Below are 56,896 nucleotides of genomic sequence, written 5' to 3' on the forward strand. Positions count from 1 at the left end.
CGACCCGACCCAGCGCGCCACCCGCCCGGGCAAGCGCGCCACGCTCGGCGTGCGCCGCGACGACGAAGGCAATGCCGTACGTTCCACCGGCAAGCCGCTGCGCTCGTCCGATCTGAACCGCGAGCGCCAGCCGCTGCGCCCCTCGCAGCGCCGCCCCAAGCCGGAAGAAGGCGCCGGTAAGCCGCCGCGCCCCGCTCGTCCTGCGCGCCGCGACGACGACGGCCAGACGCGCGACGCCAAGCCGCGCCGCATGCAAGGCGATCGTCCACCGCGACGCGTTGATGATGAGCGCCCACCGCGTCGATTCAACGACGACCAGCGCCCGCCCCGTCGCCCCGACGATGGCCGTCCGCCGCGCCGATTCGAAGATCGCCCGCCGCGCCGCTTTGACGATGAGCGTCCGCCGCGCAGGTTCAACGATGATCAGCGCCCGCCCCGTCGTTTCGATGACGAGCGCCCGCGACGCTATGGCGACGATCAACGCCCGCTGCATCGTGATGGCGACCAACGCCCACCGCGACGCTTCGACAACGACCGGCCGCCGCGCCGACCTGACGACCAACGTCCGCCGCGCAGGTTCAATGACGATCAGCGCCCGCCCCGCCGTTTCGATGACGAGCGCCCGCCGCGCCGGTACGGCGACGACCAGCGCCCGCCGCATCGTGATGGAGACCAACGCCCACCGCGACGCTTCGACAACGACCGGCCTCCGCGCCGACCTGACGACGAACGCCCGCCGCGCCGGTTCAATGACGATCAGCGCCAGCCCCGCCGTTTCGATGACGAGCGCCCGCCGCGCCGGTACGGCGACGACCAGCGCCCACCGCATCGTGATGGAGACCAACGCCCACCGCGACGCTTCGACAAAGACCAGCCTCCGCGCCGACCTGACGACGAACGCCCGCCGCGCCGGTTCAACGACGATCAGCGCCCGCCCCGTCGTTTCGATGACGAGCGCCCGCCGCGCCGGTACGGCGACGACCAGCGCCCGCCTGGTCGATTCGCCGATGAGCAACGGCCGCCGCGACGCTATGGCGATGACCGCGCTCCGCGCCGTTTCGATGACGACCGTCCGCCGCGCCGCTTCGAAGATCGTCCGGCACGTCCGCAACGGCCCGAGCGCGAGGACCGCGCTCCGCGTCATGCAGAGGAGCGGGCACCGCGCCCGGCGCCGCAACCCGAGTCGAGCGGGCTGGTCCGTCTGTCCAAGCGCATGTCCGAGCTGGGTCTGTGCTCGCGCCGAGAGGCCGATGAATGGATTCCGCGCGGCTGGGTGCTGGTGGATGGCGAACCCGTCACCGAACTGGGTTCACGCGTCAAGCCGGATGCGATCATCGAGATCCATCAGTCGGCGCGCTCCGAGCAAGGCGAGCGCGTGACCGTGCTGATGCACAAGCCGGTCGGCTACGTGTCGGGCCAGGCAGAAGACGGCTATCAGCCAGCCGTTTCGCTGTTCGTGCCGGAGAACCAGTGGGAAGCCGACCCGACGCGCAAGCGCTTCGCGCCTTGGCAGCGCCGGGCGTTGGCGCCGGCCGGCCGACTGGATATCGACTCCACCGGCTTGCTGGTGTTGACGCAGGACGGCCGCGTGGCACGCCACCTGATCGGCGAGGATTCGACCGTCGAGAAGGAATACCTGGTGCGCGTGGTGTGGGATTCGCCGAACGGCCTCGTTGAGCGCGACATCTCCAAGGTCTTCCCGGAAGAGCTGATGGAGAAGCTGCGCTTTGGCCTGTCGCTCGACGGCGAAGAACTCAAGCCCGCGAAGGTGAGTTGGCAGAACGAAGAGCAACTGCGCTTTGTGCTGCGCGAAGGCAAGAAGCGCCAGATCCGCCGCATGTGCGAGCAGGTGGGACTGGAGGTGGTCGGCCTCAAGCGCATCCGCATGGGCAGCATCGTGCTGGGCGACCTGCCGGTCGGTCAGTGGCGCTTCCTGGGGCCGTTCGAGAAGTTCTGAGGCAGCCTTTGTCCAAAGAAAAACCGGTCAGCGCGCAATGCGTTGACCGGTTTTTTTATGCCTGCCGCCCAGGTTACAGACGCGGAGCCTGGCAGGCGGCGCCCGTGGTGTTGGCCGATGCAGACATGCCAAACACGGCTTGCGCCCCGCAGCGCGAACCGAACATCTTCGCTTGGTCATGGCCCACGCCAACCACTTCGTGCGCCTGGTGATTGACGTGCCTGCGTCCCGCCATGTGGCGCTCGTAGCGCCAGTAGTTGCGTGCGCGATCCAGGCGCGTCGGGCCTTCCGCCTCGGCACCGCAGAGCTTGTCGAGCACGCGGTGGTTCGGATCGTTGTCGCTCGTGCCGGCCAGGTAGGTCACGTGACGCTGCGCGTATCGGTTGAACAACTGCCGACCGGTCTTGCCGGCGGCGTACGGAACCATATCGACCATGCCGTACTTGTAGTGGTCATAGTCCGGGCAGACGCTAGTGCTGTAGCGCGCAAAGCCCTTGCCGCGCGGACGCTCCGGCGTGAAATACAGATACGACGACGGGTTGGCGACTACGTAGCGCAGGTCGATGCCGCGCTTGCGGATGGCTTCGTCGATGTTGTTGAGCACGGCGTAGCGTTGCACGATCTGGCCGCCGCCCGAATGGCCTGCCACCGTTACGCGCTTGACGTTGGGTGCACGCGCCGGGTCGGTCACGTAGCCGATCAGGTCATCGAGCACCTTGAGCGAACTCAGATCGGTGTACGGTGCGTTGGTGGCATTGAACCCGCCGATCCAGCCATCCACCGACCACACCGGCATGCCGTCGAACCCCTTGCCCTCGTCTGGCGTACCCGGAAAGTTCGGGGCAATCAGCAGGACCTCGTCGGGATTGCGGCCACTAGCCTGGAGCAGATCGGCGCCGGCGGTGTAGTAATCATTGCCGTTGCGCTGCAGGCCGTGCTGCACGAATACGACTTCGCGGATGCTGCTCAGATCGCCATCAAGCGGATGGTTGGCGTACACGGGGAAATCGTAGGCAACGGCATCCGCGCCCAGACGCACGCGTTGCCAGACCGGGCCCTGAGGCTTCTGGGCAGCCGGTGCAGCCGCCGTCGTTTCCGGCGCCTGCGGCCCCGCGCACGCAGCCAACCCGAGCATCGCCGTCATGGCAACCCCAAGCGCCAGCCGGCGCCAGCCCCTCAAACCATCGCGCTTCATATCGTCTCCGTGGTGGATGCAACACGCGTCCACCCGCCCCCGCAGGTGCGACGCTCCCGCAGTCTCGATCAGTCGTCGTGATTGGCGGGCAATTCCGGGAACAGCACTTCGGTAAAGCCGAAGCGGGTGAAATCTTTCACGCGCATGGGGTAGAGCACGCCCTGCAGATGATCGCACTCGTGCTGCACGACGCGGGCGTGGAAGCCCTCGGCGATGCGGTCGATGGCGTGACCGTGCTGGTCGAAGCCGGTATAGCGCAGGCGCGTGTGGCGCGGCACGACGCCACGCAAGCCTGGCACCGAGAGGCAGCCCTCCCAGCCGTCTTCCATCTCGTCCGACAGCGGCTCGATGGTGGGGTTGATCAACACCGTCTTCGGCACGGCCGGCGCATCCGGATACCGGTCGTTGCGATCGAACCCGAAGATGACCACTTGCAGATCCACGCCGATCTGCGGGGCTGCCAGGCCGGCACCGCGCGCCGCATCCATGGTGTCGAACATGTCTTCAATCAGTGCAGTCAACTCGGGCGTGTGGAAACGCTCGACTGGCTTGGCTACGCGCAGCAGACGGCTGTCGCCCATCTTGAGGATGTTTCGGATCATGCCTGGTCTCCCGCCGATTTTTTTAACAGCGCGAGCATACCCGCTTCGTCCAGAACCTTCACGTTCAATTCTTCGGCTTTGGCGAGCTTGCTGCCGGCGTCTTCTCCTGCGACAACGTAGTCGGTCTTCTTCGACACCGAACCCGATACCTTGGCGCCTGCTGCTTCCAGCATGGCTTTGGCTTCGTCACGCGTGAGGTTGGGCAATGTGCCGGTCAAAACGACCGTCTTGCCGGCCAGCACGCCTTCTTCTGCGGTTTCAGCGGGCATAGTGGCCAGCAGCTCCTGGCGCAATGCGTCCAGCTTCGCCAGTTGCGCGCGATGGTCGTGCGAACCCAGCCAGTCGAGCAGCGATGCGGACACATCCGCCGGCAGGCCAGCCAACTGATCGGGCTCCACGCTGGCCAACTGGGCAAGCGTCGGCGCAGCCACGGCCAATTGTTTCGCACGCGTGGCCGTCAGCTTGGGCACGCCAAGCGTGGCGTACAACTCGGCGGGTTCCAACTTCTCGCGCAGCTTTGCGTTCGGTGCATGCTCGCCCTGCGGCGCGACACCGGCTTCGAGCAGCGCATCCAGTGCCTGCTGATTCTTCGGCTCGGCAAAGAAATCGGCGATGGCTTCAGCCACCGTTGCACCCACGTCCGGCAGCGCCAGCAGCAGCGGCGCCGGCGCACGCCGGATCATGACCAGGCTGCCGAGCCAGTCCGCGAGCGTCTTGGCGGTCGATTCGCCTACGTGGCGGATACCCAGCGCAAACAAAAAGCGCGCCAGCGGCGGCGTCTTGCTGGCGTGGATGCCCTCCAGCAGATTTTCGGCCCACTTGGTGGCGATCTTGCCGCCAGCGACGGTTTCCGGTGAGGTTTCGTCACCCCGGCCGTCGCGCTCGTCGGCGCGGCGCTTCATCTCCAGGAAGTCTTCGAGCTTGAGCTTGTACAGGTCAGCAATGCCGTGCACGTAGTCGAGTTCGACCAGGTTGTCGATGTAACGCTCGCCCAGGCCTTCGATGTCCATCATGCGGCGGCCTGCAAAGTGGCGGATCGCCTCCTTGCGCTGAGCCGAGCAGAACAGCCCGCCCGAGCAGCGGGCCACCGCCTCACCCTCTTCGCGCACGACGTGCGAGCCGCATACCGGGCAGGCCTTCGGCAGTTCGAACGGCGGGTACTTGGGCTGCTGCCGCGGATTGAACAAGTCGCTGCCCGGCACGTCATCCATCGGGCGGCGATCCAGCACCACGCTCACCACCTCCGGGATCACGTCACCCGCACGCCGCACGATCACGGTGTCGCCCACGCGCACGTCTTTGCGGCGCACTTCATCTTCGTTGTGCAGCGTCGCGTTGGTGACCGTCACGCCGCCAACAAACACCGGCACCAGCCGCGCCACCGGCGTGATGGCGCCCGTGCGGCCGACCTGCACGCCAATCGATTCGACGGTGGTCAGCGCTTCCTGCGCCGGATACTTGTGCGCAACTGCCCAGCGCGGCTCACGCGTGCGAAAACCGAGTTCGCGCTGCAACGCTAGCGAGTTAACCTTGTAGACCACGCCATCGATGTCGAACGGCAAGCTGTCGCGCTTGGCACCGATGGCCTCGTGAAACTCCACCAACCCGTCACCGCCCTTCACTGCCGCGCGTTCCGCGCTGACGGGAAAACCGAACGCCTGCAGCGCATCGAGCATGCCGGAATGCGTGTCGGGCATGCCCTTCCACCCGACCACTTCGCCCAGGCCATAGGCGAAGAACGACAGGGGGCGCTCGGCAGCCATCTTCGGATCGAGCTGGCGGACGGCACCGGCCGCGGTATTGCGCGGATTGACGAAGGTCTTGTCGCCGCGCTCGCGCTGGCGTGCGTTGAGCTTTTCGAAGTCGTCGCGGCGCATGTAGACCTCGCCGCGCACTTCCAGCACATCGGGCACAACGCCATCGACCGGATGCACACCCAGCGGAATCTGGCGGATCGTGCGGATGTTCTGCGTGACGTCTTCGCCAGTGGTGCCGTCACCGCGTGTGGCGGCCTGCACGAGATAACCGCGCTCGTAGCGCAGGCTGATCGCCAGGCCGTCGAACTTCAGCTCGGCGGCATATTCCACAGGCGGATCGGTGTCATCGAGGCCCAGCTCGCGGCGTACGCTGGCATCGAACGCACGCGCGCCGTTGGCGGTGGTGTCGGTCTCGGTGCGGATCGACAACATGGGAATCACATGCCTGACCGCCGCAAATTCAGGCAGGACCGCCCCGCCGACCCGCAGCGTGGGCGAGTCAGGCGTCTTCAGTTCAGGATGTTCGGCTTCCAGCGCTTCCAGCTCGCGATAGAGCCGGTCGTATTCGGCGTCGGGCACGCTGGGCTGGTCGAGCACGTAGTACTCGTGGGCGTAGCGGTTCAGCTCGGCGCGCAGCCAAGCTGCCCGCGCCTCGAGCCGGTCTTCAGAGGACGGCCCGGACGCGGGTTCTGCAGTCTTGCTCATCGTGAGTCGGTCAGTGGCTGAACAAGCGCACCGCGGTGCTGGAACCGGCCGGGATGCCGCGCGATTCGAGCTTGTCATACAGCACCCGCAGATGCTTCTGGATGGCGACGAACGATTGCTCCGTCAGCGGACGCAGGTTGTCATCCACCACCTGTGCACCCATGCGTTGCGACAGCGTGTAGGCGTATTCGCACACCAGCTTGAACGGCTTGCTTGCCTCTTCCGCCACCGGCACATCGAGCAACAGCGTGATCTGGCGGCCGGCCTTGACGGTCAGGTCATCGCGCAGGAAATTGGTATCGCCAAACTGCAGCGTGAACAGTGCGCGTTGCACACCGTCAGCCCCCGCATGGAAGCGCGTAAAGCGTGTGCCGTCGCGCGAGAGCACGAGGCCGTCCTGCGTGGCCACCGTCTGCACGTACGCTGCCGACCACGGAGCCCCATCGGAGATCACGCTCACGCCCAGTTGCACATCGCACTCGGCGGCAAACGCATCGAGTTCGCGCGCATTGGAGATCGTCTCGTTCATGTCCGGCAATTCCGGCACGGCATCGGCCGCTTCCGACAGCGGATCGATCGCGTTGATGAACTCCGAGAACTCCAGCGCATTCAGCGGGCCCGTGCGGTTGGCCAGTTGCACGGCCACTTGCAGGTCGAGGTAGCGCTGACCGGCGCGGATGGCTTCCCACGCATTGGCGGCGGGGTTCAAACCTTCCACGTGGATCTGCTTGGTGCCTGCGCGGCGCAGCTTGGCCAGCGCCGGCAGCAGACGGTCACCCGACACTTCACGATCCGGGTGCAGCGGCACGATGCAATCGATCAGCGGATCGATCACGCCATTGGCCGGCTCCAGCGAACCCGGCGCGGGTTCGGCAATGTCTTCGGTCTCGGCGGTTTCGAGCGCGGCCTCGTCGCCCGAGGGCGTGAGTTCGGCACCGATCACGCCGGCTTCGGTTTCGGCGCTGCCCGTGGCGGGTGTGTGTGCCTTCGCCGAGAAACCGGGCTCAAGCCGCGGTTCGACACGGCTGGCTTCGTCGCGCTCGCCACCGAGGGCGGGTTCGGCGCGCTCGGTCCAACCCTCGCCGCGCGGGGTCTCGTCGACAGGCGGGTTATATGCCTCGGGGCGGCGTGCCTTGCGGATCTGCCACTGGTTGTACGCAACGATCACCAGCACAAACACCACGCCGGCGCCCAGCAGGGCCATCACCAGGTTGTTGTCCTGCATTTATGCTGCCTCCGCCATGGTCAGTGCGGCATCCATATCCACCGCCACGATCCGGGACACACCTTGTTCCTGCATGGTCACACCGATGAGCTGTTGCGCCATTTCCATCGCAATCTTGTTGTGAGAAATAAAAACGAATTGGGTCTTGTCGGACATGCGCTTGACCATGTTGGCGTAGCGCTCGGTGTTCGCGTCGTCCAGCGGCGCGTCCACCTCGTCGAGCAAGCAGAACGGGGCTGGGTTCAACTGGAACATCGCAAACACCAGCGCAATCGCGGTCAGCGCTTTCTCGCCGCCCGAGAGCAGGTGGATGGTCGAGTTCTTCTTGCCCGGCGGCTGCGCCATCACCTGCACGCCCGCGTCGAGAATTTCTTCGCCGGTCATCATCAGCTTGGCCTGGCCGCCACCGAACAGCGTCGGGAACAGCTCGCCAAAGTGATAGTTGACCTGGTCGAACGTGCCTTGCAGCAACGCACGCGTTTCCTGGTCGATCTTGCGGATGGCGTCTTCCAGCGTGGTGATGGCGTCGGTCAAATCGGCCGATTGCGCATCGAGGAAGCCCTTGCGCTCGCGCGCCGCAGCCAGCTCGTCGAGCGCGGCCATGTTAACCGGGCCGAGCGCGTTGATGGCGTTGTTGATGCGCGTGACTTCACCTTGCAGGTACGAAGGCTTCAGGTCGCCGGTCAGGCGTTCGGCCAGCGCGGCTTCGTCCACATTGGCAGCGGTGAGCTGCTCGGTGAACTGCTCCTGGTTCAGGCGGGCTGCCTGTTCCTTCAACTGCAGCTCGGTAATGCGATCGCGCAGCGGTTGCTGGGCGCGTTCGGCAGTCAGGCGTTGCTCGTCATGCGTGCGCAGTTGCGCGGTCAGCGCATCCAGTTCTGTGCGTGCCAGGCCAAGTTTCTCTTCTTTCTCGGCGCGGCGCTCCAGCGCTTCCTGCAGGCCAGTATGGGCGGTCTGCTCGTTGATGGTTTCCAGCTCGGCGCGCGCGTTCTCCAGCGTCAGCACGATCTGCTGCGCCTGATCGCTCGCCACCTGGATGTTGCGCTTCAGTTCTGCAATGCGGTTCTGCAGATTGCGCTCTGCAAAGTGCGCTTCCTGTGCGCCGCGCTCCTGATCGCGCAAGGCGTTGCGCGCGTCGCTCAGGCGAACTTCGAGCGCCTCGAACGCCTGCTGGTTGTCTTCAAAGCGCGCCTGCATGTCGGCGAGTGCTGCGTCGTGCTGCTCGAATGTCGCTTCGGATTCCGCACGGATGGCACGCTGCTCTTCGATCTGCGCGCGAATCTCTTCCAATTCGCTGTCGATCTGGCCGCTACGCGCGTTGTAGCGCTCCATTGCCTGCGACAGCTTGAGCACGTCCATCTGCAGCACGTGCACGCGGCGCGTGGCCTGCTCGGCGCGGGCGCGCACCTGCGTGAGCGTTTGGCTGGCCTGGCTGTACGCCGCTTCAGCGCGCACGGCAGCGCTCTTGGCTTCGTCCGCCAGCAACATCTGCGCACGCACCTGCTTCTGCAGGTTCTCGATTTCCTGGGCGCGGGCCAGCATACCGGCCTGTTCGGAATCGGGCGCGTACAACTGCACCGATGACCGGCCGATCAAGTGCCCGGCCTTGACGACAAACGTGCCGCCTTCCGGCAGCGTCTGGCGCGCGGCAAGCGCAGCCTGCATGTCGTCGGCGATATAGACGTCGGCCAGCCAGTCTTGCAGCACGGCGCGAATGCCCGGCTCCGTCACTTGCACCAGCGACATCAGCGGACGCAACCCGGCCGGCGCTTCCACCGGCCGTGCTGCCGGCGGCGGCGCATAGAAGGCGAGCTTGGCGGGCGGAGCATCGGCAGCAAACGCCTTGATCCAATCGAGGTTAGAGACTTCCAGCGCGCCGAGCTTTTCGCGCAACACGGCTTCGAGTGCGGGCTCCCAGCCCTGCTCGATCTGCAGCTTCTTCCAGAAACGCGGCAGCTCGTTCAGTTCATGCTTGGCCAGCCACGGCTGGACCTTGCCGTCGGTCTGCACGCTTTCCTGCAACTGCTTGAGCGCGGCAAGGCGGGCTTCGAGGCTGGCGATGGCGGCGGCTTCCGATTGCACACGGTCTTGCGCGGCACGACGTGCCTCGTCGAGTTGCGGTACCTGTGTCTCGGCGTCTTCCAGCGCGGCCTGCGCTTCGGCCAGCACCTCCTCCTGTTCAGCCAGTTCGGCACGCAGCGTTTCAAGCTGCACGTCGTCCGGCTTGTCGAGGCCGGAGGACTCCTGCGTCAGACGTTCGCGGCGCTGGTCGAGCTGCAGCAGAGCCTGGTCGGCATTGCGCTGGTGCGCGGCTTCGAGCTTGAGCGCCTGTTCCGATTGCAGGATCGCAGCGCGCTGATCGTTCAGCGCGGTCTGCGCGTCGCGCCATTGCGCTTCCATGCCGGGGAGTTCGTCGGCTTTGCGCGCAACGTCCTCGGCGGCCTGCGCGGCCCGCTCCTCGGCCATGGCGAGTTCTTCCTCGGCCGCGGCAAGGTCTTCCTGCGCCTGCTCGCCCTGCGCATGCCACTGCTCTTGCTGCGCGGTCAGCGTGGCAATCTGCTGCTGGATGCGGTTGCGCGATTCCACCACGTAGCGGATCTCCGCCTCCAGGCGGCTGACCTCGGAGTTGGCTTCGTACAGCGCGCCCTGCGCAGCGTGCATCGCATCGGACGACGCGTAATGGGCAACGCGCATCGTTTCGAGTTCGGCCTCGATATGGCGCAACTGCGCGGTCTGCGCTTCAAGGTCGATCTGCGCCTGTTCGATGGCGCGCTGATGGCGCTCCTGCTCGCCTTGCGCCTCACGCTTGCGCAGCAGCCACAGCAGGTGCTGCTTCTCTTCGCCGTCGGCCTGCAGGGCCTGGAAGCGCTGTGCAACTTCGGCCTGGCCTTCAAGTTTTTCGAGGTTGGCGCCCAGTTCCCGCAGGATGTCTTCCACGCGCGTAAGGTTTTCGCGCGTATCGGAGAGGCGGTTTTCGGTTTCGCGGCGGCGTTCCTTGTACTTGGATACGCCCGCGGCTTCTTCCAGGAAGATGCGCATGTCATCGGGCTTGGCCTCGATGATGCGCGAGATCATCCCCTGCCCGATGATGGCGTAGGCACGCGGCCCAAGGCCCGTGCCGAGGAAGATGTCCTGGATGTCGCGGCGGCGCACCGCCTGGTTGTTGATGAAGTACGACGAAGTGCCGTCGCGGCTCAGTACGCGCTTGACCGCCACCTCTGCGTACTGGCTCCACTGGCCGGCGGCGCGGCCTTCGGCGTTGTCGAACACGAGTTCGACGCTGGCCCGGCCAGCCGGCTTGCGCTGGGTCGAGCCGTTGAAGATGACGTCCTGCATCGATTCGCCGCGGAGTTCTGCGGCGCGTGATTCACCGAGCACCCAGCGCACGGCATCGATGATGTTGGATTTACCGCAACCGTTCGGGCCAACGATGCCGACGAGCTGGCCAGGAACGTGGAAATTGGTCGGATCGACGAAAGACTTGAAGCCTGCGAGCTTGATCGAAGAGAGGCGCACGTTGTGTTCGTCTCGAAGGGATCAGAAAAGGGGGGATAAAGCGGGCGCCCCAGGAACGCGCCTTTGTCGTCACGTCAACGCCGTGCGGCGCGGACTGGCAAGGCACGCCCCAGGGGCGCGGATGGCGTCATCATACCATTCGCTCCCCGGGCACCCGCCAATCAAATCGCTACAAAAATGGACGAAATTTGCGGCATGGGAAGGCAAATTACTGCGGATTTGTAAGCAGTTTCACCTTCATGACAAATGGCGTCAGTCCGGACGGCGCGTGCGCGAACGTTCCGGAAGGGCGAGCCAGTCGAGCAGCGCATTGTGCAGCGCATCAGGATCCTGGATTTGTGGCGCATGGCCCGCATCCGGGAATTCCACCAGCGTGGCGCGCGGGATCGCCTTGGCCGCTGCCCGACCAAGCTCGGGGTAATGGCCAAGCTGTGCACGTGCTTCCGGCGATGCGGTGTCCTTGCCGATGGCGGTGGTGTCTTTCTGGCCGATGAGCAGCAGCGTCCAGGGTCGCAACTGACCGAACTCATAGACGACGGGCTGCGTGTAGATCATGTCGTACAGCAGTGCGGAATTCCACGCCACCAGATCGCGACCCGGGCCGCGGTACATGCCGGCCAGCATCTGCACCCACGGCTCGTATTGCGCGCGCCATTGCCCGGCGTAGTACGTGAACTGCTCGTAGGCACGGATACGCTCGGCGCTCGTCTGCTTCTCACGCGCGAACCACTGGTCGACGGTCATGGACGGCACGCCCTTGGCCTTCCAGTCTTCCAGGCCAATCGGATTGATCATCACCAGCCGCGACACCGCTTTCGGATACATCAGCGCGTAGCGCGCCGCCAGCATGCCGCCCGTCGAATGGCCAATCACAATGGCCTGCTCGACCCCTAGCGAGGCCAACAACGCATGCGTGTTGCTGGCCAGTTGCTGGAACGTGTACTGGTACGCGCGCGGCTTGCTCGATTTGCAGAAACCGATCTGATCCGGAGCGATCACGCGGTAGCCGGCAGCCGTCAGCGCGGCGATCGTGCCTTCCCAGGTCGCCGCGCAGAAGTTCTTGCCGTGCAGCAGCACCGCCACCTGCCCATTGGGCTGCTTGGGCGCAACGTCCAGGTACGCCATCTCCAGCGCATTGCCCTGCGACTCGAACGTGAAGAGCTTGACCGGAGCCGGGTAATCGAAGCCCTCCAGGCGCGGGCCATACGCGGGGCCGGTTTCTGCGGCAGCGGCGTGCAGGGCCGCAGCGGCCATCGACAGCGCAACCGTCAGCGCCATGGAAATCGAACGAAGCGACATCGGCAACTCCTCGGTTGGTTGGCGAAACGCCGGCAGCCTATTTGCGCCGCGACAGCCCCGACAGTGCACCCGCCAGGATGATGCAGGCGCCGCCCAGCATTTCCTGGGAGGATAGGCGCTCCGCCGTCAGCAGCGCCGAAGATACCGCCGCCACCACGATTTCGAAGAGCATCAGCAGCGCCGCGCGATTGGCCGGCAAGCGTTGCAGGCCGCGCTGCACCATCGCATTGCCGCCCACGAGCACGCACGCCATGCCCGCCAGCAGCAGCCACGTGCCGCCTTGCGAAAAGGCCGCAGGCGCTGCGTGCACGCCATCGAACAACAGCGCGGCGGGAAAACCCACCAGTGCGCAGCCCGTGAAGACGACCACGGTGCGCATCTCCGGGCGCATGGTCGGATGACGCTGCCCCGCCAAGCGGGACAGCACGTTGTTGCACGCAAAAGCGAGCCCTGCAACCAGCCCTGCCCATTCCGCCGCCGAACCCGGCCACGGCGTGCCGGCCTCGCCCGACCACAGCATCATCACCGCGCCCGACAGCGCCAGCGCGAGCAGCACACCGCCACGCCTGCCGAGCTGCTCATGCAGCCACAGGCGCGCCAGCAAGGCCGTCCACACGGGAGTGAGATAGAACAGGAGCAGCACCCGCATGACCGTGCCGTGCACCGTGCCCCAGACGAACCCCGCGTTGGTGACACCCGCCGCAATCCCGAGCGCCGGGATCACCCAGGACCACTGGAACGTCGAAAAGTGACGGCGCAGCACTACGGCAGCCAGCACGGCCGCAGCCGCACCCGTCATCGACGAGGCCAACATGCTGCCAAGCCCCCAGCCGGCCAGCAGGCGGTACGGATACCAGGAAATGCCCCAGACCGAGGCGCCCAGAAGGATGAACAGCGCGGCCGCCCATTGCGGCTCGTGATGGGTGGCGCTATCCGTTGAGGGCGCCGAAGAAGCAATCGTTGTCATGTGATCAATAAAAAACGGCGGGAATCCGCCGCTTGCTGCAATGTCTGAGGTGACCGATCACGCGACCAACACACGTTGGCCGTATAATTTCGGGCTTCCCGGCAAGCGCCGAGCTTGCCCGCTGACCAGCCCACCACCGCCGCCCAACACCGTGAATCCGCGCCTGTCCGCCCTGCAGCCGTATCCGTTCGAGAAACTGAAAGCGCTCGTCAAGGACGTGACGCCCAGCGCCGCCCATACGCCGATCAGCTTCGGCATCGGCGAGCCCAAGCACCCGACGCCGGCCCTGGTGAAAGACGCGCTGACGGCCGCGCTTGGCGGGCTGGCGAATTATCCCACGACGCTTGGTTCCGATGCACTGCGACAGTGCATCGCCGCATGGCTGGAGCGCCGCTACGGCTTGCCGAAGGTCGACCCGGGCACCGAAGTCATCCCGGTCAATGGCTCGCGCGAGGCGCTGTTCTCGTTCGCGCAGACCATGATTGACGGCAGCAAGCCCGGCGCCCGCGTGCTGTGCCCGAACCCGTTCTACCAAATCTACGAAGGCTCGGCTCTGCTGGCCGGCGCCACGCCGCTGTTCGCCAATAGCGACCCGGCGCGCAACTACGCGCCAGATTTCGCCGCGCTCACGCCGGAAGAATGGCGCAACGTGCAACTCGTCTTCGTGTGCAGCCCCGGCAACCCGACCGGCGCCGTCCTGACGCTCGAAGACTGGAAGCAGCTCTTCGCGCTGTCGGACGAATACGGCTTCATCATTGCGTCCGACGAGTGCTATTCCGAGATCTATTTCGACGAGGCCAACCCGCCGCTGGGCGCCCTGCAGGCCGCGCACCAGTTGGGCCGCGGCTTTGACCGCCTGGTGATGTTCTCCAGCCTGTCCAAGCGCTCCAACGTGCCGGGCATGCGCTCCGGTTTCGTGGCCGGCGACGCCAAGCTGCTCAAGGCCTATCTGCTGTATCGCACGTATCACGGCAGCGCGATGAGCCCGTCGGTGCAATCCGCTAGCATCGCGGCGTGGAACGACGAGGCCCACGTGCGCGAGAACCGCGCGCAATACGTCAAGAAATTCCAGCAAGTCACGCCGATGCTGGCCGAGGTGCTGGACGTTGCCCTGCCCGACGCGGCCTTTTACTTGTGGGCCAACGTCAAGCGCACGGGTCTGTCGGACACCGAATTTGCGCGCCAGCTGCTGGCTGCCAAGAACGTCGCCGTGCTGCCGGGCAGCTACCTCGCCCGCGAGGCGCACGGCACGAATCCGGGCCAGGGCTACGTGCGTATCGCTCTGGTGGCGGGCGTGGACGAATGCCTGGAAGGCGCGCGCCGCATCGTCGAATTCTGCCAGCAACGCTGATCCGTAATTTTTCTCTTCTGTTTCCTCTCCGAGAGCCAACAAGACCATGACGCAACAACTGCAATCCCTGATCGATCAAGCGTGGGAAGACCGCGCCAACCTGTCGCCCAAGGCCGCTCCGGCCGATGTCCGTGAAGCCGTCGCCAACGTGATCGGCCAGCTCGATCGTGGCGCGCTGCGCGTGGCTGAAAAGCAAAACGGCGAATGGATCGTCAATCAGTGGATCAAGAAGGCGGTGCTGCTGTCGTTCCGCCTGGAAGACAACGCCCCGATGGCTGCCGGTGGCTTCACGCAGTTCTACGACAAGGTGCCGAGCAAGTTCGCCAACTACACGGCAGAAGACTTCGCCAACGGCGGTTTCCGCGTAGTACCGCCGGCTGTGGCGCGCCGTGGCTCGTTCATCGCCAAGAACGCCGTGCTGATGCCATCGTACGTGAACATCGGCGCCTATGTGGATGAAGGCACGATGGTTGACACGTGGGCCACCGTCGGTTCGTGCGCACAGATCGGCAAGAACGTTCACCTGTCGGGCGGCGTCGGCATCGGCGGCGTGCTGGAGCCGCTGCAGGCCAACCCGGTCATCATCGAAGACAACTGCTTCATCGGCGCGCGTTCGGAAGTGGTGGAAGGCGTGATCGTTGAGGAAAACTCGGTGATCTCGATGGGCGTGTACCTGGGCCAGTCGACCAAGATCTACGACCGCGAAACCGGCGAAGTCAGCTACGGCCGCATCCCGGCGGGCTCGGTGGTGGTGGCGGGCAACCTGCCGTCGAAGGACGGCACGCACAGCCTGTACTGCGCCGTGATCGTCAAGAAGGTCGACGCCAAGACGCGCGCCAAGGTCGGCCTGAACGAGCTGCTGCGCGGCGATTAAGCACCAGTGCAAGGCATGCCTGCTAGTCTTGCAGGCGTGCCAACCACTTGAAGCGCAGCCATGTCCGAACGCAATGCCACCGGCACCCGCTTCGGCAAGCTGCGCCAACGCATCATGGGTCTTGATCCAAACACCATCGGTACTGTCTTGTCGCTGCTGCCCACCATCCTGGAGCAGGCGAACAAGACCATCGACAAGTTCAAGAACCGCAAGAAAACCGGCAACGAACCGGCGCGCGCAGAAGGTGCCGTGCCCGACCCGAATACACGCATCGCCGAGCTTGAAGCGGCGATCCTGCAGCAAGCCGAATCCGTCAAGCTGCTGGCCGAGCAGCACGCCATCACCATCGACGCCCTGCGCGATGAAGCCGCGCGGCTGGAGCGCCGCCTCAAGCGCATGACGTGGCTGGCGTCCATTGGCCTCGCACTGGCCGCCGCTGCGCTTGCACTCGCCCTGCAAGCCTCTCGACACTGATTGCCAATCCCACCATGACGACCCTGCATGGCATCCCCAATTGCGACACCGTGAAGAAAGCCCGCACGTGGCTCGAATCGAACGGCGTTGCCTACACCTTTCACGATTTCAAGAAGCAAGGCGTGAGCGCCGACATGCTGGCCGGCTGGCTCAAGCATGTGCCGCTCGCCACGCTGCTCAACCGCAAGGGCACCACGTGGCGTGCACTGTCCGATGCCGACAAGGCCCGTGCCGAAGACGAAGCCGGCGCGATTGCACTGATGCAGGCCAACCCGTCGCTGATCAAGCGTCCGGTGCTGGTGCACGGCAAGCGCGTCAACGTCGGCTTTTCGGCAGACCAGTACGCCACCCTGTTCTAACAATAACGACAACATCGCCACCGTCATGCTGCCCACGCTTGCCCTGACTGAAGACCTGATCCGCCGCCGCTCCGTCACGCCCGAAGACAAGGGCTGCCAGGACGTGCTGATCGAACGCCTGACCGCTGCCGGCTTCGAATGCGAAACCGTGGTCAGCGGCCCGGACCACTTTCGAGTGACCAACCTGTGGGCCGTCAAGCGCGGCCGCGCCGGCACCGAAGGCAAGCTGCTCGTTTTCGCGGGCCACACCGATGTGGTGCCCACCGGCCCCGTCGAGCAATGGCACTCTGACCCGTTCGAACCCACGCACCGCGACGGCAAGCTCTACGCACGCGGCGCGGCAGACATGAAGACCTCCATCGCCGGCTTCGTGGTCGCATCAGAAGAATTCGTCGCAAAGCATCCGGACCACGCCGGCTCGATCGGCTTCCTGATCACCAGCGACGAAGAGGGCCCCGCCCACGACGGCACCGTCAAGGTGTGCGACCTGCTGCGCGCACGCGGCGAGCGCCTCGACTACTGCGTGGTCGGCGAGCCGACCTCCGTATCGACACTCGGCGACATGGTGAAGAACGGGCGACGCGGTTCGCTGTCGGGCAAGCTCACGATCAACGGGGTGCAGGGTCACATCGCCTATCCGCATCTGGCCAAGAACCCGATCCACCTGGCTGCCCCTGCACTGGCCGAGCTGGCTGCCGCCAAATGGGACGACGGCAACCAGTACTTCCCGCCGACCACGTGGCAGATGTCGAACATCCACGGCGGCACGGGCGCGACAAACATCATTCCCGGCCACGTCACGATCGACTTCAACTTCCGCTTTTCGACCGCGAGCACGCCCGACGGTCTCAAGGCGCGCGTGCACAGCATTCTCGATGCGCACGGCCTCGACTACACGCTCGACTGGACGCTGGGCGGCGAGCCCTTCCTGACCGAGCGCGGCGACCTGTCACAAGCCCTCTGCGCCGCCATCCAGGCCGAGTGCGGCGTGACCACCGAGCTGTCGACCACCGGCGGCACGTCGGACGGCCGCTTCATCGCCAAGATCTGCCCGCAGGTGATTGAGTTCGGGCCGCCGAACGCAAGCATCCACAAGATCGACGAACACGTGGAGGTGGCCTTTATCGAGCCGCTGAAGAACGTGTATCGCCGCGTCTTGGAAACCTTGATCGCCTGAGGTTGCCGCATATGGCGCGCAACGTCGAGATCAAGGCGCGTGCGCGCGATGTGGCGGCGCTCATTGAGCGCGCGGCTGCGATTGCGGATTCCGGCCCCGAACGCATCGACCAGGACGACACGTTCTTCGCCTGTGCAAACGGGCGCCTGAAGCTGCGGCAGTTCTCGCCCGAGCGCGGCGAGCTGATCCACTACTTCCGCGACAACAGCGCCGGCCCCCGTGTGTCGAACTACCACATCGTTCCGACCGGCTCGCCCGACGCCCTGCGCGACACGCTGGCCGGTGCCATCGGCACCGCCGGCCGCGTCATCAAGGTGCGCCAGCTCTATCTCGCCGGCCAGACGCGTATCCATGTGGATGCGGTCAAAGACCTCGGCAATTTCGTCGAACTCGAAGTCGTGCTGCTCGACGCGCAATCCGAAGACGACGGCGTGAAAATCGCCCAACAATTGATGCACTCCCTCGGCATTGCCGAATCCGACCTGCTCGACGTGGCCTACGTCGACCTGCTCGCAGCCACCCAACGCTGAGCCATATCACGTCCCCCATGACCACCCCTACCCTGCCCGCCTCCCACCCGTTCACTACGGTGCGCGACCTGCTGCGCTACGCCGTGTCGCGCTTCACCGCCGCCGGCCTCGTCTTCGGCCACGGCAGCGAGAACGCCTACGATGAAGCCGCTTACCTGATCCTGCACACGCTGCATCTGCCGATCGACACGCTGGAGCCGTTCATGGATGCACGCCTGCTGCCCGAAGAGGTGGCCGCTGTGCTCAAGGTGATCGAACGCCGCGCCGTCGACCGCGTGCCCGCGGCGTACATCACGCACGAAGCGTTCATGCATGGCATGCGCTTCTACGTGGACGAGCGCGTGATCGTGCCGCGCAGCTTCATCGGGGAGTTGCTGGAAGACGGGCTGGAACCGTGGCTTGACCAGGAGGATGGCCCCACCGACGTGCTGGAGCTGTGCACCGGTTCAGGCTGCCTGGCGATCCTGGCTGCGCTGCAATGGCCCAACGCGACCATCGACGCGGTGGACCTGTCGCCAGATGCACTGGTGGTGGCCAATCGCAATGTTGCCGACTACCACCTGGAAAACCGCATCCGCCTGCATGAGGGCGACCTGTATGCGCCGCTGCCGGCGGGCGTGCATTACGACGTGATCCTGACGAACCCGCCGTACGTGAACGAGACCTCGATGCAGGCGCTGCCACCCGAGTACCGCGCCGAGCCGCGCATGGCGCTGGCGGGCGGCAACGACGGCATGGACATCGTGCGCCGCATCCTGGCCGATGCGCCGCGCCATCTCAAACCGCACGGCGTGCTGGTGGTGGAAATTGGCAACGAGCGGGAAAACGTGGAGGCCGCCTTCCCGGATCTCGACCTGATCTGGCTGCCAACCAGCGCCGGCGAAGACCAGGTGTTCCTGGTCACGCGCGAGGCGCTTTAAGCGCACGGGGTTGCGCACGCGACGCGCTGCGTTCGGAACCCGGGATGTGGCGCTCGGAACCCGGTGATCCGGGTTTAAAGCGCCGCATTTCGGGTTCCAGACGCCGCGATTGAAGCTCAGGACCCGATGCCTGGCGATTGGAACGCCGCCCCCCTGAGCCCCAAACCCCGCAAGCCGCGTGCGGGACTCAGTGATTGCAGTTCAGAACCTCACGCGCCGGGCCTGGAACCCGGCGTTTGACGTTTGCAACGCCGCGCACCGAGTGCAACGCTCGGACAAGGCGGCGCCTGCTGCCATGGCGTTACGACTTCACCTCATCACAGGCGTCTTTCACAACGCAGATGGAAAAGCGCTTATCGAACACCTGGCCGCTCGGGCAGTGGTCGAAGACGGCCTGCGACTGGGCGTCGCACGTGGCGTAGGCGGTTGTGCAGTTCGTGCGCACGGGTTGCTTGGGGCCGCGGTTCGTACCGTCGTCGATCATGAAGCGGCCCGATGGCGCTGGGCATTTGAATTCTGCGGCGGCCTTGGCAAGCGCGGCGGCGGCCTTTTCGGCTTTCGACGTCTGGGGCGTGGGCGGGTTGATCGGGGATGGGCGGCGGTCGCAAGCCGTTAGTGCTAGCGCACACAGCAGCATGGTGAGTGTGAGTGCGCGTGTCATGGGGGCTCCTTCGGGGTTGGATATCCGAAGTTTACGCTGGGTTGGGGAGTGTGCAATGTGGTGACAGTGCATCCCCTGTTTCGCCCCCTGCGGGCCGACCTCCTTTCTTTGTCTTGCCAAGGAAAGGCAGGCAAAGAAAGGCGCCATCTGGGGCATCAACGGCCAAACCGTCGGCGCGCGCTGGCGCCGGAATGTGGTCTGACGAGGAGGCGCTCAGCGGAGCATCGCGGACATGGCGGACAGGCTGTTGAGCATGCGCACGGCGTGCTCGACGGAATCGGCCGCGAAGCGCAGCGCCGTGCCGTCTACGCGTTCCAAGGCGGGCCATTGGCAGAACAGGTCGGCCAGTGCGGGCGTGTGCGTTTGCAGGCGGCACACGATTGGGGCCTGGATGCGCAGCGGCATGCTGAAGTGCCCGCGCTGTACCGTTGCCTTCACCGCCGCGTAGATGGCGTCGCACGACTGCTCGGGTGAGAGCGATGTCCCCGCGTTCTGCCCTTCGGCCTGCTTGGTCTCGACGAACGTGGTGTGCGGCAGCAGCGGTTTCGTCTCTTTGATGAAGACATCGTCGCCGCTGGCAACGGCAACCGGCACGCCGCGCTCGCCGGCCAGGGCGCCATAGAGGCCGGCCTCGCCCAGCTCCTGTTCGTTAAACCAGACGCGCGCAAACGCGAAGCTGTTGATGGTGTGCGCGAGCACGCCGCGGCTGCCGGCACGCGCGTGGTAGCCGATCATGCAGACGGCATCGCAGCCGTCCACGCCGGCCATCATGCTCAGGTAACGCGGCTTGCCCAGTACGAAGCGCGCGCGGCGGTCGATGGAATCGGGGATGAGGTTGCGGAAACCTCCGTGCGAATCGTTGACGAGCACGTCTGTGGCGCCACCGTCGAACGCGCCGCGTACGGCGGCGTCGGCTTCGGCGGTCATCCAGCGGCGGGCGCGTTCGTATTCGCCGTTGCCGGCGCGCGTCTGCTCGGGGTGGAACACGTTGGCCACGCCTTCGATGTCGGCTGAGATCAGGATTCGCATGAGGTCAGGTCAGATCAATTCGGTCAGTGCGCGACGCGTGTTGCCGTCGCGGCCGGTGACGGCTGCTGCGCGGAACAGCGCGTGCACGATGGCTTGCTCGACGCTGTCGGCGGCGGCCTGGAACAGCGGGTCGAGATGCGATTCGTGCGTCATGGCAACGGCCGGCATGGCCCGTGCTCCTTCATGCGGCACGGTGTAGGCAGTGGAGAACGCCAGCGCGATGTCGCCGCTGCCATGGCCAAAAACGGAGCCCGTGCGTGCCAGGCCTGCGCCTGCGCGCAAGGCAAGGCGGCGTAACTGGCGGGCGTCCAGCGGCGCGTCGGTGGCGAGCAGCATGATGATCGAGCCCTTCTCCGGTTCCGGTGTCGGTGCCGGTCTGCCGGCGGCCAGCGCTTTCGCCAGTTCTGCACCGACGTTGCGCCCCGCAAGCGTCAGGTTCTCCGTCACACCAAAGTTGGACAGCACCAGCACGCCGACCGTGCGTTGCGTGCCATCGGCGAGCGTCACCACGCGCGAGGCGGAACCAATGCCACCCTTCACGCCAAACGACGACATCCCCCGCCCTGCACCGACGGCGCCTTGCTCGAACGTCTCGGCTGCCGCCGCGTAGGCCGCGTCGTAGTGAACGTCCTGCACGGCAAACGCCTGCAGGTCGTTCAGGTAGCCGTCATTGCATTCGAAGACGAGCGGATTGACGGTGGACCATGCGCGGCCGATCTGCGGGTTGGCCGCAACGGCCTGGCGGATCTGCGCTTGCGCCATGGCGCCCACGGCAAACGTGTTGGACAGCGCAATCGGCGTTTCCAGCACGCCCAGCTCCTCCACCTGCACCAGGCCGATGCTCTTGCCGAAGCCGTTGAGCACCACGCTGGCGGCCGGCACCTTGTCGAGGAACGGGTCGCCGGCATGCGGACGCACCACGGTCACGCCGGTCTGGATGGCACCGCCTGCGAGCGTGGCGTGGCCCACGGTCACGCCGGCTACGTCGGTGATGCTGTTGCGTGTGCCTGCTGGCAGCGCGCCGATGTGCGGAAGGCTCAGAGACATGCGAACAGACTCAGCGGCGGTCGATCTTCGGGTCCAGCGCGTCGCGCAGGCCGTCGCCCAGCAGGTTGAACGCCAGCACGGTCAGGAAGATGGCCAGGCTCGGGAAGATGGCCACGTGCGGCGCCGTCACCATGTCGGCACGGGCTTCGTTGAGCATCGCACCCCACTCCGGCGTGGGCGGCTGCGCGCCCAGGCCCAGGAACGAGAGGCTGGCGGCGGTGATGATCGAGGTGCCGATCCGCATCGAGAAATACACGACGATGGACGAAATCGTGCCCGGCAGAATGTGCCGCATGATGATCGTCCAGTCCGATGCGCCAATGCTGCGCGCGGCTTCCACATAGGTCAGGTGCTTGAGCATGAGCGTGTTGCCGCGCACCAGCCGCGCAAACGCCGGAATGCTGAACACCGCCACGGCAAAGATCACGTTGATCATGCCGTTGCCCAGGATGGCCACGATGCCGATGGCCAGCAGGATGCCCGGGAAGGCGAACAGCACGTCAGAGATGCGCATGACGATGCGGTCCCACCAGCCTTCGTAGTAGCCGGCCAGCAGGCCGAGCATGGTCCCCACGATGGCGCCGATGATGACGGACACGAAGCCCGCTTCCAGCGAGATGCGCGTGCCCATCAGGATGCGGCTGAAGATGTCGCGGCCCAGCGAATCGACGCCGAACCAGTGCTGCGCCGACGGCCCGGCATTGAGCGCGTCGTAGTCGAAATAGTTCTCCGGATCGAACGGCACGATGTGCGGTGCGAGGATGGCGATCACCGCCAGCGCGATCACGAACACACCGGCGCCCATCGCCAGATGCTGCTTGCGGAACTTGCGCCAGAACTCCGTCCACGGCGTGCGGACGGGTTCGGTAGCGGTTTGCGGCGTGACCGCCGGGCTTGCGGCTTGTGTCATGGCGGTCTCCTTACTTCTTGTAGCGGATGGTCGGGTTGATCACGGTGTACAGGATGTCCACCACGAGATTGATCAGGATGAACTCCAGCGAGAACAGCAACACCTCGGCCTGGATGACGGGGTAATCGCGCATCTCCACCGCATCCACCAGCAGGCGACCGAGGCCCGGCCAGTTGAATACTTTCTCCACCACGATCGAGCCGCCCAGCAGGAAGCCGAACTGCAGGCCCATCATCGTCACCACCGGGATCATCGCGTTGCGCAGGCAATGCTTGATGACCACCACCGTCTCGCGCACCCCCTTGGCACGGGCGGTACGCACGAAATCCTCCTGCAGCACTTCCACAAAGGATGCACGCGTGAAGCGCGCCATCACGGCGGCCACCGCAGCGCCCAGCGTGAGCGAAGGCAGAATGTAGTGCTTCCAGCTATCGGCACCGATGGCCGGGAGCCAACCGAGCTGCACCGAGAACACCTCCATGAGCAGCATACCCAGCGCGAACGCGGGGAACGAGATGCCGGACACGGCGAGCGTCATGCCCAGGCGGTCCGGCCACTTGTTGCGCCATACGGCAGACGTAATGCCGATCACCATGCCGAAGATCACCGCCCACACCATGCTGGCAATCGTCAGGTTGAGCGTGGGCCAGAAGCGCTCGCCAATCTCTTCGCTCACCGGTCGCTTGGTGCGGATCGAGTTGCCGAACTCGCCGCGCAGCGCGTTGGCGAAAAAGCGCACGAACTGCTCGTGCATCGGCTTATCGAGCCCGAGGTCGGCGCGGACCAGCTCGACGGTGGCCGGGTCCGCTTCGGGTCCGGCAGCCAGTCGTGCCGGGTCGCCCGGCAACAGGTGCACGAACAGGAACACCAGCACTGCCACGATCAGCAGTGTCGGGATCACGCCCAGCACACGTTTAAAGAAGTAGTTCAGCATGGCAAATCCACCGCAGGCGGCAATTCAATGGCCCGCGCAGGCGCTGCGCGGGCCGGTACGGCAATGAGACTTATTGCTTGATGTCGATGTCGTCGAAGCTGAACGAGCCATCCGGCGCCACGTAGGCACCCGACAGACGCTTCGAACGCGCGTAGACGATCTTCTCCGTCACCAGGAAGGCCCACGGTGCGTCTTCCCAGATGCGCTTCTGTGCGTCGGTGTAGAGCTTCGACTTCTCGGCGCGATCGGTCGTGCGCAGTGCGCCGGCGATGTCGGCATCGACCTGTTCGTTCTTGTAGTACGCGGTGTTGAACGACTTGGGCGGCATGGCTTCCGACGCCAGCAGCGGACGCAGTGCCCAATCCGATTCACCCGTCGACGACGACCAGCCTGCGTAGTACATGCGCACGCCGGCATCTTCGGGCTTCGGCACGCTTTCCACGCGCTCAACGCGCTGGCCGGCTTCCAGCGCCAGCACCGACGTCTTGATGCCGACCTGGGCCAGTTGCTGCTGCACGAACTGGATGATCTTCTGCGCCGTCGTGTGGTTGTAGGCCGACCACAGTTGCGTCTCGAAGCCGTTCGGGTAACCCGCTTCCGCCAGCAGCTCTTTCGCCTTGGCCGGGTTGTACGGCCACGGGCCGAGCTTGACGGCGTAGTCAACGCCCGGGGGCACCACACCTTCGGCCGGCACGGCGTAACCCGCAAACGCCACCTTGGTCAGTGCATCCTTATTGATGGCGTAGTTGATGGCCTGACGCACCTTGGGGTTGTCGAAGGGCTTCACCTTGGTGTTGAAGCTGACATAGCGCTGAATGATCGACGGCGCGGCAATCAGGTCAACCTTCGGGCTGCCCTTGAGCACGGCAGCCTGCTCGAACGGAATCGTGAACGCGAAATCAGCTTCGCCCGTTTGCATGATGGTGGCGCGCGTGTTGTTGTCGACCACGGGCTTCCAGGTAATGGTGTCGATCTTCGGCAGGCCGTGCTTCCAGTAGCCGTCGAATTTCTTGCCCTTCAGGTAGTCGGTCTGCTTCCACTCGACGAATTCGAACGGGCCCGTGCCAACCGGGTGGAAGGCAATGTCCTTGCCGTACTTCTTGAGCGCCGTGGGCGAAATCATGGCCGCCGACGGGTGGGCCAGCACGTTGATGAACGGCGAGAACGGCTCCTTGAGCGTCACGCGCGCGGTGTACGGATCGACCACGTCGGTCTTGGCCACGCGGTTGAACAGCACAAAACGCTTGAGCTTGTTGGCCGGGTCCGTCACGCGGTCCAGGTTGGCCTTGACGGCGTTGGCGTCAAACGTGCTGCCATCGTGGAACTTCACACCCTTGTGGAGCTTGAACGTATAGACCAGTCCGTCCTTGCTGACTTCGTAGCTGTCGCACAGCACGTTGACCAGCTTCATGTCCTTGTCGAAGCCGAACAGGCCTTGATAGAACGACTTGGTGGCGCTGAACGACAGCGTGTCGTTGGCGTCGTACGGGTCCATCGTGGTGAAGGTCGAGTAGACCGCCATCACAGCGTCCTTGGCGGCAAAGGCCGGCATGGTGAACGCCGCCAAGGCCAAGCCGCTGGCAACCATGGCTGCGCGCGGGGCCCAAGTAAGCCGATGCGAGAATCGATTGAACATGTCCTTCCTCCTCAAAGAAGTTTTTGGCTTCACTACGTTCTTCATTGCTTTCAATACGCGCCGCCAATCGAATGGCGGGCAACAAAGTGGTCTGGCGCCACTTGCACCAACGGCTGCACCACCGGCATGTCGCCAATGGCGCGGATCGGACTGGGGATTTCGTGCGTGGAGAGTTCACGCTTCAGATGACGGCGCGCCGGGTCAGCAATCGGCACGGCAGACATCAGCTTCTTGGTGTAGGGGTGCTGCGGGTTTTCGAAGATTGCGCGGCGCGGGCCGATCTCGACGATCTGGCCGAGGTACATCACCGCCACGCGATGGCTGATGCGTTCCACCACCGCCATGTCGTGCGAGATGAACAGGAACGCGACGCCAAACTCCTTCTGCAAGTCGAGCATCAGGTTGACGATCTGCGCCTGAATCGACACATCCAGCGCGGAAACCGATTCATCGGCAATCACCACCTTCGGGTTCAACGCCAACGCACGCGCAATGCAGATGCGCTGGCGTTGCCCACCCGAGAACTCGTGCGGATAGCGCGATGCATGCGCGGCCTGCAGGCCCACCTTGTCGAGCAGCCATTCCACGCGTTGCTGCGCCTCTTTGCCGGAGGCCACCTTGTGCACCAGCAGCGGCTCCATGATGGAGTAGCCGACCGGCACGCGCGGGTCCAGCGAGGCGAATGGGTCCTGGAAGATGAACTGGATATTCCGGCGCAGCGTCTGGAGCGCGTGCCCCTTCAACTCGCCGATGTTCTGGCCTGCAAATTCGATGCTGCCGCTCTGGCTATCCACCAGACGCAAGAGCGACCGTCCCGTCGTCGACTTGCCGCAGCCCGATTCGCCGACCAGCGCCAGCGTCTCACCAGGGTAGAGATCAAAACTGACCTGCTCCACCGCATGCACCCGGCGCGTGACGCGGCCAAAGATGCCCGTGGGCACGTCAAAGCGCGTGACGAGATCACGCACGCGCAAGATGGGTTGCATGTCGTGCGACGCAGCCGGTTGCGGTGTCGTATCCACCGCGGCGGCCGTGCCATCCACGCGCAAGAGCGGAAAACGCGCCGGGCCATCGGTGCCCTGCATCGAGCCCAGGCGCGGCACCGCCGACAGCAGCGCACGCGTATAGGGATGCGCCGGTTGCGCAAACACGGTAGCCGACGGGCCCTCTTCCACACGGTCGCCCTTGTACATGACGAGCACGCGGTCGGCCACTTCGGCCACCACGCCCATATCGTGCGTGATGAACACCACGGCCATGTGCAGCTCCTGCTGCAGCGCGCGGATCAGTTGCAGGATTTCCGCCTGGATGGTCACGTCCAGCGCAGTGGTCGGCTCATCCGCGATCAGCAGCGACGGACGGCACGACAGCGCCATCGCAATCATCACGCGCTGGCGCATTCCGCCCGACAGTTGATGCGGATAGCGATCGAGCACGCGGCGCGCTTCGGGAATGCGCACCAGCTCCAGCATGCGCAGGGCCTCGGCCTTGGCCGCGCTGGGCGATTTGTGCTGGTGCAGGCGGATCGATTCGGCAATCTGCTCGCCCACGGTAAAGACCGGGTTGAGCGAGGTCATCGGCTCCTGGAAGATCATCGCGATGTCGGCGCCGCGCACGCTGCGCATGGCCGCCTGGCTGGCGTTGGCCAAGTCCAGCACCTCGCCATTGCGGCGGCGCAGATGCATCTGCCCGCCGACGATCTTGCCGCCGCCATGCTCCACCAGCCGCATCAGCGCCAGCGACGTGACCGACTTGCCCGAACCCGATTCGCCCACCACGGCCAGCGTCTCGCCCCGGTCCACATGGAACGACAGATTGCGCACCGCATCCACCACGCGCTCGGACGTGGCAAAGCGCACGCTCAGGTCTTGCACCTGCACGATGCGCTGATCGGGCAGTGCAATGACGCTGTTGGCACTGGACTGTTTGGTTGCTGTCACGACAAATCTCCTGCTGTCCTGCTTGGCTGCTTCTTACCGATAGATCGACACAACGGGCGCTTGCGCGCCGCGTGCGAAGCCGCGGTACATCCCTTCTGTGTTGAACGGCAAGGCGACGTTGCCCTGCGCGTCCACGGCAATCAGGCCGCCGCGGCCGTTGATAGCCATCAGCTTGCGCATGACCACGTCGTCGCTTGCATCAGCCAGAGACTTGCCGGCGTATTCCATCTGCGCGGCCACGTCGTAGGCGGCCACGGCCCGGATGAACATCTCGCCCGTGCCGGTGCACGACACCGCCGCAACGTCGTTCGCAAAACAACCCGCGCCAACGATGGGCGTATCGCCCACGCGGCCGACCTTCTTGTTGGTGACGCCGCCCGTGGAGGTGGCCGCCGCCAGACGCCCTTGCGCGTCGCATGCCACGGCGCCCACGGTGCCGAACTTGTTGTCCGGGTCGATGGGTGCAACTTCCCTGGCCACGAGCGACGCGGCATCGTGATCGAGCAGCGCCATGCCGTCCTGCTGGCGGGCGCGCTGCCATTGGGCGTAGCGCGCTTCGGTGTAGTAGTAGTCCGGCTCGACAAACTCCAGCCCCTGCGCCTGCGCGAAAGCCTCGGCGCCTTCGGAGGTGAACAGCACGTGTTCGCTGCGCTCCATCACGGCACGGGCCGCGAGGATCGGATTGCGCAGGCGCTTGACACAGGTGACGGCACCGGCGGCCAGCGTGGCGCCATCCATGATCGACGCGTCGAGTTCGTACGTGCCGGCGCTGGTGAGCACCGCGCCCTTGCCGGCGTTGAACAGTGGACACTCTTCGAGCAAGCGCACGGCTTCGGTCACGGCATCGAGGGCGCTACCGCCTTCCACGAGGATGCGTTGCCCTGCGGCCAGGATGTCGTTGAGCGCCTGCTGGTAAGCGGCTTCCTTATCGGCGCTCATCGCCGTGCGGGTGATGGTGCCGGCGCCGCCGTGGATGGCGAGGATGGGCGTAGTCATGCGTGGCTCGATGTAAATCAGTTTTCAGCGGTGCGTTTGCGGCCGCGTCGGGGGGGCGTCGGTGTGCCTGTGGCGCCCGCCGCGTCATTGGTGCGCGGCACTTGGCTGGTATGCAGCCACGGCAGCACGAATTCAGTCAGGCGCTCGGCCGATTCCAGCGAATGCGCCGAGCGATGCGCCACCGCGCCGCAGAGCGCTTCGAAAAGCGCCACAGCAGCCGTGTCAGATGTCGCCGAGAACTGGCGCTCCGGCCGCGCATACAACGCAATGTCGGCCAGCGGCGCGAGCGGCGACGTGGGGCTGTCGGTCAGTGCCAACAGTTGGCAGCCTTGCTTGCCCGCCTGTTTGGCCAGCGTGATGGTGTCCGCCGCATAGCGCGGAAATGCGATGGCGATCAGCAGATCCTTCGGCCCGATCTTGCGCAACTGGCGCGCCGCATCCGATGCGCCGCCCGGCTGCGAAACGGAGATCACCGTGTCGCAGTACAGATCCAGTCCATGGCGCAGCAGGCCCGCCAGGTAGCCGCTGGCGCCAAAGCCCATCACGTAGATGCGCTGTGCGCACAGGATGGCGTCTACCGCGCGTTCGCAAGCTGCGGCATCGAGCATGCGGCGCGTGGCATCCAGGTTGGCGATGTCTTCGTTGAGCGAGGCGGCAAAGATCTCCGCACTGGTGGCCGGGCGCGCCAGCTCATGGCGCAATTTTTCTACCGGTGCGAGCGTCGCCTCGAAGCCGCGCAGCAGCCCGGCGCGGAACTGCGGATAGCCGTCAAAGCCCAGCGCCAGCGCAAAGCGGTTGGCCGTGGCAATCGACATGTCCACCGCGGCGGCAAACTCGTCGATGCGCATGGTGGCGGCGCGGAACGGGTTCGCCAGCACGTATTGCGCCATGCGCTGGTGCGCAGGCGTGAGCGTGGCAAGGGCCGCTCCTATGCGCTCGGAAACGGTCGCATCGGCGGCAAATGCGCCTTTCGACACATCCGTACGCTTGCTGGTGGATTTCGCCATGTTCCTGGGCCGTGAAAATTTTGTGTAAATGTATTTTCATGAACCGGCCATGTAAAGAAAAAAACTTTCACGATGACCTATGGTTTTCCCTAGGTCGAAAGCCCGCGCACGGATTGCGGGCGAGCACGGCCTCGTCACGGTGCAATGCACCAGTCCGAACATCCACGGCGCGCCAGGATCGTGCGACGCAGCACGCTACAATCGCACCCTTCTCCGATTTGCCTTCAAGCGCAGTTTTTCGTGATCCGATTCGACGACCTCGTCCTCCAGCGCGGCACCAAGGTGCTGTTCGACCACGCCACCGCCACCCTCAACCCCGGTGAACGGGTCGGCCTTGTCGGCGTGAACGGCAGCGGCAAATCCACACTGTTCTCCATGCTGCGCGGCGAATTGCACGCCGACGGCGGCGAAGTCGCCATCCCGCCCACCTGGCAGGTTGCCCACGTGGCACAGGAAACGCCTGCCGTTGATCGCAGCGCGCTCGACTACACGCTCGACGGCGACACCCGCCTGCGCGACATCGAACGCCGCCTCGCTGCCGCCGAAGCCGCGCACGACGGTCACGCCCAGGCCGAAGCCCATACCGCGTTTGCCGATGCCGACGGCTACACCGCGCCGGCGCGTGCGCAGGCGCTGCTGCTCGGCCTCGGTTTCACGATGGCGCAGACCACACAACCGGTGGCGAGCTTCTCCGGGGGCTGGCGCATGCGCCTGAATCTGGCCCAGGCGCTGATGTGCCCGTCCGACCTGCTGCTGCTCGATGAGCCCACCAACCACCTGGACCTCGACGCCGTGGTCTGGCTGGAAGACTGGCTGTCGCGCTACGCCGGCACGCTGGTGATGATTTCGCACGACCGCGAATTCCTCGACGGCGTGTGCAACGTCACGCTGCATATCGAGCACCAGAAGCTCAAGCGCTACGGCGGCAATTACACGCAGTTCGAGACGCAGCGCCTGCAGCAGATGGCACTGCAGGAGGCGTCGTACGCGCGCCAGCAGAAGCAGATCGCGCACCTCGAATCGTTCATCACGCGCTTCAAGGCCAAGGCCAGCAAGGCCAAGCAGGCGCAGAGCCGCGTCAAGGCGCTCGAGCGCATGGAGCGCCTCGCGCCCGTGCACGCGGCGGCGGGCTTCTCGTTTGAATTCCGCGAACCCGATGCCGCGCCCAACCCGATGCTCACCTTTGAAGGCGTCGATTGCGGCTATCCCGGCCCAAGCGTTGATCAGCCCATCACCATCCTCAAACACCTGACGTTCTCGATCCAGACCGGCCAGCGCATCGGGCTGCTGGGTGCCAACGGCCAAGGCAAGTCGACGCTGGTGAAAACGCTTGCCGAAACGCTGGCGCCGCTGTCCGGCACGATCCGCCGCGGCAAGGGCCTGCAGATCGGCTACTTCGCCCAGCACCAATTGGAAACGCTGGACGACCACGCGTCGCCGCTGCTGCATCTGGCGCGCCTGGCACCCGACGTACGTGAGCAGGAGCTGCGCGATTTTCTCGGCAGCTTCAACTTCCGCGGCGACATGGCAACCTCCCCCATCGAGCCGTTCTCCGGGGGCGAGAAGGCACGCCTGGCGCTCGCCCTGATCGTTTGGCAACGCCCCAACCTGCTGCTGCTCGATGAGCCGACCAACCACCTGGATCTCGACACGCGTGAAGCGCTGACGATGGCGCTGGCCCAGTTCGACGGCACGCTGATCCTCGTCTCGCACGACCGGCACCTGCTGCGCGCCACGACCGACCAGTTCCTGCTCGTCGGCCAAGGCACCGTCGCCCCGTTTGACGGCGACCTGGACGACTACCGCGACTGGCTGCTCAAGCAAGCCGCTGCCAAGCGTGCCGCCGCCAGCGCGCCGGCAGCTCCGGCCGATGGGGATGGCGCGCCGGCCGTCAATCGGCGTGACCAGAAGCGCGAAGAGGCCGAGCAGCGCCAGCGCCTGAACGCGCTGCGCCGCCCGCTGCAGAAGAACGTCGACGCCATCGAAAAGCGCATGGCGCCGCTGCAGAAGGAAAAGTCGGACATCGAAGCCTTCCTCGCCGATGGCGCCGCGTATGAAGAGGCCAACAAGACACGCATGATGGAAAGCCTGCGCCGCCAGGCCGAACTCAACGCCGAACTTGACGCGCTGGAAGAACGCTGGCTCGAACTGCACGAACAACTCGAACACATCAATTAAGGCCGGCGCGTCCGGCCAAGGAGACCTGTCGATGACATCGTCCTCGCCGGACACCGCCACGCACCCGCCACTGGCCGGCGTGCGCGTGCTCGACCTCACGCGACTGCTTCCCGGCCCGGCCGCCACGCGCCACCTGGCCGACCTCGGCGCAGAAGTCATCAAGATCGAAGACCCGGGCCCCGGCGACTATGCCCGCGACATGATGCGCTCCTGCGCCGATCGCGCGGCCGAACGACCGAGCCTGTTCTTCCGCTCGCTCAATCGCGGCAAGACCGAAATGCGGCTCGACCTGAAACGCGCCGAAGACCGCGAAGCCCTCATCGAACTCGTTCGCCACGCCGATGTGCTGATCGAAAGCTTCCGCCCTGGCGTCATGGCGCGCCTCGGTGTCGGCTGGGACACGCTGCGCGCGGCCAACCCCGCGCTCGTCATGTGTTCCATCAGCGGCTACGGCCAGGACGGACCGCTCGCGCAAGCCGCCGGCCACGACATCAACTACGTCGGCTATGCGGGCATGCTCGATCAGCTCGCCAGCGCGGACGGCACGCCCATCGTCCCCAACGTGCAGATCGGCGACCTGCTGGGCGGTGCGCTCACGGCGGTGGTCGGCATCCTGGCCGCGCTGGTCGACGCGCGCGCCACCGGCCACGGCCGCTACGTCGACGTATCGATGACGGACTCGGTGTTCGCGCACAACCTCATGGCGTTCTTTGCGGTCGGCACACGCGGCAAGGCCAGCCCCGCCGGCACCGATCTACTCAACGGCGGTGTGCCGTGCTACGGCGTGTACCGCACGGCGGACGATCGCTTCATGGCCGTCGGCGCACTCGAACTGAAGTTCTGGCAGGTCATGTGCGAAGTCATCGGCAAGCCCGAATGGAAAGACAGGCACTGGGCACTCGGCCAGCGCGTCGGTGGCGAGGAGGCACGCGCCATCCGCGACGAGCTTGCCGCGCTGTTCCTCACCGCGACGCAAGCCGAATGGACCGCGCGTTTTGCCGATGCCGATTGCTGTGTCACGCCCGTGCTGCGCATGGAAGAAGCGCTGCAGCATCCGCTCTTTGTCGAGCGCAACAGCGTAGTCCAGGAAAACGGCGAGCCCGTGCAGCTGGCCCTGCCGCTACGGTTTGCCGATTGACGAATCGGCGCGGTCCAGCGCATCGAGCAAGCGCCCAGCGTCTTCCAACTGCTGCTGGCTGAACACGCGGATGCCGTGCTGGCGCAGCAGCGCCGCGGTCACACCCTCGCCGGGCTGGAGTTGGCTGGAAAACGTTCCATCGTAGAGAAACGTAGAACCGCAGGACGGACTGCGCTCGGTGAGCACGGCGACTTGCACGCCGGCCGCCTGCGCCGCCTCCAGGGCGCGTTGCGCGCCCTGCACAAACGCTTCGGTGACATCGTGGCCGTGGTGCTCGACGACACGGGCTACGCCGCGCAACACGGCCGCACCACCACCTTCGCCGTGAATTTCCGCGGGCAGACGCGGGACCGGCAAACCGCCGGCCATCTCGGGGCAGATCGGCACGATGCGCCCTTCCATCTGCCAGCGCGCCAGGATCCCGCCTTCAGTGACCACCGTGCCGCCGTCATAGCGCACCGGTTGGCCCAGCAGGCAGGCACTCACCAGCACGCGTTGCATGATCTGTGGCTCCGGCTCAGCGGCGCTCGCGGCGGATCATCCCCACCACCAGCGTCAGCGACAGAATCACCAGCCAGATCAGCGACCACACCGGCACCGACAGGCCCAGCACCGGCGGCATCGGCCCCACGCACAACCCATCGGCTTCGAACACCTGCGGCAACCATTTGGCAGTGGGCAGCGCGTTGACCCAGTTTTCGATCGGGTCGATGCCGCACGTTGCCTTCGGGTTCAGCAGCAGCGATACGTGATACCCCGCCACGCACAGGCCGGCCAGCCCCGACAGCATCCCCAGCCCGTGCCACAGCAGCCGCGTGGCCGACGACAACGCCGCCAGCAGCGAGAACACGCCGATGCCCAGGAACGCGAACCGCTGCAGGATGCACAGCGGGCACGGCTGCAGGCCCTCGACGTGCTGCAGGTACAGCGCATAACCGACCACCCCGAAGGAGATCACGGCAATCAGCAGGAAAAAGGCGCGCGAGTTGGCTTGCATGGCGGCGTCAGTTCAGAGGAGTCGTGGAGAAAAGTTGGCGGATTATCGCACCGCAGCGGCACGCCCATTTTCAAATGGCGCCAGCGATACCGTTGCAAGATTTTGAACAATCAAGCTTCCAGTGCCCGCACCCGGTCGATGGCCTGCTCAATGCGTTCGACGGCAATCACCTCGAGCCCGTCGATGGACTGCTTGGGCGCATTCGATTTCGGGATCACGGCAATCGAGAAGCCCAGCTTGGCAGCTTCCTTCAAACGCTCCTGGCCGCGCGGCGTCGGGCGGATTTCCCCTGCCAGGCCGATCTCGCCAAACACCACCAGCCCACGCGGCAGCGCCTTGTTGCGCATCGACGAATGTATCGCCAGCAGCACCGCCAGATCCGCCGCCGGCTCGGTAATCTTCACCCCGCCCACAGCGTTCAGGAATACGTCCTGGTCAAAGCACGCAATACCGGCATGACGGTGCAGCACCGCCAGCAACATCGCCAGCCGGTTCTGCTCCAGGCCCACCGCCAGGCGACGCGGGTTCGGCACGTTCGCCGTATCTACCAGCGCCTGGATTTCCACCAGCAGCGGCCGTGTGCCCTCCTGGGTCACCAGCACGCACGACCCGGGCACCACCTGCTCGTGCTGCGAGAGAAACAGCGCCGACGGATTTGCCACGCCGCGCAGGCCACGTTCCGTCATCGCAAACACGCCCAGTTCGTTGACGGCGCCAAAACGGTTCTTGAACGCGCGCACCAGCCGGTAGGCGGAATGCGTATCGCCCTCGAAATACAGCACCGTGTCGACGATGTGTTCCAGCACACGCGGGCCCGCCAGCGCACCTTCCTTGGTCACATGGCCAACCAGGATGGTCGTCACATCCAGCCGCTTGGCAATGCGCGTAAGTTGCGCCGCGCATTCGCGCACCTGCGCCACGGAGCCCGGCGCCGATGTCAGCGCCTCGGAATACAGTGTCTGAATCGAATCGATGACGACCACCTCGGGCTTTTCCACCTCGATGGTCGCCTGGATGCGCTCAAGCTGGATCTCGGCCAGCAACGCTAGGTTTGGACTCTCGACGCCCAGGCGGCGCGCACGGAGTGCAATCTGCGACCCGGACTCCTCGCCGCTCACGTACAACACTCGCCGATCCGTCGACAGGTTCGAAAGCGCCTGCAGCAACAGCGTCGATTTGCCGATCCCCGGATCGCCGCCGATGAGCACCACGCCGCCGCTCACCAAGCCACCGCCCAGCACGCGGTCAAATTCGTCGATGCCGCTGGAGAAGCGCGGCACATCCACCGCGTCGATGTCGGACAGCTTGCGCACCGTCGCGCTCGATGCCAGCGACTGGAAGCGCGCGCCGGCGCCGGACGTCGGCTGTGCGACAGTCTCCACCAGCGTGTTCCACTGCTGGCAATTCGGGCACTGCCCCGCCCATTTCGGCGCCGTGCCCCCGCACTCGGTGCACGTATAGACCGTCTTGCTCTTGGCCAAACAACCCCCTGCTTACGGCGCCGCGCATGGGCGGCCGCCGCTTGGTCTTTGTATTTACGGTGCCGCGCTCAAGCGGCCTTGCCCAGGTCGCTGGCGTCTGCCGTACTGACTGGTTCAACCGATACCGGCACGCGCGGCGCAAGTGCGCACATCAGCTCATAACCCACCGTGCCGGAGGCCTGTGCGACGTCGTCGATCGGCAGGCCCTCGCCCCAGAGCGTGACGGGCGTGCCGACGCGCGCCTCGGGCACGCCGGTCAGGTCCACGGTAATCATGTCCATCGACACGCGGCCCACGATGTGCGTACGCACGCCGTCCACCAGCACCGGCGTATGGTTGCCGTCCCAGCCCGGCGCATGACGCGGGTATCCATCGGCATAACCACACGCGACGATGCCGATGCGCATCGGCTGCTCCACGGTAAAGCGCGAGCCGTAACCGATCGTGGCGCCCGGCTGCAGATCCTGAATGGCAATCAGCTCGCTCTTGAGCGACATGGCCGGCATCAGGCCGGTGCCGTCAATGTCCGCCGCCACCCCCGTGGGCGATGCGCCGTACATGATCACGCCCGGGCGCACCCAGTCGCGATGCGCTTTCGGATGCCACAGCGTGGCCGCGGAGTTGGAAAGCGACGCCTCGCCGGGCAAACCCTGCGTAGCCTGCTCAAACGCGGTGTACTGATGCTCAATGCCGCGCGGGCCGTCGGCATCAGAAAAATGTGTCATGTGGACGATCGTGCCGACGCCCGAAATGGTGCGTGCGCGCTCCCATACGGTGCGGTATACGGCGGGCGCAAAGCCCAGGCGGCTCATGCCCGTATTGATCTTGAGCTGCACACTGATGGGACCTTTCAGGCGGGCCAGTTCCAGCATGCGCAGTTGCTCTTCGCAGTGGACGGTGGTGGTCAGGCGGTACTGCTCAACGATGGCCAGATCTTCCGGCTTGAAAAAACCTTCGAGCAAGAGAACCGGCCCCTGCCAGCCGAGCTGGCGCAGGCGGACGGCCTCGTCCAGGTCGAGCAGACCGAAACCATCGGTCTGGCGCAGACCTTCATACACGCGTTCGATGCCGTGGCCGTACGCGTTTGCTTTGACGACAGCCCACACGCGCGAGTTGGGCGCATGGCGGCGGGCAACCTGGAGATTATTGGCAAGTGCTGGGCCGTGGATAACGGCCTGGATGGGTCTTGGCATAACGGCAAACCTGCAAAACGTGAATGCGATGGCGCGCTCGTGGCGCGGCGTCGGTGCTGCAATGCAACAAGCAAATAGGCTGTGCGGGGCCGGTGCGCCCGGCCTCACGCGGCGAGCGTTCTATTTGACCACAGGACGCCAACTGGTTCGCGCCTGTCATCAGCGTGCCAAAAAAGAAAGTGCGCCGCCGTCACCGGAAGCGCACAAGTTTCATGATATAAAGCCGTTCAATTTAGGCATGGGAAAACAGTTGTGATGCGCTGTCGGCATGAGGAAAGTTGGGCACCAGCCACTTCTTTTTGCACGGTGGCGTCACATCCGGTTTAACCATGCAAACAGGCGAGACCAAAACAAGCTGCGGGCGGAACGCATGGCCCGAACGCCTGTCAGTGAAGATTCCCGCGGTTGCCCGGCGATGCGTGTCTTGCAGCACCGAACGGGCCCCGTCCACGGGAACCACAACTAGGGGAGCCCGCGCGGGCGCTGGTTTCAATGCCGCCACCGCGCACCTGTGCGCTGTGCGGCCAGTCAGCCGACGCACCGCTTGGCCGGCACCCCAGGGGGGCGCTTTCCGAGTGCCGGCACGCTGCCGGCAGGTCGTGAAGACGAACATGGCACCGCGGTCTACGGGGACGAATTCGAAGGTATGAAGAAGGGCTTTTACACCATCATGGCGGCGCAGTTTTTTTCGTCGCTCGCCGACAATGCGCTGCTCATTGCCGCCATCGCCCTTCTGACAGAGATGCATGCGCCGCAGTGGATGACCCCGCTGCTCAAGTTGTTCTTCGTGCTCTCTTACGTTCTACTTGCTGCCTTCGTGGGCGCGTTTGCCGATTCCCGGCCCAAGGGCAAGGTGATGCTCATCACCAATGCCATCAAGCTGATTGGCTGTGGCGTGATGCTGACCGGACTGCATCCGTTGCTCGCCTATGGTGTGGTCGGCTTCGGTGCGGCAGCGTATTCGCCAGCCAAGTACGGCATCCTCACCGAATTGCTTCCTCCCGAAAAACTTGTCGCCGCCAATGGGTGGATCGAAGGCCTGACCGTCGGGTCGATCATCCTGGGCACCGTGCTGGGCGGGGCGTTGATCTCCAACCATGTGTCGGCATGGCTGCTGTCATTCGACGTTCCTGGGCTGGAGCGCATCGACACGCCGGCCGAAGCGGCCATGCTGGTGATCATGGTGATCTACCTGATCGCGGCGCTGTTCAACACGCGCATTCCCGATACCGGCGCACGCTATCCGCAGCAGGAAAAGAATCCGGTACGTCTCATTTCGGAGTTTGCCGACTGCTTCAATGCCCTGTGGCACGACAGGCTGGGCCAGATCTCGCTGGCGGTGACGACGTTGTTCTGGGGCGCCGGCGCCACGCTGCAATTCATCGTACTGAAGTGGGCCGAGCAATCGCTCGAGCTGAACCTCTCGCAGGGCGCCATTCTGCAGGCCGTGGTGGCCGTGGGTGTGGCCGCCGGTGCCATGGCCGCCGCCGTGAAGATCCCGCTGCGCCGCTCGCTCGACGTGCTGCCGGTGGGCGTGGCGATGGGCGCGGTCGTGATGCTGATGGCGTTCTACACCAAGCACACGATTCCCGAAATCACGTTCCACATCGGCGAGATGAAGTTGCCGCTGTACATGATGATCGCCTACCTGTTCCTGATGATCGTGGGCGCCATGTCGGGCTTCTTCGTGGTGCCGATGAACGCGCTGCTGCAGCACCGTGGGCACGTGTTGCTCTCTGCCGGCCACTCGATTGCCGTGCAGAACTTCAACGAGAACGTCTCGGTGCTGCTGATGCTGTGCCTGTACGCGCTGCTCATCAAGCTCAACGTGTCGGTGAGCGTGGTGATCGTGTCGTTCGGCATCTTCGTCTGCCTGACGATGGCGCTGGTCATGCGCCGGCATCGCATCAACGAAAAGCTGTTCCACACCGCCGCGCTCATCGGCGAAGACAAGCACCACTAACGCAGTGCCCGCCGCGGCCGGCCGGCAGTTACTGGCCGCCGCGCTCCGCGTAGATCTTGCGCGCCAGGCAGAGGTCTTCCCATGCGCGCGCCTTGTCAGTAAGCGTACGCAGCAGGTAGGCCGGGTGATAGGTCACCACCACGGGCACGCCTTCCACCTCATGCACCTTGCCGCGCAGTTTGCCGACAGGCGTCTGCGTCTGCAGCAGGTTCTGCGCGGCAATGCGGCCCAGCACGACGATGATGCGCGGCTTGACGAGTGCAATCTGACGCTTGAGATACGGATCGCACATCGCCGCTTCGTCCGGCTCAGGATCCCGATTGCCGGGCGGGCGGCATTTGAGCACGTTGGCAATGAACACGCCCCTCTCGCGCGACAGGCCGATCGATCGCAGCATGCTGTCGAGCAGCTTGCCGGCCTGACCGACGAAGGGCTCGCCCTGCTTGTCCTCCTGCTCACCGGGCGCCTCGCCGATCAGCATCCATTCAGCCTGACGATCGCCAACGCCGAAAACGGTGTTCGTGCGGCGCTCGCACAACTTGCACGACGTGCAGTCGGATACGGCGGCTTCGAGCTGCGCCCAGTCGAACGCAGCGATGCGCTGGGCGCGCGGGCCGGCCGTGTCCGACGGCACATCCATGACCACCGGCTCGACACGCGCGGCCACAGCCTCCACAGCCAGAGGCTGTGCAGCGACAAACGTAGTGGCGTCAACCTCCACGGCGACCGGCTCGGCGACGGCGACCTCAACGGCGTCAAAGGAAGCCGGCTCTGCCCCGCGCAATGTCCATTCGGTCGAAACGCCCAGCGCTTCGAGCATTCGGGATCGACGATTCATGCTGCCTCCACCCCGCTCGCTTCACACACCATGCGCATGACGAGCGCATCTTCGCGCGTGTTGTTTTCGGCCGGGTAATAGCGCTTGCGCCGACCGATCTCGGCAAACCCGACACGGTGATACAGCGCAATCGCGCCAGTATTGGATGGGCGCACTTCGAGCAGCAGGCTGCCGAAGCCATGCGCCAACGTGAGCGCCGCGGCCAGGCGCAGCAGCCAGTGGCCTAGCCCTTGCCGCTGCCACGCCGGCGCAACGGTCACGTTGAGCAGGTGCATTTCATCGACCACCGGCATGAGGATCAGGTAGCCCGCGACTTCGTTGCCACCGTCACGCAAGACAATGCCGAGGTGGCCGAACTTGAGCGAATCCTCGAAGTTGCCGCGCGACCAGGGAAACGTGAATGCCGCCTGCTCGATCGCCGCAACGCCGGCCAGATCGAGTGCCGTCATGCGCTCGGCGCGCCAGCCCGCAGGCAACGGCGCTTGCGTGATGACGCGGGCGAGCGCGCTCTCGATCAGGCTCATGGCTGAGCACCTGCAGCAGCGGCCTTGGCGTGCTGCACCGCCTGTCGCTCTTCAATGGTCAGCGCGACTTTGTCACGCACATAGAGCGGCGCCGCGTCTTCGGGTCGCACCGTATGGCCGGCTGCCAAAAGGCGCAGACCCACTGCGATGATCTCTCGTGCGTGCGGCGCGACTTCGGGCAAGACGGCGTCGGCGCCTGCAGCCATGCTCAACTGATCGCCGAACACTGCCACCGCATTGCCCGCCAACCAATAGGGCTGCGTCGGCGCGGTCACGCTCTGCGGCCCGCTCACCTGAATGGCGGAAAGCGCGTGCCAGCCCGAGGCATCCTGCGCCACATTGGCGGGCACGAAGCTGGCCCAGTAGCACTCGTCCATGCGGGCATCGAGGGCGATGGTCACGGCTGTGCCGGCCGGCAACGTTGCGCGCGTCTGTTCCGCGCACGCCACCAGCGAGTTAACCGGCACGACAGGCAGATCGGCACCGAAGGCCAAACCCTGCGCCACGCCGCACGCCGTGCGCAGGCCGGTGAACGAACCGGGGCCTGCGCCAAAGGCAATCGCCGCGCAATCGGCCAGGGCGATGCCCGCCTCGGCCAGCAATTCGGAAGCCGCCGGCAGCACGCGGCTACTGGAGCGCGGGCCGGTGTGTTCATGGCGGAACAGCGTGCGCGTGCCGTCACCAAGGGCGACGGAACAGAACTCGGTGGAGGTATCGAAAGCAAGAATCCAGGGCATGGCGGCATTGTACCGGCTGGTGTGGCGCCTGAATGCGCAAACCCATGGCCGCCCGCTGGGAAACCGAGCAGAAAATTGGGCAGAAAACCGAAGCCATCCTCGAATTCAAACGGCCCGGCCGTACAACCCCGGCGCTATCATCGCCTGACCATTGTTTTCAGCCGGGAATCATCATGAGCGACCTGCAAGCCCGTTTCGACCAAGCCCAAATCGACGTCAAGGGGCTCTCCGAGCGCCCCGCCAACATGACGCTGCTGCGCCTGTACGCTCTGTACAAGCAAGGCGCTGAAGGTGACGCGCACGGCGACAAGCCGGGCTTTACCGACATCGTCGGCCGCTACAAGTTTGAGGCTTGGGAAGGCCTGAAGGGCACGTCTCAGGACGAAGCCAAGCAAAAGTACATCGACCTCGTCGAAGAGCTGAAGAGCGGCGCGACGACCTGATCGTCGGATCGCCATGCGAAGAACCGGGCCCTGCGCCCGGTTTTTTATTGCGCAGCGGGCACGGCGGACGGCAGCTCTCGCCGGCGCATGCGCCACGCGGCCAGCACGGCCAGCGCGCACAGCGTGCCAAGAAAGATGAACGTCTCGTCGAACGCCAGGATACGTGCCTCGGGGTCGACCGTCGGACCATGCACGGTTTCGATACCACGCATGGCAAGCCGCCATTGCAGGAAGATGCCCGTGGCCGAGACGCCGATCGCCCCACCCAATTGGCGCAGGAAATTGATGGCGCTGGAGCCTTGCGGGATCAAGGTGAAATCGACGCCGCGCATGGCGCCCAGGCTCAGCGACGGCAGCACAAAACCCAGCCCCACCCGCCCGATGATGGCGATGGCGATCAGCAGCAGATAGCTCGTTGCCCGGGTATTGGTCGCCATCAGGAAGAACGAGAGCGCCAGCGCTGCCAGCCCGAACGACACCAGCCGGAATGGCTCGATGCGATTGGTCAGCCGTCCGGCCAGCATGATCGTCACGGCCAGCACCAGCCCCGCGGGCAAGAGCACCAGCCCGGCGCGCGACGGCGCGTACGCCAGCGCCACCTGCATATACACCGGCACCAGGTACGTCGAGCCGTACAGCCCTGCCCCGTAGATGAAGGCCACCACCGCCCCCATCGCAAACTGTCGGTAGCTGAAGAGCCGCAGGTCCAGCAATGGCGACTCCACCCGCCGCTGCCAGAACACGAAGCCCGCCACACACACGGCCGACACAAGCATCAGCACGATGCCGTGCGTCGCATCGCTATGCAGCGCGACCAGGCCGTTGAGCAGCGTGACCGTCGCACCGCCAATCAGCAGCAGGCCGCGCCAATCGAGCGGTTTGGGCTCGCCCGCCATGGACGAGTTGACAGCCATGAAGCGCCGCGCCATTGCCCAGCCAATCAGCGTGAACGGCATCACCACAAAGAAGATCGAGCGCCAGCCGAACAACTCCACCAGGAAACCACCCACACTCGGGCCCACGGCCGGCGCCAGCACGACGCCAAAGCCGAACAGACCGAACGCCTTGCCCTGCTCCCGTTCGGGAAACACGCGCAGGATCAGGATGTTGGGCAGCGGCTGCATGATGCCGGCCGCCATGCCCTCCACGACCCGCATGGCGATCATCACTTCGTAATTGGGCGACAGGCCGCCCGCCAGGCCACCCACGCCCAGCAGCAGCAACGCGCCAATGAACGTGCGCCGCAGCCCGAAGCGCAGCAGCAGCCAGGGCGTGAGCAGCATCGACAAGGTCATCGCCACCATGAAGCTGGCCGAAACCCACTGCGCGCGTTCCTGCCCGAGCACGAAATGGCGGCTCAGGTCGGGAATCGCCACGTTGACGATGGTGGCCGAGATGACCGACGACACCGCCCCCACCATCAGCGTAAAGAGAACGAGCCACTTGAAGCGCTCGCCGTAACGCGCGCGCAGGGCCTCCAGGGTGGGCGTGAATGTCGTCATGGTCTCGTTGTAGTGATGTGTGAGACGACCAAGGGAGAGCAAACCCGGCCGGCGCCTCCTCCAGCGCCGGTCGGGCGGAACACGTCAGCCGAGCCGGCCGGTGGCGGCAATTTCGCGAATGCGGCGCACGGTGTCGATGTCGGATTCACGGTAGGCGGATTTGACGATCTCGGCGTAGCGCGTGTCGCCCGTTTCATCGGCGTTGGGCAGCGTGGTGTCGTAGACGAAGCGGATGAACGCGGCGTTGGCCTCGTTGCTCTCGATCGTCATGGTCAGCGACCCGCCGGCGTGTTCACCAGTGGCTGCGGTGGTGTAGGTCACGCGCTTGTGCGGCTCGAGCGTCACGCGATCCTGGATGCGCGCCTTGCCAAACACGAGTTCGCGCTCGACCCAGCCGTCGCCTTCGGCAGTGATGATGCATTCGTCCAGGCTTTCGACAAATTCGGTCTGCTCGCGCACGCGCAGTACCAGGCCTTGCCAGATCTGGTTCAGGGTCAGCGTATCGATGAGGGGGTTCAGTGGATCATTGACTTCCACCAGGTGTTCAAAACGCAAAGCGGCCTCCGCAAGATTTCTCGACATTATCGCGCGGCTTGGCGAGCCTTGCGCCAAATGAAAAACGCCGGCGGGTTTCCCCAGCCGGCGTTTCCCTTGCGACCCAAGCGTCGCTTAGATTTCTTCGTAGAGCGGCAGCGTGAGGAATTCTGCAAAGTCCTCCGACGTGGACATCTGCTCGAAGATTTCTGCAGCACGGTCAAAGTGGCCCACCGCGCCCGTCTCCTTCACCTTGGCCAATTCTTCCGGAATCAGCTTGCGCACGAGTTCGGCCGTGACCTTCGTACCGTCCTCGAGCTTGCCCTTGGGCGAGCGGATCCACTGCCACACCTGCGAGCGCGAAATTTCCGCCGTGGCGGCATCTTCCATCAGGTTGTGGATGGGCACGCAGCCGTTGCCGGCCAGCCAGGCACCCAGGTAGTGAATGCCGACGTTGATGTTCATGCGCAGGCCGGCTTCGGTGATCGGCGTTTCCGGCTGGAAGTTCAGCAGGTCCGCGGCGGTCACGTTGACGTCGGGGCGCTGCTTGTCGAACTGGTTCAGCTTGTCGCCCAGCACCGCCACGAATTCCTTCATGGCCGGCTCGACCAGGCCCGGGTGGGCCACCCAGCCGCCGTCGTAGCCGTCAGTCGCGTCGCGCTTCTTGTCGCCGATGATGCCGGCCATGGCGATGGCGTTCTTCTCCGGATCGTTCTTGATCGGAATCAGCGCGCTCATGCCGCCGATGGCGGGCGCGCCGCGCTTGTGGCAAGTCTTGAGCAGCAGCAGCGCGTAGGCGCGCATGAACGGTGCCGTCATCGTCACCTTGGCGCGATCGGCCAGGCAGAAGTTCTTGTCGACCTTGAACTTCTTGATGCACGAGAAGATGTAGTCCCAGCGGCCGGCGTTCAGGCCTGCGCTGTGCTCACGCAGTTCGTACAGGATTTCTTCCATCTCGAACGCAGCGAGGATGGTTTCGATCAGCACGGTGGCCTTGATGGTGCCTTGCGGCAGGCCGATCTCGTTCTGTGCCATCACAAAGATGTCGTTCCACAGACGCGCTTCCAGATGGCTTTCCATCTTCGGCAGGTAGAAGAACGGACCGGCGCCGCGGGCAATCTGCTCCTTGGCGTTGTGGAACAGGAACAGCGCGAAGTCGAAGATGCCGCCGGACACGCGCTCGCCGTCGATCAGCACATGCTTCTCGTCCAGATGCCAGCCGCGCGGACGCACTTGCAGCGTGGCGATCTTGTCGTTGAGCTTGTAGGTCTTGCCGTTCTGCTCAAGCGTGAGCGTGCGGCGGATGGCGGCCTTCAGGTTGACCTGACCCTGGATCTGGTTGTGCCAGCTGGGCGAGTTCGAATCCTCGAAGTCGGTCATGTAGCTGTCCGCGCCCGAGTTGAACGCGTTGATGACCATCTTGGCATCGACCGGGCCGGTAATTTCAACACGGCGGCAATGCAGTGCTTGCGGGATCGGGGCGACCTTCCAGTCGCCCTCACGAACGGCCTTCGTCTCTGCCAGGAAATCCGGGCGCTCGCCAGCGTCCAGGCGCTTGGCGCGCTCGACGCGGGCCGCCAGCAGCTCTTTACGACGCGGCTGGAAGGCACGGTGCAGCTTGGCGACCAGCGCCAGTGCTTCGGGGGTCAGAATGTCTTCATAGGCCGGCAGGATCTCGGCCTTGATCTCCATGCCTTGGGGCAGCGTGAGCGCCATGGTTTTCTCCAGAGAATGATGTGAGGGTTGAACGCGTTTTGTCTTACTTTGGCCCTATGGCTGGGCCGATTGGAAAATCCTTACGTTGCTTGTGTTGCCTGCACGAACTGCAGCAGATCGCGCATGTCGTGGCCGGCCGCGGTGGGCGCCACGTCGAGCGCCTCGGGCGGATGCCCCAGGCGGTTGATCCAGAAAGTGGTGAAGCCGTACCACGTCGCGCCGCAGGCATCCCATCCATTGGACGAGACAAACAGAATCTGTTCCGCCGGCACGCCAAACGCTTGTGGCGCCAGCGCATAGGCTTGTGGCGCGGTCTTGTAGAGCTTGACCGCATCGACCGACAGCACGTGATCGAACAACCCAGACATACCGGCACTCTTCACGGCAATGTCGAGCATCTGCGGGTTACCGTTGGAGAGGATGCCCAGCGGCAGGCCCATCTCGCGCAAGCGGCGCAGCGCGGGCACGTTCTCGGGAAACGCCGACAGGCACGCATATTCGCGCATCAGCGTGGCCTCGTCGTGGGCGGAAAGCTCTACGCCCAGGCGTGCCGCTGCATAGCGCAGCGCGTCGACGGTGATGTCCCAGAACGGCTTGTAGTGTTCGCCCGAGGGGCCGGCCAGCGAGCGGATGCGCGTGTAATCGATCTGCTTGTCGCGCCACAGCACCGACAGCGCTTCGCCTTTGCCGGCAAACAGTTGCTCGGCGCGCGCGGCCACGGAATACACGTCGAACAACGTGCCATAGGCATCGAAGACCACCGCGCGAATCGAACTCATCTGAAGCTCCACGGACCCGAAGGCCCCGCACTTGCACGCGCTGCGCGTTCTATCACGCAGAATGCTTTGCCGACCTTCGCAACGAGGGCCATTGTAGAAAAGGTGACGCACCGCACAAAGACGGCAATGGTCACTTGATCTTTAACTTTTACCGATGGAATGACGAGTGATAACCTTTATATTCGTCACAATCCCGCAGGCCCCGATTGCCACGGTATATATCAGGCATGGATCATTTCAAGCAGCTTGAAACCTTCGTCGCCGTCGCAACACGCGGCAGCCTATCCGCCGCCGCCGCCGCTGAGGGCGTGGCGCCTGCCATCATCGGGCGCCGCATCGACGCGCTGGAAGAACGCCTGGGCGTCAAGCTCCTGGTGCGCACCACGCGGCGCATCACCCTCACGTTCGAGGGTTCGGCGTTCCTGGAAGATTGCCAGCGCATTCTCAATGACCTGCACAACGCCGAGGCCAGCGTCTCGGCAGGTGGCGTGAAAGCCAGCGGGCACCTGCGTGTGACGGCCCCCGCCGGTTTCGGCCGCCGCCATGTCGCGCCGATGGTGCCGGACTTCATCGAGACGCACCCGGATGTCTCGATGACGCTGGACCTGGGCGACCGGGTGGTCGACCTCGTCAACGAAGGCTTCGATTGCGCGATCCGCCTGGGCGACCTGCCCGATTCGAGCCTCGTGTCGATCCGCCTGTGGGAAAACCGCCGCGTGGTGGTGGCTGCGCCGTCGTATCTTGAGCGCCGTGGCGTTCCGACCCAGGTGGAGCAGCTTTCCACGCACAACTGCCTGGCCTTTGGCGCCAGCGCCAACGTGCAGCGAGGCTGGGTCTTCCAGCAAGGCGGCAAGGCCGTCACCGTGAAGGTCTCTGGCACGATGGAATGCACGGACGGCGCCGTGCTGCGCGAGTGGTGCTTGCAAGGCTATGGCCTGGCATGGCGCTCGTGGTGGGAGGTCGGGCACGACATCGCCACGGGCAAATTGGTGACGGTGCTCGATGCTTTCGAAGCACCGCCGATTGGCATCCACGCGGTGTTTCCGCAGCGCAAGCACCTGCCGCTGCGCGTGCGTCTGTTCATTGATTTCCTCAAGAACACGTATGGCAACCCGGCCTACTGGCGCCGGGCGGACGCCTTAATCGGGATGGATTAGCAATCGCCCCGAGTGGGTGAAACACCGCGTGCGGCCTACAATCAACACAAGAACGTCTTCCCGCATCCCGCCTTAGGAGGCCGCATGTTCCAGCACATCCTGATCCCGACCGATGGTTCCGAGCTGTCGCGCAAGGCGGTGGCGGGCGCGCTCGACTTTGCCAAGACGCTTGGCGCGCGCCTGACGGCCTACACCTGCCTGGAGGAATACCCGTACACGCCCTTCTCCGAGATCGTCGTGGAGACACCACAGGCGTTCAAGGAGCGCGTTGAAGCGCAGGCGCGCGTGGTGCTCAAAGACGTGGAAGACGCCGCCCGCAGCGCCGGCATCAACTGCGATACCGACATGAGCTGCTTTGCCGTGCCCTACATGGGCATCATCGACGCGGCCGAGCGCCACGGCTGCGACGTCATCTTCATGGCGTCGCACGGCCGGCGCGGCTTGGCCGGGCTGCTGCTGGGCAGCGAAACACAGAAGGTACTCACGCATACCGAGATTCCGGTGATCGTCTATCGCTGAAACACAGCCCGCCAGCCTGAACGTGCGGGCCTGCGGCGAAGTGGGTTCTGCATAACCCGCCGCAATAGCCCAGACGAAAAAAACCGCGCCGTTGAGGGAGCGCGGTTCGAGAGGCCGGCGTGTGGTCAGCACGGCCGGCCCGGGTGCCTGGATGCCGGATGCGTCGGCAGCCTCAGGCAACCTTCTTGGCTTGCGCCGTTTCTTCGAAGAATTGTTCGTCTTCCGTCGAACCCTTCAGCGCCGTGGTCGACGCCTCGCGTTCAATGGTCTGCGTCACCGCGTCAAAGTAGCCCGTGCCGACTTCGCGCTGGTGCTTCACTGCGGTGAACCCCTTTTCCGCTGCCTTGAACTCGGCTTCTTGCAGCTCGACGAAAGCGCTCATCTGGTTGCGGGCATAGCCGTAGGCCAGGTTGAACATCGAGTAGTTCAGGGCATGGAAGCCGGCCAGCGTGATGAACTGGAACTTGTAGCCCATTGCACCAAGTTCCTTCTGGAACCGGGCGATCGTGACATCGTCCAGGTTCTTCTTCCAGTTGAACGAGGGCGAACAGTTGTAGGCCAGCATCTTGCCCGGGAACTTGGCGTGGATGGCTTCGGCAAACTTCTTGGCGTATTCCAGATCCGGCTTGCCGGTTTCGCACCACACAAGGTCAGCCACTTCTGCGTAGGCCAGGCCCCGCGAGATGGCTTGCTGCAGACCCGGCTTGGTGCGGTAGAAACCTTCGACGGTGCGCTCGCCGGTGCAGAACGGCTTGTCGTTTTCGTCCACATCGGTGGTCAGCAGGTCAGCAGCTTCTGCATCGGTACGGGCAATCAGCACGGTAGGCACGCCCATCACGTCGGCAGCCAGACGCGCCGCCACCAGTTTGCTCACGGCTTCACGGGTTGGGACCAGGACCTTGCCGCCCATGTGACCGCACTTCTTCACGGCGGCCAGTTGGTCTTCAAAGTGCACGCCCGCAGCGCCGGCCTCGATCATGGCCTTCATCAGTTCGAACGCGTTCAGCACGCCACCGAAACCGGCTTCCGCATCCGCCACGATCGGGGCGAAGAAGTCGATGTCGTCCTTACCTTCAGACCATTGGATCTGGTCAGCGCGCTGGAACGTGTTGTTGATCTTCTTGACGACCTTGGGCACGGAATCCACCGAGTACAGCGATTGGTCGGGATACATCTCACCGTTGCTGTTGGCATCGCCAGCAACCTGCCAGCCCGACAGATAGATCGCCTTCAGGCCAGCCTTGACCTGTTGCATGGCCTGGTTGCCGGTCAGTGCGCCCAGCGCATTGACGAAGGGCTCGTTGTTGATCAGGTCCCACAACTTTTCGGCACCGCGCTTGGCCAGCGTGTGTTCGATCTGCAGCGAACCGCGCAGGCGCACGACGTCTTCGGCGGTGTAACCCCGCTTGATGCCCTTCCAACGCGGGTTGGTGTCCCATTCCTTCTGCAGCTTTTGAACTTCGAGTTCGCGTGACATCGCACTCTCCTGTTTGATCGCATCCATCAAATAAAAACCGGGTAGCCCACTCTGCACCTTGAGCCGCTGGCACCTTCTTGGGGTGCTGCTGGGTGGCCCAAGTCATATGTCTTATATAAGAGTGTAGAAAGGAGGGTGCAGCGCAACAAGGAGAAGATGCGCGCAAACGGAAGTTTTTATTTATTATTTTTCAAAGACTTACGATCAATTTTTCATGATGCGGAAAGATTTTTTCTATCATGAAAGGCAATGATGGTGCCGTGCGATGGGCAATTTTTGCGGGTCAAAAAAGCTTTCCGCATTATGAAAAATCACAGACATCTGTTCATCACATTGCAGAGGCACAAAAAACGCCGCGATTGCGGCGTTCCTTTGGGCGAGAAAGGGCACATCAGGCACGCGTCAACCGGTGCGCCACCCAGTCCCCACTCGTAATCACGGGTCGGCCGGCAATGTGCCGAGTGCTCACCGGATACACGATGCACTCGACAGGCTCGCTGCCCAACATGACGGCGTGGTTCTCGCGCACGAACAGCGCATCGCCGCCGGGGTAGACCTCTTCGATCTCGTCCAGCACGGGGACGAGCGCCGCGTCGATGCGATACACATCGCCGCGCACGGCAGTGCCGGTCGGATCCAGCACGAGGCCAGGGTAGGCCCCGAAGTCGTACAGGCGGCCGTGCAACATGGCGGTACCGAGCAACTCCGGCTCTGGAATGCCTCGCGTGGCCGCAGCAACCCGCAAGTCATTCGCCTCACCGGCACGCAGCGTGCCGTAGACGAATACGTGGATGGCGTTGGCGCGGTTCATTCGAGCATGTCCTGCGAAACCAGCACGCCGTCTTCATCGGCATAGATCCACTCGCCGGATTGAATGTAAGCACCCGGCATCTGCACGCCCACTTCGCGCTGCCCTGCGTTCTTCTTGATGCTCTTGCGCGGATGCACCGCCAATGCGTGGATGCCGACGTTGCATTCGGCCAGCTCGCGCGTATCGCGCACGCAGCCGTTGAGCAGAATCCCTTCCCAACCGTTCTCTTCCGCCAGCTTGCCGAGGTTGCCGCCCACCAGCGCGCAGCGCAGGGAGCCGCCGCCGTCGATCACCAGTACTCGGCCTGCGCCCTGCTCTTCCAGCGCGGCGCGTACCAGGCCGTTGTCTTCAAACACCTTGAGCGTGGAGGCCGGGCCAGCAAATGCGGCGCGCTTGCCAAAGCTGCGGAACACCGGCGTGAGCACACGCAGGCTTCCGTACACCAGCTTGTCTTCGTGCATGTCGCACAAGTCAGTTACAGGAATCATCGTCATGGCAATGGGTGGATTGGCGTTGGCGTTGGCGTTGGCGTTGGCGTTGGCGTTGGCGTTGGCGTTGGCGTTGGCGTTGGCGTTGGCGTTGGCGAAAATGAAAGCGGAGTCAACTGCGCGACTGCGCACGCAACCAATCGATGGTCGCGCGCGGGCTGATGATATTCGGATCGGTCTGCACTTCGATGATGGAGGCAACGCTCGCCGCCAGTGCGGACTCCACAGCCGACTGGAAGCCCTCGAGCGAGCGCACCGTGTGCCCTTCGGCGCCGTAGGCTCTGGCCAACGCGGCGAAGTCAGGGTTGCGTAGCTCGGTGCCGCTCACGTGCCCGGGGTACTCGCGTTCCTGATGCATGCGGATGGTGCCGTACATGCCGTTGTTGACCACGATAAAGATGACCGGCGCGTTGTACTGCATGGCCGTCGCCAGCTCCTGGCCGTTCATCAGGAAGCAACCGTCGCCGGCCAAGCAGATGACGGGCGTGTCGGGACACACGATCTTGGCGGCCACCGCAGCGGGCGCGCCATAGCCCATCGCCCCGCTGGTCGGCGCCAGCTGCGTGCGCGAGCCTGCCGCCAGCGCACCGTATTGATAGAAGCGATGCAGCCACGTGGCGTAGTTGCCCGCACCGTTGGTGAGGATGCTGTTGTGCGGCAGATGATCGCGCAGCCATCGCATCGCACGAGCCATGTCGATACCCTTGCCTCCAAACGGCGGCGGCACGATGTTGGCCACGTAGTCCGCGTTGGCGGCTTCGGTCCAGGCACTCCAGCGCGGCGGCGCATCGGGCGATACGGATTCCAGCGCCTCGGCAATGGCGGGCATCGACGCGTGAATCATCAGATGGGCCTGGTAGACGCGCCCCAACTCTTCTGCGCCGGCATGCACGTGGACCAACGTCTGCTTGGGGCACGGCACATCGAAGAGGGTGTAGCCCGATGTCGTCATCTCGCCCAGACGAGGGCCGATGGCGAGCACCACGTCGGCGTCTTTCACGCGCGCCGCCAGCTTCGGGTTGATGGCGATGCCGACGTCGCCCGCGTAGTTCGGGTGGCGGTTGTCGAACAGGTCTTGCCGGCGGAACACGCAGCCCGCAGGCAGATTCCAGCGTTCTGCAAAGGCTTGCATGCGGGCCGCAGCTTGCGGCGTCCAGCCGGAACCGCCCAGCAGCAGCATCGGCCGCTCGGCGTTCTGCAGCAGCGCCTTCAGTTGCGCAAGATCATGCGGGCCGGGCCACGCCATCGCGCGCGGCATCGGCGGCACATCTGCCACGGTGGCAACCTCAGTGAGCATGTCTTCCGGCAGCGCCAGCACAACCGGCCCCGGGCGGCCCGCGGTGGCCGTCTGGAAGGCGCGAGCGATGTATTCGGGGATGCGTTCGACGCTATCGATCTGCGCGACCCACTTGGCCATCTGGCCGAACATGCGGCGGTAGTCGATTTCCTGAAACGCTTCGCGGTCGACAACATCGCGGCCCACCTGCCCGATGAACAAGATCAGCGGCGTGGAATCCTGAAACGCGGTGTGCACGCCAATGCTGGCGTTGGTGGCGCCCGGCCCGCGTGTGCAGAAGATGATGCCCGGGCGACCCGTGAGCTTGCCGTAGGCGTCGGCCATGTTGGCGGCGCCGCCCTCTTGTCGGCAAATGATGAAGCGTGCGCGGTCACGGCGCTGATAGAAGCCTTCGAGCACCGAGAGGTAGCTCTCGCCCGGCACACCGAAGGCCAGGTCGACGCCATGGGCCACCAGTGCATCAACAAGAATCTGGCCGCCGTGGCGTGGCTCGGCAACGATGCTGGCGGGGCGTGCGGCTGGTGTCTCCATGGCGGGTACTCTCGCTCTCGATCCGTTGACGACACAATGGATCATAGCGGAACGCGCCGCCGCTGAGACGGCTACATCTGCCGGAACAAATGTGCGTATTGCCGCGCGACCGGCAGCGTCTCGGTGCGCCCGCGTATCCTCAGCCCCAGGCGGCCGAGCGACAGATGCACTGCGCTCGACACATGCGCCACGTTGACCACCGTACCGCGATGCACCTGCCAGAAGTGCTCGGGGTCGAGCTGGGTCAGCAGGTCGCGCAGGCTGGTACGAATGAGGGATTCGCCACTGCCGGCCACCACGTTGACGTACTTGTCGGTCGCTTCCAGATAGATCACGTCATCCACGGGAATGAAGCGCACCTCCTGCCCGACCAGCGCCTTGATAAAGCGCAGATAGCCGCCCTGCGGCGTTGCACGCGTTTGCGCGGCGCCCTGCAGGCCGGCAAGGCGCTCGACGAGTTCAGCCAGCGTCTGCGCAGGGTCGGTGGCGGCGTTGGCGCTGTCGTTCAGGCGCGTGCCGAGCCGGTCCTTCAGCCGCTTGACGGTCTCAGCCAGGCGCTCGGGCTGCACGGGCTTGAGCACGTAATCCACTGCGGCTTGCTCGAAGGCATCGAGTGCGAACTGGTCGTAGGCCGTCACGAACACCACCAGTGGACGGTCTTCCCGATCCGATAGCTCGCGCGCCACGTCAATGCCCGACAACCCCGGCATGCGGATGTCGAGAAAGACCACATCGGGGCCCTGCCCGTCGGCGGCATCGTCAATCACGTCGAGCGCGGATTGGCCGTCGTGCACGGCCGGCAGCAGCGTGGCATCGGGCCACAGCGCCGCCAGTTCTGCGACGAGGTTGTCGGCCAGTGCCGGTTCATCGTCGGCAATCAGCAAGCGAGGGGAAGCAGGCATCGATCAGGTTCCGGCGGATGCGCGCGAAGACAGCGCAGCGGTGGCGTTGGCGGTGGGGCGGGAGAAACGGCAGCGCCATTCCGGCGTGTCGGCTTGAGAAGGTGCAGGCGCCGTTTCGTGCGCCAGGGGCAACTCGACGATGATCGTCACGCCATGCGGCACGGTTTCGGTAATCGTCAGGCGCGCGTCGCCATCGAACAGCCGCGCCAGGCGTTCACGCACGTGCGTGAGGCCAAGCCCCGAGCCCTTGGCACCGTCGTTGCCGAAACCCACGCCCGTGTCGCGCACTTCCAGCACCAGCCGCTCGCCCTCCTTGCCGGCAGCCAGGCGGGCAGACAGGGCGATCTCGCCGCCCTCGCGTGCGGGCTCGATGCCGTGCACCACGGCGTTTTCCACCAGGGGCTGAATCAGCATCGGCGGGATGACGATATTGGCGATGGCATCGTCCAGCGCCAAGGAGAAACGCAGCCGATTGCCGAAGCGCAGCGCCTGGATGTCGAGATACGCGCGCAGCAGGGCAAACTCCTGCGCCAGCGTGCACTGCTCGGCGCGGGCATGGGAGAGCGAGCTGCGCAGAAAGCCAATCAAATGCTGCAGCAGACGCCGCGCGCCGGCCGGGTCCCGCGCAATCAGCACATCCACGTGGGCCAGCGAGTTGAACAGGAAGTGCGGCTCGATCTGCGCCTGCAGCGCCATCAGTTGCGCGCGCACGACTTGCTTCTCGGCCTCTTCGCGCTCCAGCGCGTCGAGTGCGGCTTGGCGCTGCAGCGCGGCCAGCTTGCCGCGCGACCAGTAGTAATACGTTGCGCCAAGTGCGGCCAGCATGGCAATGATGAAACTCATGCGCAGGCTGTCGGCACGCCAGGGTTCAGGGTTCGGGTTGTTCAGGCACAGGATCGTCCGCGCGATCCACTGGCCGAATGGCACCCCGATCAACACCGCGCCCACGATGATCCACGGAAACACCTTCTTGTTAGGCGGGCCGTCGCCCCAGAGCACATGGCGCGGTATGCCGATCAGCGAGAACATCGACAGCCCGATCGCCTGGCTGAAGATGAAGTCTTTCCAGAAGGTCTCTTCCGGGCGAATGCCGAACGCCAACACCGCCGCAATCAGCGTATTGATGGCGATGATGACGGCGTAGCGGATCACCCAGCGCCGTGCCAGGCGCAGGCAGTCTGCAAGCGAAGGGAACGACACATTGGCGAACATGCGGGCGATCTTACCGGAGGGTTCACCGGCGTTGAAGCTTGGGGTTTCCCGCATCACGGGCGACCGGCCTGCTCGCGCAAACGGGCGAGTTCGTGGTCGACCATGCGCTGGTAGCCGTTGCCGCGGCTCCAGGCCAGGCTCAGACCGTGCGCAGCCAAACCCACCCCCCAGCCCAGCAGCGGCCAGACAAACCAGAACTGGCCGCGTGACAGCGCAATCGCCGCCAGCCCGGCGTTCACAGCCAGGAACGACAGCAGGTGAATGCGGAACCCGAGACGCGCACCGGCGCGGTGGCGCGCGCGACGCAGCAGAGCGGTATCGGATTCAACGGATGGGGAAGTTTGGGTGCAAGGCCCGGCGGACATGGCGGTCTCTGGTGGAACCGAAGATGTCCGCAGTATAGGAATGGCGCCCGGGCAGGCGCCATGGGGATGCGACGAATGGCGGAATTGCACGGATGAACGGCTCGCAGCCGGCTGAGCCGACGCGGCAGTTACGCCGCCAGTGCCTCCCGCGCGGACTGCGTCACCACCGTGGAAGCCACGGCCTCCGCCACCGTCTCGCGCGACAGATGCGGCGCGAACATGCCGATAAAGTCGTGTGCATACCCACGCAGATACGCACCGCGGCGCACCGCCACACGCGTGGTATTCGGCTCGAACAGATGGTCCGCCCCGATGCAGACGAGGTTGTCGTCCTTCCGCCCGTCATACGCCATCGACGCGATGATGCCCACGCCCACGTCCAGCGCGACGTAGGTCTTGATCACGTCCGCATCCATGGCGGTCAGCACGATCTCGGGGTGCAAGCCGGCACCGGCAAATGCGGCGTCGATATTGCGGCGGCCCGTGAAACCGGCGTCGTAGGTGATGAGCGGGTATTGCGCCACGTCTTCGAGCGTGGGCAGCGGGTTCTTGGTCAGAGGATGGTCCGGGCTGACCACCAGCACGTGACGCCAGCGGTACGCTTCGAACGACGTCAGCCCCGGCTCGTTGGCCACAGCCTCGGTGGCGATGCCGATATCGGCCTGCCCCGTGAGCAGCAGTTCGACAATGTGCGAAGGCGATGCTTCCTGCAGCGCCAGCGTGACGTGCGGATACTCCTTGCGGAACGACTGCACGACCTTCGGCAGCGCATAGCGGGCCTGCGTGTGCGTGGTCGCCACGGTCAGGCGGCCGGATTGGCGGCCGGAGAATTCCTCGCCGGCCTGCCGCAGGTTTTCGGCCTCCAGCAGCAGGCGCTCGACAATGCGGACGATTTCGCGGCCGGGCTCGGTCAGGCCCGTCAGGCGCTTGCCGTAACGTTCGAAAATTTCCACGCCCAATTCATCCTCCAGCTCGCGGATCTGCCGCGACACCCCCGGCTGCGACGTGTACAGCGCGTTGGCGACTTCGGTGAGGTTGAACTGGCGGCGCACCGCCTCGCGGATGGAACGCAATTGCTGAAAGTTCATGCTCGTGTCCTCTCGTATCGTTGTCGTCTGAACGCGGGCTCAGGCGGTAGCCTGCACTGCCGGACGTCCCTGGCCTTGCGTGAACACCCGAATCGCACGCGGGCGCACCACCAGTATTTCGCCTTCACGGAAGCCCTCGGCGCGAAAGCGCTCAATGGGCAGGGAGACTTCGATGATGTCGTCGGTGTCTTCGCGCTCCAGTTCCAACTGCGCGACCGCGCCCAGCGTAAGCGCGCGGCGCAGCGTGACGGGAATGCCCTCGGCGCCGGGCGCATAGCGCTCAAGATCGATTTCATGCGGGCGCACGAACGCCACCGCCTGATCGGCACGCGACAAATCCACGCCACCCGACGGCACGCTAATGGCCGATTCGCCCACGTGCAGCACGCTGCCGCCCTCACCTTCTTCCAGGCGGCCGTGGAACAGGTTCACGTTGCCAAGGAAGCCGTAGACGAATGGCGTTGCGGGCGTGTTGTAGACCGCGTCGGGGCTGCCCACCTGCTCCACCTGGCCACGGTTCATCAGCACCACGTTGTCGGCCACTTCCAGCGCCTCTTCCTGATCGTGCGTGACGAACAGGCTGGTGACATGCAGATCGTCGTGCAGGCGGCGCAGCCAGCGGCGCAGTTCCTTGCGCACCTTGGCGTCGAGCGCGCCAAACGGCTCGTCGAGCAACAGCACGCGCGGCTCCACGGCCAGCGCGCGCGCCAGGGCAATGCGCTGGCGCTGCCCGCCCGACAACTGCGGCGGGTAGCGGTCCGCCAGCCAATCAAGCTGCACCAGTTCCAGCAACTCCTTCACCTTGGCGCGGATCTGCGCCTCGCCCGGGCGCTGCGCGCGCGGTTTCACACGCAGGCCGAACGCCACGTTCTCGAACACCGTCATGTGCTTGAACAGCGCGTAGTGCTGGAACACGAACCCCACCTGACGCTCGCGCACGTGCTGGTCGGATGCATCTTCGCCATTGAGATGAATGCTTCCCGAATCGGCATGCTCCAGCCCCGCAATGATGCGCAGCAGCGTGGTCTTGCCGCAGCCCGACGGGCCCAGCAGCGCGGTCAGCTCGCCCTGCTTGAAATCGAGCGAGACATCGTTGAGGGCGATGAAATTGCCAAAGCGCTTGGTGATGTGTTGAACCTGGATGCTCATGCTGCGTTCACCTCCTTACACATATCGATAACTCGCCCGTCGCGGTGTCGGTGACCGGCAACATTCACGGTCGTGCGCATCCCCGCTGCGCGGGGCCCCTGCTTACTGTTCATGCTGCCCCTTCGAGCGGAGATTGCACGGAGATGTGCGAATTCGAAATCGATGATGACTGTGCGACGCGCGCGCCCGGGCCTTCGCCCACGCCAGCATCCGCATCGGCCAGTTCACGACGGCCGCGCCATTCGACCAGCGTCTTCAGTGCAAGCGTGACAAGCGCAAGCAATGTCAGCAGCGAGGCCACGGCAAACGCGGCCGCGAAGTTGTATTCGTTGTAGAGAATTTCAACGTGCAGCGGCATCGTGTTGGTCAGCCCGCGAATGTGGCCCGACACCACCGACACCGCACCAAACTCGCCCATCGCCCGCGCGTTGCAGAGGATCACGCCGTACAGCAGACCCCACTTGATGTTCGGCAGCGTCACGCGAAAGAACGTCTGCCAGCCCGAGGCCCCGAGCACGATGGCAGCCTCTTCCTCTTCGCTGCCCTGCGCCTGCATGAGCGGAATCAGCTCGCGCGCCACAAAGGGGAACGTGACAAACACGGTGGCCAGCACAATGCCCGGCACCGCAAAGATGACCTTGAAATCATGGTCCGACAAATACGGCCCGAACCACCCTTGCGCGCCAAACAGCAGCACGTAGATCAGGCCTGCAATGACAGGCGACACGGAGAACGGCAGGTCGATCAGCGTAAGCAGCAGGTTCTTGCCGCGAAACTCGAACTTGGCAATTGCCCACGCCGCGGCCAGA

General features: G+C 64.8%; 52 protein-coding genes (2 of these 52 running past the window's edge). 15 read left to right on the forward strand and 37 right to left on the reverse strand.

Features of this window, described 5'->3' with window-relative positions:
- Positions 1-1,957: the 3' portion of a pseudouridine synthase gene (locus R2N16_RS03910; RefSeq protein ID WP_316664264.1), read on the forward strand. 95 nt of this gene lie to the left of the window's left edge; 1,957 of the gene's 2,052 nt are visible here — the last part of the coding sequence; its start codon lies beyond the left edge, outside the window; its stop codon occupies positions 1,955-1,957.
- A gap of 73 nt (positions 1,958-2,030) precedes the next feature.
- Here the strand turns inward: R2N16_RS03910 and R2N16_RS03915 are convergent, their stop codons facing one another.
- The 7 genes from R2N16_RS03915 to R2N16_RS03945 all read right to left on the reverse strand — a co-directional run bounded on the left by R2N16_RS03915 (position 2,031) and on the right by R2N16_RS03945 (position 13,223).
- The gene (locus R2N16_RS03915; RefSeq protein WP_316664265.1) at positions 2,031-3,152 is read right to left on the reverse strand and encodes an alpha/beta fold hydrolase; all 1,122 of its coding nucleotides are present in this window, start codon (positions 3,150-3,152) and stop codon (positions 2,031-2,033) included.
- Positions 3,153-3,220: 68 nt separating this feature from the next.
- Entirely contained in the window at positions 3,221-3,754 is a 534-nt protein-coding gene (def, locus tag R2N16_RS03920; protein WP_024975800.1) for a peptide deformylase, read from the reverse strand.
- Entirely contained in the window at positions 3,751-6,216 is a 2,466-nt protein-coding gene (ligA, locus tag R2N16_RS03925; protein ID WP_316664266.1) for an NAD-dependent DNA ligase LigA, read from the reverse strand. Before ligA ends, def begins: the two co-directional genes overlap by 4 nt.
- Before the next feature lie 10 nt (positions 6,217-6,226).
- Positions 6,227-7,441, reverse strand: coding sequence for a cell division protein ZipA C-terminal FtsZ-binding domain-containing protein (locus R2N16_RS03930; RefSeq protein ID WP_316664267.1), 1,215 nt, complete (start codon positions 7,439-7,441; stop codon positions 6,227-6,229).
- Positions 7,442-10,957 carry a chromosome segregation protein SMC gene (gene smc, locus R2N16_RS03935; RefSeq protein WP_316664268.1) on the reverse strand — a complete coding sequence of 1,172 codons (3,516 nt, stop codon included), beginning with the start codon at positions 10,955-10,957 and terminating at the stop codon, positions 7,442-7,444.
- Between the two features lie 252 nt (positions 10,958-11,209).
- Positions 11,210-12,256 carry an alpha/beta fold hydrolase gene (locus tag R2N16_RS03940; protein WP_316664269.1) on the reverse strand — a complete coding sequence of 349 codons (1,047 nt, stop codon included), beginning with the start codon at positions 12,254-12,256 and terminating at the stop codon, positions 11,210-11,212.
- Between the two features lie 37 nt (positions 12,257-12,293).
- Positions 12,294-13,223 (reverse strand): DMT family transporter, encoded by a 930-nt coding sequence (locus R2N16_RS03945; protein WP_316664270.1) that lies wholly within the window; start codon positions 13,221-13,223, stop codon positions 12,294-12,296.
- 151 nt (positions 13,224-13,374) lie between these two features.
- On the opposite strand from R2N16_RS03945, the gene dapC reads away from it, so the two are divergent.
- From dapC to prmB, 7 genes are read left to right on the forward strand one after another with little or no spacing between them, the layout of a single operon-like run.
- Complete coding sequence (gene dapC, locus R2N16_RS03950) at positions 13,375-14,574, forward strand: succinyldiaminopimelate transaminase (RefSeq protein WP_316664835.1); 1,200 nt, start codon at positions 13,375-13,377, stop codon at positions 14,572-14,574.
- A 46-nt stretch (positions 14,575-14,620) separates the two neighbouring features.
- Entirely contained in the window at positions 14,621-15,448 is an 828-nt protein-coding gene (gene dapD, locus R2N16_RS03955; protein WP_316664271.1) for a 2,3,4,5-tetrahydropyridine-2,6-dicarboxylate N-succinyltransferase, read from the forward strand.
- 60 nt (positions 15,449-15,508) lie between these two features.
- A complete protein-coding gene (locus R2N16_RS03960; protein ID WP_316664272.1) occupies positions 15,509-15,922 on the forward strand; it encodes a hypothetical protein in 414 nt (137 codons plus the stop codon).
- A gap of 14 nt (positions 15,923-15,936) precedes the next feature.
- On the forward strand, positions 15,937-16,281 hold the full coding sequence (locus tag R2N16_RS03965; protein WP_316664273.1) for an arsenate reductase: 345 nt from the start codon (positions 15,937-15,939) through the stop codon (positions 16,279-16,281).
- A 25-nt stretch (positions 16,282-16,306) separates the two neighbouring features.
- Positions 16,307-17,458 carry a succinyl-diaminopimelate desuccinylase gene (dapE, locus tag R2N16_RS03970; protein WP_316664274.1) on the forward strand — a complete coding sequence of 384 codons (1,152 nt, stop codon included), beginning with the start codon at positions 16,307-16,309 and terminating at the stop codon, positions 17,456-17,458.
- An 11-nt stretch (positions 17,459-17,469) separates the two neighbouring features.
- Positions 17,470-17,988 (forward strand): class IV adenylate cyclase, encoded by a 519-nt coding sequence (locus R2N16_RS03975; RefSeq protein ID WP_316664275.1) that lies wholly within the window; start codon positions 17,470-17,472, stop codon positions 17,986-17,988.
- 17 nt (positions 17,989-18,005) lie between these two features.
- Positions 18,006-18,908, forward strand: coding sequence for a 50S ribosomal protein L3 N(5)-glutamine methyltransferase (gene prmB, locus R2N16_RS03980; protein WP_316664276.1), 903 nt, complete (start codon positions 18,006-18,008; stop codon positions 18,906-18,908).
- Positions 18,909-19,209: 301 nt separating this feature from the next.
- Here prmB and R2N16_RS03985 read toward each other — a convergent pair whose 3' ends face one another.
- The 9 genes from R2N16_RS03985 to R2N16_RS04025 form a co-directional block, all read right to left on the reverse strand.
- The gene (locus R2N16_RS03985; protein WP_316664277.1) at positions 19,210-19,569 is read right to left on the reverse strand and encodes a chitin-binding domain-containing protein; all 360 of its coding nucleotides are present in this window, start codon (positions 19,567-19,569) and stop codon (positions 19,210-19,212) included.
- A 213-nt stretch (positions 19,570-19,782) separates the two neighbouring features.
- A complete protein-coding gene (locus tag R2N16_RS03990; protein WP_316664278.1) occupies positions 19,783-20,598 on the reverse strand; it encodes a M55 family metallopeptidase in 816 nt (271 codons plus the stop codon).
- Positions 20,599-20,607: 9 nt separating this feature from the next.
- Positions 20,608-21,645 (reverse strand): DmpA family aminopeptidase, encoded by a 1,038-nt coding sequence (locus R2N16_RS03995; protein WP_316664279.1) that lies wholly within the window; start codon positions 21,643-21,645, stop codon positions 20,608-20,610.
- 10 nt (positions 21,646-21,655) lie between these two features.
- Positions 21,656-22,555, reverse strand: a complete 900-nt coding sequence (gene gsiD / locus R2N16_RS04000; protein ID WP_316664280.1) for a glutathione ABC transporter permease GsiD — start codon at positions 22,553-22,555, stop codon at positions 21,656-21,658.
- Between the two features lie 10 nt (positions 22,556-22,565).
- Positions 22,566-23,489, reverse strand: a complete 924-nt coding sequence (gene gsiC, locus R2N16_RS04005) for a glutathione ABC transporter permease GsiC (protein WP_316664281.1) — start codon at positions 23,487-23,489, stop codon at positions 22,566-22,568.
- A 70-nt stretch (positions 23,490-23,559) separates the two neighbouring features.
- Positions 23,560-25,125 (reverse strand): glutathione ABC transporter substrate-binding protein GsiB, encoded by a 1,566-nt coding sequence (gsiB, locus tag R2N16_RS04010; protein ID WP_316664282.1) that lies wholly within the window; start codon positions 25,123-25,125, stop codon positions 23,560-23,562.
- A 50-nt stretch (positions 25,126-25,175) separates the two neighbouring features.
- Positions 25,176-27,065 (reverse strand): dipeptide ABC transporter ATP-binding protein, encoded by a 1,890-nt coding sequence (locus tag R2N16_RS04015; RefSeq protein ID WP_316664283.1) that lies wholly within the window; start codon positions 27,063-27,065, stop codon positions 25,176-25,178.
- A 33-nt stretch (positions 27,066-27,098) separates the two neighbouring features.
- A complete protein-coding gene (locus tag R2N16_RS04020; RefSeq protein ID WP_316664284.1) occupies positions 27,099-28,061 on the reverse strand; it encodes an isoaspartyl peptidase/L-asparaginase family protein in 963 nt (320 codons plus the stop codon).
- A gap of 17 nt (positions 28,062-28,078) precedes the next feature.
- The gene (locus tag R2N16_RS04025) at positions 28,079-29,068 is read right to left on the reverse strand and encodes a MurR/RpiR family transcriptional regulator (RefSeq protein WP_316664285.1); all 990 of its coding nucleotides are present in this window, start codon (positions 29,066-29,068) and stop codon (positions 28,079-28,081) included.
- A 240-nt stretch (positions 29,069-29,308) separates the two neighbouring features.
- On the opposite strand from R2N16_RS04025, the gene R2N16_RS04030 reads away from it, so the two are divergent.
- A complete protein-coding gene (locus tag R2N16_RS04030) occupies positions 29,309-31,246 on the forward strand; it encodes an ATP-binding cassette domain-containing protein (protein ID WP_316664286.1) in 1,938 nt (645 codons plus the stop codon).
- Between the two features lie 31 nt (positions 31,247-31,277).
- On the forward strand, positions 31,278-32,384 hold the full coding sequence (locus tag R2N16_RS04035) for a CaiB/BaiF CoA transferase family protein (RefSeq protein ID WP_316664287.1): 1,107 nt from the start codon (positions 31,278-31,280) through the stop codon (positions 32,382-32,384).
- On the opposite strand, the gene R2N16_RS04040 is transcribed toward R2N16_RS04035, so the two are convergent.
- The 4 genes from R2N16_RS04040 to alr form a co-directional block, all read right to left on the reverse strand.
- Positions 32,367-32,885 (reverse strand): 2-thiouracil desulfurase family protein, encoded by a 519-nt coding sequence (locus R2N16_RS04040; RefSeq protein WP_316664288.1) that lies wholly within the window; start codon positions 32,883-32,885, stop codon positions 32,367-32,369. The genes R2N16_RS04035 and R2N16_RS04040 overlap by 18 nt on opposite strands.
- Positions 32,886-32,901: 16 nt before the next feature.
- On the reverse strand, positions 32,902-33,381 hold the full coding sequence (locus R2N16_RS04045; protein ID WP_024975827.1) for a disulfide bond formation protein B: 480 nt from the start codon (positions 33,379-33,381) through the stop codon (positions 32,902-32,904).
- Between the two features lie 110 nt (positions 33,382-33,491).
- Complete coding sequence (radA, locus tag R2N16_RS04050; RefSeq protein WP_316664289.1) at positions 33,492-34,862, reverse strand: DNA repair protein RadA; 1,371 nt, start codon at positions 34,860-34,862, stop codon at positions 33,492-33,494.
- A 68-nt stretch (positions 34,863-34,930) separates the two neighbouring features.
- Complete coding sequence (alr, locus tag R2N16_RS04055; RefSeq protein WP_316664290.1) at positions 34,931-36,055, reverse strand: alanine racemase; 1,125 nt, start codon at positions 36,053-36,055, stop codon at positions 34,931-34,933.
- On the opposite strand from alr, the gene R2N16_RS04060 reads away from it, so the two are divergent.
- Both R2N16_RS04060 and lplT read left to right on the forward strand, forming a co-directional pair.
- Positions 36,042-36,311: a hypothetical protein gene (locus R2N16_RS04060; RefSeq protein WP_316664291.1), complete on the forward strand. Its 270-nt coding sequence runs from the start codon at positions 36,042-36,044 to the stop codon at positions 36,309-36,311. The genes alr and R2N16_RS04060 overlap by 14 nt on opposite strands.
- A gap of 390 nt (positions 36,312-36,701) precedes the next feature.
- Positions 36,702-38,018, forward strand: a complete 1,317-nt coding sequence (gene lplT / locus R2N16_RS04065) for a lysophospholipid transporter LplT (RefSeq protein WP_316664836.1) — start codon at positions 36,702-36,704, stop codon at positions 38,016-38,018.
- Between the two features lie 28 nt (positions 38,019-38,046).
- Here the strand turns inward: lplT and R2N16_RS04070 are convergent, their stop codons facing one another.
- The 3 genes from R2N16_RS04070 to tsaB are packed head-to-tail and all read right to left on the reverse strand — an operon-like array spanning position 38,047 to position 40,117.
- Positions 38,047-38,856, reverse strand: coding sequence for a uracil-DNA glycosylase (locus tag R2N16_RS04070; protein ID WP_316664292.1), 810 nt, complete (start codon positions 38,854-38,856; stop codon positions 38,047-38,049).
- Positions 38,853-39,380, reverse strand: a complete 528-nt coding sequence (gene rimI / locus R2N16_RS04075; protein ID WP_316664293.1) for a ribosomal protein S18-alanine N-acetyltransferase — start codon at positions 39,378-39,380, stop codon at positions 38,853-38,855. The genes R2N16_RS04070 and rimI overlap by 4 nt, the downstream gene beginning before the upstream one ends.
- Positions 39,377-40,117 (reverse strand): tRNA (adenosine(37)-N6)-threonylcarbamoyltransferase complex dimerization subunit type 1 TsaB, encoded by a 741-nt coding sequence (gene tsaB / locus R2N16_RS04080; RefSeq protein WP_316664294.1) that lies wholly within the window; start codon positions 40,115-40,117, stop codon positions 39,377-39,379. The genes rimI and tsaB overlap by 4 nt, the downstream gene beginning before the upstream one ends.
- 173 nt (positions 40,118-40,290) lie before the next feature.
- On the opposite strand from tsaB, the gene R2N16_RS04085 reads away from it, so the two are divergent.
- A complete protein-coding gene (locus tag R2N16_RS04085; RefSeq protein WP_004626591.1) occupies positions 40,291-40,560 on the forward strand; it encodes an acyl-CoA-binding protein in 270 nt (89 codons plus the stop codon).
- A gap of 44 nt (positions 40,561-40,604) precedes the next feature.
- On the opposite strand, the gene R2N16_RS04090 is transcribed toward R2N16_RS04085, so the two are convergent.
- The 4 genes from R2N16_RS04090 to R2N16_RS04105 form a co-directional block, all read right to left on the reverse strand.
- Positions 40,605-42,062 carry a DHA2 family efflux MFS transporter permease subunit gene (locus tag R2N16_RS04090; RefSeq protein ID WP_316664295.1) on the reverse strand — a complete coding sequence of 486 codons (1,458 nt, stop codon included), beginning with the start codon at positions 42,060-42,062 and terminating at the stop codon, positions 40,605-40,607.
- 84 nt (positions 42,063-42,146) lie between these two features.
- Positions 42,147-42,617 carry an SRPBCC family protein gene (locus R2N16_RS04095; RefSeq protein WP_232042998.1) on the reverse strand — a complete coding sequence of 157 codons (471 nt, stop codon included), beginning with the start codon at positions 42,615-42,617 and terminating at the stop codon, positions 42,147-42,149.
- A 114-nt stretch (positions 42,618-42,731) separates the two neighbouring features.
- Complete coding sequence (gene aceB, locus R2N16_RS04100; RefSeq protein WP_316664296.1) at positions 42,732-44,312, reverse strand: malate synthase A; 1,581 nt, start codon at positions 44,310-44,312, stop codon at positions 42,732-42,734.
- Positions 44,313-44,392: 80 nt separating this feature from the next.
- Complete coding sequence (locus R2N16_RS04105) at positions 44,393-45,091, reverse strand: haloacid dehalogenase type II (RefSeq protein WP_012761859.1); 699 nt, start codon at positions 45,089-45,091, stop codon at positions 44,393-44,395.
- Positions 45,092-45,318: 227 nt separating this feature from the next.
- On the opposite strand from R2N16_RS04105, the gene R2N16_RS04110 reads away from it, so the two are divergent.
- Complete coding sequence (locus tag R2N16_RS04110; RefSeq protein ID WP_004626580.1) at positions 45,319-46,248, forward strand: LysR family transcriptional regulator; 930 nt, start codon at positions 45,319-45,321, stop codon at positions 46,246-46,248.
- Positions 46,249-46,332: 84 nt separating this feature from the next.
- On the forward strand, positions 46,333-46,767 hold the full coding sequence (locus R2N16_RS04115; protein WP_048932252.1) for a universal stress protein: 435 nt from the start codon (positions 46,333-46,335) through the stop codon (positions 46,765-46,767).
- A 172-nt stretch (positions 46,768-46,939) separates the two neighbouring features.
- Here R2N16_RS04115 and aceA read toward each other — a convergent pair whose 3' ends face one another.
- From aceA to cysW, 10 genes are all read right to left on the reverse strand, one after another.
- A complete protein-coding gene (aceA, locus tag R2N16_RS04120; RefSeq protein WP_024975843.1) occupies positions 46,940-48,244 on the reverse strand; it encodes an isocitrate lyase in 1,305 nt (434 codons plus the stop codon).
- Between the two features lie 391 nt (positions 48,245-48,635).
- A complete protein-coding gene (locus R2N16_RS04125; RefSeq protein WP_316664297.1) occupies positions 48,636-49,055 on the reverse strand; it encodes a gamma-glutamylcyclotransferase family protein in 420 nt (139 codons plus the stop codon).
- Positions 49,052-49,549, reverse strand: a complete 498-nt coding sequence (gene rraA, locus R2N16_RS04130) for a ribonuclease E activity regulator RraA (RefSeq protein WP_004626570.1) — start codon at positions 49,547-49,549, stop codon at positions 49,052-49,054. The genes R2N16_RS04125 and rraA overlap by 4 nt, the downstream gene beginning before the upstream one ends.
- A 106-nt stretch (positions 49,550-49,655) precedes the next feature.
- Entirely contained in the window at positions 49,656-51,371 is a 1,716-nt protein-coding gene (locus tag R2N16_RS04135; RefSeq protein WP_316664298.1) for a thiamine pyrophosphate-binding protein, read from the reverse strand.
- A gap of 71 nt (positions 51,372-51,442) precedes the next feature.
- Entirely contained in the window at positions 51,443-52,273 is an 831-nt protein-coding gene (locus tag R2N16_RS04140) for a LytR/AlgR family response regulator transcription factor (RefSeq protein WP_316664299.1), read from the reverse strand.
- 3 nt (positions 52,274-52,276) lie between these two features.
- Complete coding sequence (locus R2N16_RS04145; RefSeq protein ID WP_316664300.1) at positions 52,277-53,539, reverse strand: sensor histidine kinase; 1,263 nt, start codon at positions 53,537-53,539, stop codon at positions 52,277-52,279.
- Positions 53,539-53,850 carry a 2TM domain-containing protein gene (locus R2N16_RS04150; RefSeq protein WP_316664301.1) on the reverse strand — a complete coding sequence of 104 codons (312 nt, stop codon included), beginning with the start codon at positions 53,848-53,850 and terminating at the stop codon, positions 53,539-53,541. The genes R2N16_RS04145 and R2N16_RS04150 overlap by 1 nt, the downstream gene beginning before the upstream one ends.
- 128 nt (positions 53,851-53,978) lie before the next feature.
- Entirely contained in the window at positions 53,979-54,938 is a 960-nt protein-coding gene (locus tag R2N16_RS04155; protein WP_316664302.1) for a CysB family HTH-type transcriptional regulator, read from the reverse strand.
- A gap of 39 nt (positions 54,939-54,977) precedes the next feature.
- Positions 54,978-56,087, reverse strand: coding sequence for a sulfate/molybdate ABC transporter ATP-binding protein (locus tag R2N16_RS04160; protein ID WP_316664303.1), 1,110 nt, complete (start codon positions 56,085-56,087; stop codon positions 54,978-54,980).
- Between the two features lie 109 nt (positions 56,088-56,196).
- Positions 56,197-56,896, reverse strand: the 3' portion of a protein-coding gene (cysW, locus tag R2N16_RS04165) for a sulfate ABC transporter permease subunit CysW (protein ID WP_316664304.1). 278 nt of this gene lie beyond the right edge of the window; 700 of the gene's 978 nt are visible here — the last part of the coding sequence; the start codon falls outside the window, past its right edge; it ends in the stop codon at positions 56,197-56,199.

It is taken from the genome of Ralstonia psammae (assembly GCF_958405935.1).
In the GTDB taxonomy this organism is placed as follows: domain Bacteria; phylum Pseudomonadota; class Gammaproteobacteria; order Burkholderiales; family Burkholderiaceae; genus Ralstonia; species Ralstonia psammae.

Excerpts from the sequence above, each read along its gene's own strand:
- R2N16_RS03915 (WP_316664265.1), bottom strand. The coding sequence starts at position 3,152 with ATGAAGCGCGATGGTTTGAGGGGCTGGCGCCGGCTGGCGCTTGGGGTT.
- def (WP_024975800.1), bottom strand. The coding sequence starts at position 3,754 with ATGATCCGAAACATCCTCAAGATGGGCGACAGCCGTCTGCTGCGCGTA.
- ligA (WP_316664266.1), bottom strand. The coding sequence starts at position 6,216 with ATGAGCAAGACTGCAGAACCCGCGTCCGGGCCGTCCTCTGAAGACCGG.
- R2N16_RS03930 (WP_316664267.1), bottom strand. The coding sequence starts at position 7,441 with ATGCAGGACAACAACCTGGTGATGGCCCTGCTGGGCGCCGGCGTGGTG.
- R2N16_RS03940 (WP_316664269.1), bottom strand. The coding sequence starts at position 12,256 with ATGTCGCTTCGTTCGATTTCCATGGCGCTGACGGTTGCGCTGTCGATG.
- R2N16_RS03945 (WP_316664270.1), bottom strand. The coding sequence starts at position 13,223 with ATGACAACGATTGCTTCTTCGGCGCCCTCAACGGATAGCGCCACCCAT.
- dapD (WP_316664271.1), top strand. The coding sequence starts at position 14,621 with ATGACGCAACAACTGCAATCCCTGATCGATCAAGCGTGGGAAGACCGC.
- R2N16_RS03960 (WP_316664272.1), top strand. The coding sequence starts at position 15,509 with ATGTCCGAACGCAATGCCACCGGCACCCGCTTCGGCAAGCTGCGCCAA.
- R2N16_RS03965 (WP_316664273.1), top strand. The coding sequence starts at position 15,937 with ATGACGACCCTGCATGGCATCCCCAATTGCGACACCGTGAAGAAAGCC.
- dapE (WP_316664274.1), top strand. The coding sequence starts at position 16,307 with ATGCTGCCCACGCTTGCCCTGACTGAAGACCTGATCCGCCGCCGCTCC.
- R2N16_RS03975 (WP_316664275.1), top strand. The coding sequence starts at position 17,470 with ATGGCGCGCAACGTCGAGATCAAGGCGCGTGCGCGCGATGTGGCGGCG.
- prmB (WP_316664276.1), top strand. The coding sequence starts at position 18,006 with ATGACCACCCCTACCCTGCCCGCCTCCCACCCGTTCACTACGGTGCGC.
- R2N16_RS03985 (WP_316664277.1), bottom strand. The coding sequence starts at position 19,569 with ATGACACGCGCACTCACACTCACCATGCTGCTGTGTGCGCTAGCACTA.
- R2N16_RS03990 (WP_316664278.1), bottom strand. The coding sequence starts at position 20,598 with ATGCGAATCCTGATCTCAGCCGACATCGAAGGCGTGGCCAACGTGTTC.
- R2N16_RS03995 (WP_316664279.1), bottom strand. The coding sequence starts at position 21,645 with ATGTCTCTGAGCCTTCCGCACATCGGCGCGCTGCCAGCAGGCACACGC.
- gsiD (WP_316664280.1), bottom strand. The coding sequence starts at position 22,555 with ATGACACAAGCCGCAAGCCCGGCGGTCACGCCGCAAACCGCTACCGAA.
- gsiC (WP_316664281.1), bottom strand. The coding sequence starts at position 23,489 with ATGCTGAACTACTTCTTTAAACGTGTGCTGGGCGTGATCCCGACACTG.
- gsiB (WP_316664282.1), bottom strand. The coding sequence starts at position 25,125 with ATGTTCAATCGATTCTCGCATCGGCTTACTTGGGCCCCGCGCGCAGCC.
- R2N16_RS04020 (WP_316664284.1), bottom strand. The coding sequence starts at position 28,061 with ATGACTACGCCCATCCTCGCCATCCACGGCGGCGCCGGCACCATCACC.
- R2N16_RS04025 (WP_316664285.1), bottom strand. The coding sequence starts at position 29,068 with ATGGCGAAATCCACCAGCAAGCGTACGGATGTGTCGAAAGGCGCATTT.
- R2N16_RS04035 (WP_316664287.1), top strand. The coding sequence starts at position 31,278 with ATGACATCGTCCTCGCCGGACACCGCCACGCACCCGCCACTGGCCGGC.
- R2N16_RS04040 (WP_316664288.1), bottom strand. The coding sequence starts at position 32,885 with ATGCAACGCGTGCTGGTGAGTGCCTGCCTGCTGGGCCAACCGGTGCGC.
- R2N16_RS04045 (WP_024975827.1), bottom strand. The coding sequence starts at position 33,381 with ATGCAAGCCAACTCGCGCGCCTTTTTCCTGCTGATTGCCGTGATCTCC.
- R2N16_RS04060 (WP_316664291.1), top strand. The coding sequence starts at position 36,042 with ATGGGTCTTGGCATAACGGCAAACCTGCAAAACGTGAATGCGATGGCG.
- alr (WP_316664290.1), bottom strand. The coding sequence starts at position 36,055 with ATGCCAAGACCCATCCAGGCCGTTATCCACGGCCCAGCACTTGCCAAT.
- lplT (WP_316664836.1), top strand. The coding sequence starts at position 36,702 with ATGAAGAAGGGCTTTTACACCATCATGGCGGCGCAGTTTTTTTCGTCG.
- R2N16_RS04070 (WP_316664292.1), bottom strand. The coding sequence starts at position 38,856 with ATGAATCGTCGATCCCGAATGCTCGAAGCGCTGGGCGTTTCGACCGAA.
- rimI (WP_316664293.1), bottom strand. The coding sequence starts at position 39,380 with ATGAGCCTGATCGAGAGCGCGCTCGCCCGCGTCATCACGCAAGCGCCG.
- tsaB (WP_316664294.1), bottom strand. The coding sequence starts at position 40,117 with ATGCCCTGGATTCTTGCTTTCGATACCTCCACCGAGTTCTGTTCCGTC.
- R2N16_RS04085 (WP_004626591.1), top strand. The coding sequence starts at position 40,291 with ATGAGCGACCTGCAAGCCCGTTTCGACCAAGCCCAAATCGACGTCAAG.
- R2N16_RS04090 (WP_316664295.1), bottom strand. The coding sequence starts at position 42,062 with ATGACGACATTCACGCCCACCCTGGAGGCCCTGCGCGCGCGTTACGGC.
- aceB (WP_316664296.1), bottom strand. The coding sequence starts at position 44,312 with ATGGCGCTCACGCTGCCCCAAGGCATGGAGATCAAGGCCGAGATCCTG.
- R2N16_RS04105 (WP_012761859.1), bottom strand. The coding sequence starts at position 45,091 with ATGAGTTCGATTCGCGCGGTGGTCTTCGATGCCTATGGCACGTTGTTC.
- R2N16_RS04110 (WP_004626580.1), top strand. The coding sequence starts at position 45,319 with ATGGATCATTTCAAGCAGCTTGAAACCTTCGTCGCCGTCGCAACACGC.
- R2N16_RS04115 (WP_048932252.1), top strand. The coding sequence starts at position 46,333 with ATGTTCCAGCACATCCTGATCCCGACCGATGGTTCCGAGCTGTCGCGC.
- aceA (WP_024975843.1), bottom strand. The coding sequence starts at position 48,244 with ATGTCACGCGAACTCGAAGTTCAAAAGCTGCAGAAGGAATGGGACACC.
- R2N16_RS04125 (WP_316664297.1), bottom strand. The coding sequence starts at position 49,055 with ATGAACCGCGCCAACGCCATCCACGTATTCGTCTACGGCACGCTGCGT.
- rraA (WP_004626570.1), bottom strand. The coding sequence starts at position 49,549 with ATGACGATGATTCCTGTAACTGACTTGTGCGACATGCACGAAGACAAG.
- R2N16_RS04135 (WP_316664298.1), bottom strand. The coding sequence starts at position 51,371 with ATGGAGACACCAGCCGCACGCCCCGCCAGCATCGTTGCCGAGCCACGC.
- R2N16_RS04140 (WP_316664299.1), bottom strand. The coding sequence starts at position 52,273 with ATGCCTGCTTCCCCTCGCTTGCTGATTGCCGACGATGAACCGGCACTG.
- R2N16_RS04145 (WP_316664300.1), bottom strand. The coding sequence starts at position 53,539 with ATGCGGGAAACCCCAAGCTTCAACGCCGGTGAACCCTCCGGTAAGATC.
- R2N16_RS04150 (WP_316664301.1), bottom strand. The coding sequence starts at position 53,850 with ATGTCCGCCGGGCCTTGCACCCAAACTTCCCCATCCGTTGAATCCGAT.
- R2N16_RS04155 (WP_316664302.1), bottom strand. The coding sequence starts at position 54,938 with ATGAACTTTCAGCAATTGCGTTCCATCCGCGAGGCGGTGCGCCGCCAG.
- R2N16_RS04160 (WP_316664303.1), bottom strand. The coding sequence starts at position 56,087 with ATGAGCATCCAGGTTCAACACATCACCAAGCGCTTTGGCAATTTCATC.